Below are 53,686 nucleotides of genomic sequence, written 5' to 3'. Positions count from 1 at the left end.
AGAGTATCGGTGCCGACCAGTTCGCGCACCTGGGCGAAAAACAGAACCTTAATCATGGCGTTCGTCCACCTTAAAATCGCCGGACTTGCCGCCGCTTTTCGCCAGCAGGCGCAGCGGACCAATGACCATATCTTTTTGCACCGCCTTGCACATGTCGTAGATAGTCAGTGCGGCAACGGAGGCGGCGGTTAATGCTTCCATCTCGACGCCAGTTTTACCGGTCAGACGGCAGAGTGACTCGATGCGCACCCGGTTATGCTCCGGCTGCGCCTGCAAATTGACCTCCACTTTGCTCAGCATCAGCGGATGACACAGCGGTATAAGCTCCCAGGTACGTTTTGCCGCCTGGATCCCGGCGATACGCGCGGTGGCGAACACATCGCCTTTGTGGTGGCTGCCGTCGATAATCATCGCCAGCGTCGCCGCCTGCATTTCGACATAAGCCTCGGCGCGCGCTTCGCGCACCGTTTCCGCTTTGCCGGAGACATCCACCATATGGGCTTCGCCCGCGGCGTTAATATGGGTCAATTGTGACATAGATTATTTCTTCAGGTGAGGAATGAAGTTACACGGACGGGTGCGGGCATCCAGCTGCGGGGCAATGATGTTGTCCCACGCCGTGCGGCAGGCTTTGGTCGAGCCCGGCATGGCAAAAATCAGCGTGCGATTGGCGACGCCGGCCACGGCCCGGGACTGCAGCGTCGAGGTGCCGATCTCTTCGAACGACAGCATGCGGAACACTTCGCCAAAGCCTTCGACCTCACGGTCAAACAGCGGCAGCAGCGCTTCCGGCGCCTGGTCCCCCTCGGTGAACCCGGTCCCGCCGGTGATCAGCACCACCTGCACGTCATCGCTGGCGATCCACGCCGACACCTGGGCGCGGATGGCGTAGCGGTTTTCTTTCACAATCGCCTTATCGACGACATGGTGTCCCGCCTCCTGCGCCGCCTCACGCAGCCAGTGGCCGGAGGTATCATCCTCTTCGCCGCGGCGGCTGGAAACAGTAAGAATAGCAATACGGGTCGGGATAAACTCAGCGCTAGCCTGGCTCATCTGAATGCTCCTTTCGAAAACGATTAACCGCCAATATAGGACAGGTTCTGCGTAATACCGGTGTTGCCCTGATGCAGGAAATGGGTCTGCTTTTTATGGGTTAAGGCTTCGGCTATCCGCGCTTCCAGCTCGGCCTGCTGCTCGTCCTCAGCCATCAGGTCGCGCAGGTCGACGCCGCCTTCGCCAAACAGGCACAGGTGCAGTTTGCCAACGGATGAGACGCGCAGACGGTTGCAGGTGACGCAGAAGTCTTTTTCATACGGCATGATGAGGCCGATTTCACCGGCGTAATCCGGGTGACAAAAGACCTGCGCCGGGCCATCGCTGCGCTGGCGGATCTGATGGATCCAGCCGCGGCGCAGCAGCTCGTCCCGCAGCACCATGCCGGAAAGATGGTGACGGCGGAACAGGTCGCTGCCCTCACCGGTTTCCATCAGCTCAATAAAACGCAGCTGAATACGGCGGGGTTGGATCCACGCGAGAAAGGTGTCGAGCTGGTGATGGTTAACATCACGCATCAGCACGGTATTGACCTTCACCTTGTCAAAGCCCGCGGCGAAAGCGGCGTCAATGCCGTCCATCACCTGGTGGAACTTGTCCTGGCCAGTGATGGCCTGAAATTGACGGGCGTCGAGACTATCAACGCTGACGTTAATCGCCGTCAGCCCGGCATCACGCCAACGTTCGACATCGCGCGCCAGGCGGTAACCGTTGGTGGTAACCGCAATCTGACGGATCGCCGGGTTTTCACGCACCGCGGCAATGATTTCGGTGAAGTCGCGACGCAGAGAGGGTTCCCCACCGGTGAGGCGAACTTTTTCGGTGCCCAGGGCGGAGAAAGCGCGCGTGACGCGGCGCACTTCGTCTACGCTAAGAAAGCCGTTGTTATTGACGGCGCCGGGTTTGTAGCCGTCCGGCAGGCAGTAGGTGCAACGGAAGTTGCACACATCGGTAATCGACAGACGCAGGTAAAAAAACTTACGCGCGAATGCATCGGTAAGCTGTGAGGCCATATACACCTTTCCAAATACGGGAGGCGCGGTCATTTCTTCCCACGCCCTGGCGACACCCGGAGGGGTCGCGGCCAAATCGCCATATCTTTTGACACAGGCGAAGAGGCTAGAGTGTTAACAGGTTATGCCGATAGTAGCGCGTTACGGACGGTTTCGCCATTTGCGATTTCGCTATATAACCTTGTATATATCGCTACCTTCGTGCATTTTCGCTACAGAATAGCCATAAATCATTTTTTTGCCTTGATGTCGGTCAGTTTGTCGGGCTCCTCCCATCGTCTTTTAGGGGTAGATCGGGTAGTGTGTGGCCGTTTATGTGAAATAAGGAATTTCTATGCGCAATCGTACATTCGCTGACCTCGATCGGGTGGTCGCGCTCGGCGGCGGGCATGGTCTGGGCCGGGTGATGTCCTCTCTCTCCTCGCTCGGCTCGCGGCTGACCGGCATTGTCACCACCACCGATAACGGGGGTTCCACCGGGCGGATCCGCCGCTCGGAAGGCGGCATTGCCTGGGGCGATATGCGCAACTGCATCAATCAGTTAATTGCCGAGCCCAGCGTGGCGTCGGCGATGTTTGAGTATCGTTTTAGCGGTAATGGCGAACTTTCCGGGCATAACCTCGGAAATTTGATGTTAAAGGCGCTGGACCACCTGAGCGTGCGGCCTTTAGAAGCCATCAATTTGATCAGAAACCTGCTCAAAGTAGACGCGTTTCTTATCCCGATGTCGGAACAACCGGTGGATTTGATGGCGCTCGATCATGAAGGCCATGAAGTTTACGGCGAAGTGAATATCGATCAGCTCGACAACCTACCGCAGGAGCTGATGCTTACCCCACCGGTACCCGCCACCCGCGAGGCGGTGGAAGCGATCGCCGAAGCCGATCTGATCCTCATCGGCCCGGGTAGCTTTTACACCAGCCTGCTGCCGATCCTGCTGCTCGACGAGATGGCTCAGGCGCTGCGCCGCACCCCGGCGCCGATGGTGTTTATCGATAACCTCGGCAAAGAGCACAGCCCGGCGGCGAGGCTGTCGCTGGCGGAGCGCATTGCGATTATGGAGCGCTATGTGGGTAAGCGGGTGGTGGATGCAGTGATCGCCGGGCCAAAAGCCGATATCCACGGCATCAACGACCGGCTGGTGATCCAGACGCCGCTGGAGGCCAGCGACGTGCCCTATCGCCATGACCGGGCGCTGCTTCGCGGCGCGCTGGAAAAGGCGATTCAGCTTCCTGGCTGACGCTGCGCGCCGGAGGGCCAACCTTCGGCGCACCTTAAAATCTTAAGGTTGTCTTAAAATAGGACTGGCACTATACCCTTATCTCTTTCTGTGGGTAGGTATTATGTCGTTATTACCTTTACGTCGGCCAGTTCTCAGCCGCACGACTTATTTGATTCTCTTTGCTTGCTATATCGGTATCTTTCTCAACCTGGCTTTTTATCGCCAGGTTTTCCCGTTACTGCCGGTAAACAGCCTGCATAACTGGCTGGTATTCCTCAGTATGCCGATCGTGGCCATTAGCGTGATGAATATCATCACCACCCTCGCCTCGTTCCTGAAGCTCGATCGGGTGGTCATCAGCCTGTTTATTCTGCTCAGCGCGTCGGCGCAGTACTTTATCTGGTCCTTCGGCGTGGTGATTGACCGTTCGATGATCGCCAATATCTTCGATACCACCCCGGCGGAAAGCTTTGCTCTGCTGTCGACGAAAATGGTCATCGTGCTGGGGCTTTCCGGGCTGTTGATGGTTCTGGTCGCCTGGTGGATTAAAGTTCGTAAACCCGCCTCTTTCTGGCGCGGCGCGGCGATGCGCCTGCTCAATATCGCCGTTTCGGCGCTGCTGATTATTCTGGTGGCCGCGCTGTTCTATAAAGATTACGCCTCGGTGTTCCGTAACAACAAAGAGCTGGTGAAATCCCTGAGTCCCTCCAACAGCATTGTGGCGCTGAACTCGTGGTATGCGCACAACCGCATGGACAACCTGCCGCTGGTGAAGATTGGCGAAGATGCCACACAGAAACCGGTGATGCATAACGGCCCCCGTAAGAACCTGACGATTGTGGTGCTGGGCGAAACCTCGCGCGCCGAGAATTTCTCGCTGGGCGGCTACGATCGGCAGACTAACCCACGCCTGCAACAGGACGATGTGGTGTACTTCCCGAAAACCACCTCCTGCGGCACGGCAACTGCGGTTTCCGTCCCTTGTATGTTCTCCAATATGCCGCGCGCGCATTACGATGAAGAACTGGCACACCATCAGGAAGGCGTCCTGGATATTCTGCAGCGCGCCGGTATCCAGGTGCTGTGGAACGACAATGACGGCGGCTGTAAAGGCGCCTGTGACCGCGTACCACACCAGAACGTCACTGACCTGAATCTCAGCGGTCAGTGCATCAACGGCGAGTGCTACGATGAAGTCCTGTTCCATAATCTGGACAATTACATCGACAACCTGAAACAGGATGGCATTATCGTACTGCATACCATCGGCAGCCACGGTCCGACCTATTACAACCGCTATCCGGCTGAATTCAAAAAATTCACCCCGACCTGCGATACCAATGAAATCCAAAGTTGTACGCAGCAACAGTTGACCAATACCTACGACAACACCATTCTGTATGTCGACTATATCGTTGATAAGGCGATAAAATTACTGCAATCCAAACAGGATAAATTTACCACTAGCCTGGTTTATTTGTCCGACCACGGCGAATCGCTGGGTGAAGATGGCGTCTATTTGCATGGTCTGCCGTACTCCATCGCGCCGGATACGCAAAAACACGTCCCCATGCTGCTGTGGCTGTCGCCGGATTACCAGCAACGTTATGGTGTTTCCAGCCAGTGTTTGCAACAACAGGCTAAGACGAAGGATTATTCTCAAGATAATCTGTTCTCCACCCTGCTCGGCCTGCTCGGCGTCAGCACCCACGAGTACCAGGCAGCAGACGATATTTTAACGCCATGTAGAGAGGCTGGTTGATGAAAATCTTAGTCATTGAAGACGATGCGCTGCTGTTACAGGGGTTGATTCTGGCGATGCAAAGTGAAGGATACGTATGCGACGGCGTCTCCACAGCGCACGAAGCGGCGCTATCGTTGGCCAGCAATCACTACAGCCTGATCGTACTCGACCTCGGCCTGCCGGATGAAGACGGTCTGCATTTTCTCACCCGTATGCGGCGGGAAAAGATGACCCAACCGGTGCTGATCCTCACCGCCCGCGATACGCTTGAGGATCGCATTAGCGGTCTCGATACCGGCGCGGATGACTACCTGGTGAAGCCCTTTGCCCTGGAAGAGCTGAATGCACGCATTCGCGCCCTGCTCCGCCGGCATAATAATCAGGGCGATAACGAAATCAGCGTCGGCGATCTGCGCCTCAACGTCACCCGCCGCCTGGTGTGGCTGGGTGAGACGGCGCTGGAATTGACGCCGAAAGAGTATGCTCTGCTGTCGCGGCTGATGATGAAAGCCGGTAGCCCGGTGCATCGTGAGATCCTCTACAACGACATCTACAGCTGGGACAATGAGCCGGCGACCAATACTCTTGAGGTGCATATTCATAATCTGCGCGATAAAATTGGCAAATCGCGGATCCGCACCGTCAGAGGCTTTGGCTATATGCTGGCTAACCACATCGACACGGAATAGACCATGGCTCTGTTTGCAACCGAATCCTGGACCATGCGCCACCGGCTGCTGCTGACTATTGGCGCCATCTTGGTGGTCTGTCAGCTGATCAGCGTCTTCTGGCTATGGCATGAGAGTAAAGAGCAGATCCAGCTGCTGGTGGCAAGCGCCATCGAAGGGCACAACAATCAGAAGCATGTGGAGCATGAGGTACGGGAAGCGGTCGCCAGCCTGCTGGTGCCGAGCCTGCTAATTGTTGCTCTGGCGCTGTATATCAGCGTGCTGGCGGTGCGCAAGATCACCCGCCCGCTCTCACGACTACAAAGCGAGCTGGAGAGCCGCACGCCGGACAACCTCACCCCTATCGTGCTCAGCGAATCGGTTCCCGAGGTTACGGCGGTGACCACCGCCCTGAATCAGCTGGTTTCCCGCCTCAATCTGACCCTCGACCGTGAGCGGCTGTTTACCGCCGACGTGGCGCATGAGCTACGTACCCCGCTGGCCGGCCTGCGCCTGCACCTCGAACTGCTGGCGAAAGTGCACGGCGTGGGCGTCGACCCGCTGATCCAACGCCTCGACCAGATGACCACCAGCATTTCCCAGCTGCTGCAGCTGGCGCGCGTCGGACAGTCTTTTTCCGCCGGTAGCTATCAGCAGGTGCTGTTGTTGGATGACGTAGTGAAACCGTTGCAGGAAGAGCTGGAAACCATGCTGGCGCAGCGTCAGCAGCGACTCCTGCTGACGGATGTCGAAAGCGAAGCCATTGTCTCTGGCGACGCAACGTTAATCCGTGTGATCCTGCGCAATCTGGTGGAAAATGCTCACCGCTACAGTCCGGAAGGGTCAACTATCCGCATCTCGGTGAAAGCGGGCTTGATGCCGGTGATGGCGGTGGAAGATGAAGGTCCGGGAATTGATGAGGCGAAAAGCGGCGAACTCAGTAAAGCGTTTGTGCGCATGGACAGTCGCTACGGCGGAATAGGCCTTGGACTGAGCATCGTCACGCGCATTGCTCAGTTGCATGACGCCCAGTTCTTCCTACACAACCGCCAGCCAGGGCCCGGCGTCCGTGCGTGGGTGTTATTCCCGCGGCGGGCGCGTCAGAACGTCAGTACCCATTGATGGAAAAAGGCAACAATAATGACCAGGGCGGTGGCAACCGCCAGATATTCACGGAAGTTAATTTTTTGCATGGGCACTATCCTCATCATGTTGAGGATAGTGTCGCCTGGTGAGATTAAGCAAACATTAAGAAGGCCGCAATGCGGCCTTTTTCTTCTCTGGCATTTGACTGGCGGGCGGCAAGAAGTGGAAAACAGACCTTTCATCCGAACGTCCGGGAGTACGCTCCTGCCCATCAGGAGGCCGCGATAAACAGCTCACGCAGTTGATGCAACTGGTCGCGAATTTGCGCCGCCTCTTCGAACTCGAGGTTCTGCGCGTGCTGCATCATCTGCCCTTCCAGCTCGTGAATTTTCTGCTGCAGCGCTTTTGGCGTCATATCCACCCCGCTGAGTCCCGCAGGTTCGGCGGCCTTCGATTTGCCGCGCCCTTTGGCTTTGGTCTTCGCCAGGCTCTGGCCCAGCTGCAGGATGTCCACCACTTTCTTGTTGAGCCCCTGTGGCACGATGCCATGCTCTTCGTTATAGCGCTGCTGTTTCTCCCGTCGACGCTCGGTCTCGCCAATGGCTTTGGCCATAGAGGGGGTGATTCTGTCGCCGTACAGGATGGCCTTACCGTTGATGTTACGCGCCGCGCGGCCGATGGTCTGGATAAGCGAGCGTTCGGAGCGCAGGAAGCCCTCTTTGTCGGCATCCAGGATCGCCACCAGCGACACCTCCGGCATATCCAGCCCCTCACGCAGCAGGTTGATCCCGACCAGCACGTCAAACTCGCCAAGGCGTAAGTCGCGGATAATCTCCATGCGTTCGACGGTGTCAATATCCGAGTGCAGATAGCGCACCCGCTCGCCATGCTCCTCAAGGTACTCGGTTAAATCTTCCGCCATCCGCTTGGTGAGGGTGGTCACCAGCACGCGCTCGTTGATGGCCGTGCGCAGACGGATCTCCGACAGCAGGTCATCGACCTGAGTGGCCACCGGTCGCACTTCGATGATCGGGTCAAGCAGACCAGTCGGCCGCACCACCTGATCCACCACATCGCCGCCGGATTTATCCAGCTCATAGGCTCCCGGGGTCGCCGACACGTAGATAGTTTGCGGGGCCAGCGCTTCGAATTCTTCAAACTTCATCGGTCGGTTATCCAGCGCTGACGGCAGGCGGAAGCCATATTCCACCAGCGTCTCTTTGCGCGCCCGGTCGCCCCGGTACATGCCGCCGATCTGCGGCACCGTGACGTGGGATTCGTCAATGACCAGCAGACCGTCTGCCGGCAGATAGTCAAACAGGGTGGGCGGCGGCTCGCCGGGCCCGCGACCGGAGAGGAAGCGCGAGTAGTTTTCAATGCCCGAGCAGTAGCCCAGTTCGTTCATCATTTCGAGGTCGAACTGGGTGCGCTGGGTTAAACGCTGCTCTTCCAGTAGCTTGTTGTTAGCCAGCAGTACTTTGCGACGATCCGCCAGTTCCAGCTTAATCTCTTCCATCGCCTGGACGATGCGTTCCCGCGGCGTCACGTAGTGGGTCTTGGGATAAATGGTATAGCGTGGAATGGACGATTCGACGTGGCCGGTGAGCGGATCAAACAGCGACAGGCGCTCGACCTCTTCATCAAACAGCTCAATGCGCAGCGCGATATCGTCGGATTCCGCCGGGAAGACGTCGATCACCTCGCCGCGAACGCGGAAGGTCCCGCGCTGGAAAGCCTGATCGTTGCGGGTATATTGCAGCTCGGCCAGACGGCGCAGGATAGCGCGCTGGTCAATCAGCATCCCGACCGTCAGGTGCAGCATCATCTTCAGGTACAGGTCCGGGTCGCCGAGGCCGTAGATCGCCGAGACTGACGCCACCACCACCACGTCGCGCCGCTCGAGCAGCGCTTTGGTCGCCGACAGGCGCATCTGCTCGATATGTTCGTTCACCGAGGCGTCCTTCTCAATGAAGGTATCTGAGCTGGGGACGTAGGCTTCCGGCTGGTAGTAATCGTAGTAGGAGACGAAATACTCGACGGCATTCTCCGGGAAAAACTCTTTCATCTCGCCGTAGAGCTGGGCCGCCAGCGTTTTGTTTGGCGCCAGCACCATCGTCGGCCGCTGCAGATCGGCAATCACGTTGGCGATGGTAAAGGTTTTACCGGAGCCGGTAACCCCCAGCAGCGTTTGATGCGCAAGCCCATCCTCCAGCCCCTCTTCCAGGCGGCGGATGGCTTCCGGTTGGTCTCCGGAGGGGCGAAAGGCAGAATGCAGAACAAACGATTTACTCATTGATCAAAACCTGAAGATGGATTTAGCGGCCGGTGTTTAATTCTACCCTCCGGGCCATTTTTTGCCAACAAATTATACTGGATATTTAAACAGTGCATCACTATGATTGCGTCAGTAAACGGCTTATTTTGCCGCCATGGTGCGCACAAAGTGCGCGCCGGGTGGGATAATCCTCCGGCCGGTAGGGTTATCCCCAAAAAATTTCACCTTTTAACATTTGTCAAGCAGACGGGTGAAAGTTTTATGGCAGTAGATGACGCTTTTCTTACACCCATTGATTTTATCTAACAAGCTGATATTTAATGACTTTAAAGAAAAGACGCCTTTCGCGCCAATTCAGCCGCAGGCCGCGTACGCTCTAGCTTACCGCAGGTTTTCTAACTCTAATACACAAGGTTATCCACAGGAATAGTGGATAACTGTCTGCAGCCCATGACCACCGCCGCCCGGCGCAAATCGACTTTTGCCGTCAACCGTGCGGCGAAAAATTTTTATCGAACTATTTTTGATAACTATCCGTTTAAAGCCGCTCGATTTTTGCTGCTTTTTGCACCACCCTTTAGCGTCGGGCACCGGAAAAGTGCAGCGCCCGCGCTGACTGTGCCCGATGGTGTCGGCGTTTCGCGTTTTTTTCCGAGCGTTCTTTTTCCTGGCAAGAGTTTTGCAGCATCTTTCTGTCGCCCTGACGCCAGGATAAGGAGAAAACGTCCATGTTGAATTTACAGGCAGTAAATCATTTTTACGGTAACCAGCACTCGCTGTGGAATGTCGATCTTGAACTACGCCCGGGAGAGTGCATTGGCGTACTGGGACGCGAGGGAATGGGAAAAACCACCCTGGTCAACTGCATTGCCGGCCATCTGCCGGTGGCCAGCGGTCGGATGACCTGGCATGACATTGGCGCCCCACCGTGCGATCTCACCCCCCTGTCCGCCCAGTCGCGCAGCGCTATCGGCATCGGCTACGTGCCGCAGGATAAACGCATCTTTTCCCAACTCAGCGTGGAAGAGAATCTGCATATTGCCCTGGCGGCCGGGAAACCCGGGGTCAGCGCCAGCGGCGGTGAAATTTATGAGCACTTTCCCGAACTCTATGCGCTACGGCAGCGCAAAGGCGCCTCGCTAAGCGCCGACGATCAGTACCAGCTGGCGCTAGCCAGGGCGCTGATCGTCCAGCCACGACTGCTGATCCTCGACGAACCCTCGCGCGGCACAGGGCCGCGCTGCCTGCAAAAGCTGGCGGAGCTGCTGCTGCGGTTAAATCGCGATATCGGCCTGACGGTGCTGCTCGCCGAGCAGCACTTGCCCTTTATCCGCCGGGTGGCGGATCGGTTCTGTGTATTACACCGAGGGCGTAATGTCGCCGAGGGCGATATTATGGCGCTGGATGAACCGCTGCTGGCGCAGTGGATGACGCCAGATCCAGCGCGCTGAGATCCAGATACTGGCCGAGATCGTCGCGCTGCGCGATATCGGCAAGCCACGGTATTTCGCCGAGGAATGGCGCGGCCAGCCGGTTTTTCAGCGTCGCCAGATACTCATTATGGCGTTTGCCCGGCGGCTGCACGTCATTGGCGATCCATCCCGCCAGCGGCAGCCCTGCCTGGCGTACCGCCTGGGCGGTGAGCATGGCATGGTTGATGCAGCCGAGCTTGACGCCCACCACCAAAATCACCGGCAGTTGCTCCTGCTGCGCCCAGTCAGCGAAGGTCAGCGTATCCGAGAGCGGCGTAAACCACCCTCCGGCCCCTTCAACCAACACCCAGTCGGCGAGACTTTCTAACTCGCGCAGCCCACCGGAAAGCGTCGCCGCGGCGATCGGCCGGCCTTCATCGGCGCTGATGATGTGCGGTGAGGTCGGCTCGGCGAAGGTATAGGGGTTCACCTGGTCGTAGCGCAGCGCGACCCGGCTATGGCGCTGCAGGGCCAGCGCGTCTTCATTACGTAGCCCAGCGGCAGTCAGCTCGCTGCCGGACGCCACCGGTTTATAGCCAGCGGTGTTAAAACCCAGCTGATTCGCCGCCTGCAGCAGCGCGCTGCTGGCAACCGTTTTTCCGACTTCAGTATCGGTTCCGGTGACAAAAAAACGTTTAGTCACGTTCAATGACTCCTGTAAAAAGATAATACGTCAGTGGGCAGACGCCCTGCTGTTGCGGCCAGGCCAGCTGCAGTTCGCGCAGTTTGCCGCGGCCAAGGGGGGCGGATGCCCTCCCCTGGTGCAAATGGGTAGCGCCGATGCCCTTCAGCGAGCGCATAGCGCTCAGCGCATCGGCGAACGGCAGGCGAATCTGATGAACGACGCCTTCGGCGCGTAGCCCGCTCATCGCCGCCCGCACCGCCGGTTCGCTGAGAAAACGGTTGGCATGTGGACGGTCGTCGATCGCCCGCCACGCCTGGTTAAGCTCCGGCAGCGAGTCGGCCAGCAGCGTGGTAAACGCCACCCGCCCGCCGGGCCGCACCACCCGGCACAGCTCGCCGATCGCCGCGCGCAGATCGTCGCACCACTGCACCGCCAGGTTGCTCCATGCCAGATCGACGCAGCCATCCGGCAGCGGCAGCGCTTCGATATCGCCCTGCAGATAATGCTGTGCGGCGTTGTGGCGCTGCGCCTCCGCCAGCATCCCGGCGGAGAGATCCAGCGCGGTCACCACGCTGCCCGCCTCACGCCAGTAGCGGCTCATGCTGCCGGGGCCGCAGCCGGCATCCAGCACCTGAGCAAAATCGCGGCGCGCCAGCTGGCGCAGCAGCAGATCGGCGCTGCGCCGTTGCAGTTCATCATGTTGCGTATAGCCGCTGGCCGCCCGGCCAAACGCCGCGGCCACCGCCTGCTTATTCACCGTGGCCATGCAGCGCCTCCAGTAAACGGTTAATGTCCTCAGCCTGATGGGCGGCGGTCAGGGTCAGGCGCAAACGAGCGCTGCCGACCGGCACCGTCGGTGGACGGATCGCCGTTGCCCAGCAGCCGGCCTCGCGCAGACGGCAGGCCAGGCTCAGCGCCCGGGCGTTATCCCCGACGATCAGCGGCTGGATCGCGCTGACGGAATCGGTCAGCCCCAGCGATACATCGCCCATCCCTGCGCGGAACTGACGGATGCGGGCGGCCAGGCTTTCACGCCTCTGCTGCCCCTCATCGCTGCGAATGATCCGCAGGGCAGTGCTCAGCGCCACCGCCTGGGCGGGCGGCATTGCGGTGCTGTAGATCAGATGACGGGCAAACTGCAGCAGATAATCGGCCATCGATTCGCTGCACAGTACCGCCGCGCCGCTCACCCCAAACGCCTTGCCAAAGGTGACCACCAGCAGATCGGGGCGTACGTTCTGCGCCGCGCAGCTCCCGCGACCTTCATCGCCGACGACCCCAACCCCGTGGGCATCATCCACCAGCAATAACGCCCCGGCGGTCTGCGCTGCGGCGTGAATGGCCGCCAGCGGCGCGCTGTCGCCGTCCATACTGAAAATGCCTTCAGTCACCACTAACTGCAGGCCGTCCAGCGGTTTCGCCAGCAGTTGCGCGAGCTGTTGCGGATCGTTGTGGGCGAAACGGCGCAACTGCGCCGGACTCAGGCTCGCCGCCTCCAGCAGGGAGGCGTGGCTCAGGCGGTCGGCGACAATCCGATCCTCTTTTTCCGCCAGCGCGGCAACCAGCGCCTGATTGGCGGCAAAGCCGGAGATAAACAGTAGCGCGCGCGGATAGCCCAGCCAGTCGGCGAGCTCCTCTTCCAGCGCGCGATGGGCTTCGCTATAGCCGCTCACGTGGCCCGAGCCGCCGGAGCCGACGCCATAACGTTCCGCCCCCTGCTGCCAGGCGGCGATAATGCCGGCATGCTGGCTCAGGCCCAGGTAATCATTGCTGGAGAAGTTGAGCCAGCGCTCCCCTTCGCGCTCCAGCCAGCGTCCGGCGCCGTGGTTTACCGGCAGGCGACGGCGAAACGCATCCGCCTGCCGCCGCTCGTCCAGCGCCCGCTCGATTCGTTGCTGCCAGGTCATAGCGCCGCCGCGTTGTAGTATTCCTCAGTGTCCGGGGTGAGTAAGGCCTGTTCCAGGCGCTGCTGCTGCTCATTGTCGCCTTCCAGTACCGCCGTCTGCTGCGGGTTGATCCCCAGCTTGCGGAACAGCTGCAGGTCTTTGTCCTCTTCCGGGTTCGGCGTGGTGAGCAGCTTGCAGCCGTAGAAAATCGAGTTCGCCCCGGCCATAAAGCACATCGCCTGGGTCTGCTCGTTCATCTGCTCGCGGCCGGCGGAGAGACGCACGTAGGAGGTAGGCATCATGATGCGCGCAATAGCGATAGTGCGGATGAAATCGAAGGCGTCGACATCGTCGTTATCCGCCAGCGGCGTGCCCTTGACCTTCACCAGCATGTTGATCGGCACGCTTTCCGGCGGCGTTGGCAGATTGGCCAACTGCAGCAGCAGCCCGGCGCGATCGTTTACGGTCTCTCCCAGCCCGACGATGCCGCCGGAGCACACTTTAATCCCGGCATCGCGCACTTTATCCAGCGTATCCAGACGCTCCTGATAGGTACGGGTGGTGATGATGTTGCCGTAAAATTCCGGCGAGGTGTCGAGGTTGTGGTTGTAGTAATCAAGACCTGCGCCGGCCAGACGTTGCGCCTGGCTGTCGGTGAGCGTACCGAGCGTCATGCACGACTCCAGTCCCAGCGCCTTCACGCCTTTCACCATCTGCTCCAGATAGGGCATATCGCGGTCATTGGGGTTCTTCCACGCCGCGCCCATGCAGAAGCGGGTCGAGCCGGCGTTTTTCGCCTGGCGTGCCGACTCCAGCACCTGCTCCACTTCCATCAGGCGCTCAGTTTCGAGGCCGGTTTTATAGCGCGCGCTCTGCGGACAATATTTACAATCCTCCGGGCAGGCGCCGGTCTTGATCGACAGCAGGGTACTGACCTGCACCTGGCGCGGGTCAAAATGCTGGCGATGGATTTGCTGCGCTTCAAATAACAGATCGATGAGTGGTTTATTAAATAATTCCGTTACTTGCGACATTGTCCAGCGTGCACGGTGAGCCATTGGTCTCTCCAAAGGGTTTTGTTAATTTACGGTTCGGTTTATACTTGTAAACCTAAATGTTTTCAAAATGGTTTACAAGTCGATTATGACACTGGACGATCTCGCCTTCGATCGGCGCCACATCTGGCACCCCTACACCTCTATGACTTCCCCCCTGCCGGTCTATCCGGTGGTTTCCGCCCACGGTTGCGAGCTGTCCCTCGCCGGCGGCGAACAGCTGGTTGACGGTATGTCCTCCTGGTGGGCGGTGATCCACGGCTACAATCACCCGCGCCTCAATGCGGCGATGAAAGCGCAGGTCGACAAAATGTCGCACGTGATGTTTGGCGGGATCACCCATCCGTCGGCAGTGGCGCTGTGCCGCCAGCTGGTGGCGATGACCCCGGAGTCGCTGGAGTGCGTTTTCCTCGCCGATTCCGGTTCGGTGGCGGTAGAGGTGGCGATGAAAATGGCGCTGCAGTACTGGCAGGCCAAAGGCCAACCGCGCCGTCGTTTTCTGACCTTCCGCAATGGCTATCACGGCGATACCTTTGGCGCGATGTCGGTCTGCGATCCGCAAAATTCAATGCACAGCCTGTGGCAGGGCTACCTGCCGGATAACCTGTTCGCCCCTGCGCCGCAAAGCCGCTTTGACGGCGAGTGGGATGAGCTGGATATGGTGCCGTTTGCCCGCCTGATGGCCGCGCATCGTCACGACATCGCCGCGGTGATCCTCGAACCCATCGTCCAGGGCGCGGGCGGCATGCGGATGTACCATCCGGAGTGGCTGAAGCGGGTGCGTAAAATGTGCGACCGGGAAGGGATTTTGCTGATCGCCGATGAGATTGCCACCGGCTTTGGCCGCACCGGCAAACTGTTCGCCTGCGAACACGCCGGTATCGCCGCCGATATTCTGTGTCTGGGTAAAGCGCTGACCGGCGGCACCATGACCCTTTCCGCCGCGCTGACCACCCGCGAGGTCGCGGAAACCATCAGCAATGGCGAAGCTGGCTGCTTTATGCACGGCCCCACCTTTATGGGCAATCCGCTGGCCTGCGCGGTAGCGAGCGAAAGCCTGCGCCTGCTGGAGAGCGGTGAATGGCAACAGCAGGTGGCGACGATTGAAGCCCAGCTGAAGGCCGAGCTGGCTCCGGCACGAGAGTCAGAATGGGTCGCCGACGTGCGCGTACTGGGCGCAATTGGCGTGATTGAAACCCGTCATCCGGTCAACATGGCCGCCCTGCAGCGCTTTTTCGTTGAACAAGGGGTGTGGATCCGCCCGTTTGGCCGCCTGATTTACCTGATGCCGCCGTATATCATCACGCCCGAGCAACTGACCCGCCTGACCCGTGCGGTCAACCTGGCCGTGCAGGACGAAACATTTTTTAGCGAATAAACAGCGGATTTGCGCCGCCGGGAAGGCTACACTTCTTTGTTAATCTGCACATTATCAATGAGGATGAAGCATGAAATTGATCAGTCACGATCTCCAGGACGGCGGTAAGCTGCCTAATCGTCACGTCTTCAACGGCATGGGCTATGATGGCGACAATATTTCGCCGCACCTGATGTGGGATGATGTGCCCGCGGGAACCAAAAGCTTTGTCGTCACCTGCTACGACCCGGATGCGCCGACCGGTTCCGGCTGGTGGCACTGGGTGGTAGCCAACCTGCCTGCCGATACGCGGGTGCTACCGCAGGGTGCCGGCTCCGGTCAGACGGAGCTACCGGAAGAGGCCGTTCAGACCCGCACCGATTTTGGTAAGGCAGGCTACGGCGGCGCGGCGCCGCCGAAGGGCGAAACCCACCGCTACATTTTTACCGTGCACGCGCTGGATATCGATAAGATTGATGTCGATGCCGAGGCCAGCGGCGCGATGGTCGGCTTTAATGTCCATTTCCATTCGCTCGCCAGCGCCTCGATCACCGCCCTGTTCAGTTAATTATCCCCCCGGATAGCGGCTTGCGCCTTATCCGGGCAACCCGCGGTACCGGTATATTGTCGGGTGGCGCTTCGCTTACCCGACCTACAATATCCTTAGACCTACGCAAGCGCAGCGCCGCCGGGCGATTGCCGCGGGCACGGAGCCGCTTTTATGCCGGGCGGCGGCTGACGCCTTGCCCGGCCTACGGTCCTACAATACTACGTTCCGTGCCATTTGTAGCCCCGGTAAGCATAGCGCCACCGGGGAGATTAACCTTACTGTTCAGTGGCCACCTGCAGCGCGGTTTTACGCACCCGCGCATACCACACCACCGTCAGCAGCCCCAACCAGACCAGCCCGGCTAACAGCGCTACGCGCGTCTCTTCCACCATTCCCAGCACGGCGATCACCAGCCCCATAAACAGCAGCGTCAACAGCGGGCCCACCGGCCAGAAAGGAATAGGAAATTCGATCTTACTGCGCTCTTCGGCTGACAAACCGCGACGCATCGAAAAATGAGACAGCAGGATCATCAGCCACACCCAGACGGTGGCAAACGCCGCCAGCGAGGCAATCAGCACAAAGACTTGCTCCGGCATCAGATAGTTAAGCACCACCGCCACCAGCAGCGCCACGCCCATCACCACCACGGTCATCCAGGGCACGCCGTTGCTGGCAATCCGCTGGAAGCACTTCGGCGCCAGCCCCTCTTTCGACATGCCGTACATCATACGTCCGGCGCCAAAAATATCGCTGTTAATCGCCGAGATACTGGCGCTAATCACGATGATATTCAGTACGGTGGCCGCCGCCGGGATCCCGAGGCCATCAAAGATCAGCACAAACGGGCTGCCCTGCTCGCCAAAACTATTCCACGGGAAGATCGCCATCAGCACCGCCAGGGTGCAGACGTAAAACAGAATAATACGCAGCGGAATAGTGTTGATAGCCTGCGGGATGACCTTCTTCGGATTCTGCGCTTCCGCCGCGGTGACGCCGATAATTTCCACGCCGCCGAACGCAAACATCACGATGCCAAGCGAGGCGATGATCCCCTGCCAGCCATTAGGCGCAAAACCGCCGTGGCTCCACAGATTTTCCAGCCCGGTGGCCGGGAAACTATGGCCAAAGCCAAAGAAGATGATGCCTGCCCCCGCCGCCATCATGGCGATAATCGCCACCACTTTAATCAGTGACAGCCAGAACTCCATCTCGCCGAACACTCGCACGCTGCAGAGGTTCATCGCACCAATAAAGAAGATAATGCTAAGGATCCAGATCCAGCGCGGCACATCGGGATACCACAACCCCATATAGATACCGAACGCGGTGACGTCGGCCAGCGCCACGATCACCATTTCAAAGGTGTAGGTCCAGCCGGTAATAAATCCGGCCAGCGGCCCGAGATACTGGCGCGCATAGCTGCCAAAGGAGCCGGAAACCGGATTGCGCACCGCCATTTCACCCAGCGCGCGCATGACCATAAAGACCGCCGCGCCGCCAATCAGGTAGGCCAGCAGTACCGCCGGACCCGCCGCTTTAATCGCGGAGGCCGAGCCATAGAACAGCCCGGTGCCGATAGCGGAACCAAGCGCGATAAAACGAATGTGTCGGGCATTCAGCCCGCGCAGCAGATGCGGTTTGTGTTGTTGTTGCATATACAGGTGTCCTGATTTTTTTATATGACGACAAATATGCGATGTAGGTCGGCCGGGGGAATGACTTCCCCCGACGCGGGTACAGAGAACAACGGTGATTAATGCAGTACGGCAGGCAGCAGACGCGTCAGGTGACGTGCAGCCAAAAGTGCAATGGCATTTTCAATATCAGGGGCGAAGAAACGATCCTGCGTATAGTGAGATACGCGTTCGCGCAGCAGATGGCGCGCCTCTTCCAGCAGCGGACTGGTGGTCAGCCCTTCGCGCATATCCAGGCCCTGCGCCGCGGCCAGCCACTCGACGGCCAGTACGCCGCGGGTGTTTTCCGCCATCGCCCACAGCCGACGGCCGGCAGCCGGCGCCATCGAAACGTGGTCTTCCTGGTTTGCGGACGTCGGAAGGCTGTCAACGCTATGCGGATGCGAGAGCGCTTTGTTTTCACTGGCCAGGGCTGCCGCCGTGACCTGAGCAATCATAAAGCCGGAGTTTACGCCACCATTTTTTACGAGGAACGGCGGCAGCTGCGACATATGGCTGTCCATCATCAGCGCGATGCGACGCTCGGAAAGCGAGCCGATTTCGGCGATCGCCAGCGCGATATTATCCGCCGCCATCGCTACCGGTTCGGCGTGGAAGTTGCCACCGGAGATCACATCATTCTCAGCCGCGAAGACCAGCGGGTTATCGGAAACCGCGTTCGCTTCGGCTAACAATACCTCAGCCGCCTGGCGGATCTGCGTCAGGCAGGCGCCCATCACCTGCGGCTGACAGCGCAGTGAGTACGGATCCTGTACCTTGGTGCAATTATGATGCGACCGCGAGATCGCACTGTCATCGGTCAACAGGTGGCGATACAGTGCCGCCGCATCAATCTGACCACGCTGGCCGCGCACCTCATGAATACGCGAATCGAACGGACGACGGGAACCCAGCGCCGCTTCGGTGGTTAATGCCCCGCACACCACTGCGGAGGCGAACAAATCTTCGGCTTCGAACAGACCGCGCAGCGCAAAAGCCGTCGACGCCTGGGTGCCGTTCAGCAGCGCCAGGCCTTCTTTCGCCGCCAGGGTAATCGGCTCCAGCCCCGCCTGACGCAGCGCGTCGGTCGCTGGCAGCCATTCGCCACCGCGAACCCGCGCTTTGCCTTCGCCAAGCAGCGTCAGCGACATATGCGCCAGCGGCGCGAGGTCGCCGGAGGCGCCGACAGAACCTTTCGCCGGGATCCACGGCGTCACGCCGGCATTCACCAGGCCAATCAGCGCCTGGATCACGCTCAGGCGGATCCCGGAGAAGCCGCGAGACAGGCTGTTAATCTTCAGCACCATAATCAGGCGCGCCAGGTCGTCGTCCAGCGGCTCGCCAACGCCCGCCGCATGGGACAGCACCAGTGAACGCTGCAGGTTCTCCAGATCGTCCGTCGAGATACGGGTCTGGGCCAGCAGGCCAAAACCGGTGTTAATACCGTAGGCGGTCCGCCCTTCGGCGAGGATGGCGTTGACGCAGGCCACGCTCTCATCAATGGCGGCAAACGCGCTGCTGTCGAGGGTAATGTTCAGCGGGTGGCTGTAAACCTCGCGGAGCTGCGACAGGCTCAGTTTCCCCGGAATGAGCGTTAACGATTTCATTTAGCGTTCCCCTGCGTTGCTGCCACCATCGGAAGATTCAGACCCTGTTCTGCTGCGCATTCAATAGCAATATCGTAACCCGCATCGGCATGACGCATCACACCGGTCGCCGGGTCGTTGCGCAGAACGCGAGCAATACGCGCCGCCGCTTCATCGGTACCGTCACAGACGATAACCATCCCGGAGTGCTGCGAGAAGCCCATGCCTACGCCGCCGCCGTGATGCAGCGACACCCAGGTCGCGCCGCTGGCGGTGTTAAGCAGCGCGTTCAGCAGCGGCCAGTCGGATACCGCATCTGAGCCGTCGCGCATGGCTTCGGTTTCGCGGTTCGGGCTGGCGACGGAGCCGGAGTCAAGGTGATCGCGGCCAATCACGATCGGCGCGGAAACTTCGCCGCGGCGCACCATTTCGTTAAACGCCAGTCCGAGCTTCTGACGCCACTCCAGACCTACCCAGCAGATACGCGCCGGCAGTCCCTGGAAGCTGATGCGCTCGCGCGCCATATCCAGCCAGTGGTGCAGGTGCTGATCATCTTGAATGATCTCTTTCACTTTCGCGTCGGTTTTGTAGATATCCTGCGGATCGCCGGACAGCGCTACCCAACGGAACGGGCCGATACCGCGGCAGAACAGCGGGCGGATATACGCCGGCACGAAGCCCGGGAAATCAAAGGCATTGCTGACACCCACTTCCTGCGCCATCTGGCGAATGTTGTTGCCGTAGTCGAAGGTCGGCACGCCCATCTCGTGGAAGGCCAGCATCGCCTGCACGTGGTCGGCCATTGAGCGTTTCGCCGCCAGCATGGTGCCCTGCGGATCGGATTCAGCTTTCTGCTGATACTCCTCCCAGCTCCAGCCTTTTGGCAGATAGCCATGCAGCGGGTCGTGGGCACTGGTCTGGTCGGTGACCATATCCGGGCGCACGCCGCGTTTCACCAGCTCTGGCACGATATCCGCAGCGTTGCCGCACAGGGCGATAGAGATGGCGCGGCCTTCGGCGGTGTATTTCTTGATGCGCGCCAGGGCGTCATCCAGAGAAGTAGCTTGTTCATCCACGTAGCGGGTACGCAGACGGAAATCGATGCGGCTCTGCTGACATTCGATGTTCAGCGAGCAGGCGCCCGCCAGCGTCGCAGCCAGCGGCTGCGCGCCACCCATGCCGCCCAGACCGGCGGTTAATACCCAACGGCCTTTCAGGCTGCCCTGATAGTGCTGGCGACCGGCTTCGACGAAGGTTTCGTAGGTGCCCTGCACAATGCCCTGGCTACCGATGTAGATCCAGCTGCCGGCAGTCATCTGGCCGTACATCGCCAGCCCTTTGGCATCCAGTTCGTTGAAGTGTTCCCAAGTGGCCCAGTGCGGGACCAGGTTGGAGTTAGCGATCAGCACGCGCGGCGAGTTTTCATGCGTTTTAAATACGCCGACCGGTTTACCGGACTGCACCAGCAGGGTCTCGTCGCTTTCCAGGTTTTTCAGCGCCTTCACGATAGCGTCATAGCATTCCCAGTTGCGCGCAGCGCGACCAATACCGCCATAGACCACCAGCTCATGCGGGTTTTCAGCGACATCGGGATCGAGGTTATTCATTAACATACGCAGCGGCGCTTCGGTCAACCAGCTCTTGGCGGTCAGCGTCGTGCCTCTCGGTGCACGGACGTCCAGCTGGCGATATTTGCTTTGCGACATCGGGGTTTCTCCTGACAATTAACGTTGTGTACGTAGATACATATACTTGTCTATACAACTCTGCGCAAGCCAGGATTTAACAGAAATGATACAATTTTGTTATATTGCGTCAGCAATCACGTTTTGCTGACGCGAGGAAGGATCAGGAGCTGAAATGGCCCTGCAGACGGTAGCGCGCGCCGGGGAACAGCAGGCGAGCGTGAGAGACAATATGCGTCTTCGACCAGGTGCGACGGCGAATGAGCAGGCAGGGATCGTGCGGCAGAATGCGCAGCAGCGCGCACTCCTCTGACGTCGCCTGCACCGCCTCGACAATATGTTCGCCTTCGGTTAATGGCGCGATCAGTGACAGATAATCATGCGGCGTGGTGGTGGTGTAATCTTGTAACAGATAATCCGGCACCACCGCAGCATTGACGCAGCGATCTTCAATTTGTACCGGAACCTCGTTTTCGAAATGCACCATCCGTGAATGAAAGATGCGCGTGCCTTCGGCGACGGTGAGCGCCTCCGCCTGAATGAGATCGGCTTCGGTCTCCTCCAGTAGCAGCACTTCACAGCGGTGCTGATGGCGACGAGAGACGATCTCATCGGCAATGCTGCGCACTTCAAACAGCGCCGACTGCCCTTTCGGCTCGGCGACGAAGGTACCGACCCCCTGCAGCCTGACCAGCAGGCCTTCATCCGTCAGCTCGCGCAGTGCGCGGTTGATGGTCATCCGGCTGAAGCCGAACTGGGCAACCAGTTCAGCTTCCGAGGGAATTCGGTCGTGCGGACGCCACTCGCCGCGGTAGATTTTTTCGCTGATCGCCTGCTTCACCTTTTCATAGAAAGGCGCGGGCGCGGAACGAGGTTGTTGTGCAAACATGGCCTGGCTTTCCTTATGCGTAATAAGCGGAGCGGCGAAACGAAAATAATAGCGCGGATCGCTAGCGCCACCAATGGGCGATTTGCCATGCCAGACGGGCCGCCGCGCGGGCGCCCTGTCCGTCGATGTCAAATTGCGGATTAAACTCGACCAAATCTACCGCCTGCAGCTTACCGCTGCGGCACAACGGCTCAACGATGCGCAGCAGGATCGCCAGCGGCACGCCCAGCGCCGCCGGGGCCGACACCGCCGGCATTTCGCGCGCCGGCAGCACGTCGAGATCGATGGTCAGATACAGACGATCGTACTGCGCGATATTACGCTCCAGCTCCGGCAACACGTGAGTGTCGAAGGCCGACAGCACCGCCAGATCCTCAACGATAGCCACCTGGCGGCGCGCCGCTTCATCCCATAGCGCCTGAGTGTTGGCCGCCCGGCTGACGCCGATGCAGGTATAGTGAAAACCGCGCTGCTGCGCGTCACACTCCAGCGCCAGCTGGCGGAACGGCGTCCCGGAGCTGGCGCATTCGGCAAAGCGTAAATCCAGATGCGCATCGAGATTAATAATGCCCACTTTTTCGCCCGGGAAGGCATCCAGTACCCCAGCGCCGTGGCCGAAGGCCGTCTCGTGGCCGCCGCCCAGGACCAGCGTACGTTTACCGGCACGCTGGCAGGCGGCTACCGCCTCGCGCAGCGCCTGATGCGCGGCTTCTAACTGCTCGCCGTCGACGCCGATGGTGCCCATATCCACGCAGCGGTCGTGGCCCTGATGGCTGGCCATATTGGCCAGCGCCCGGCGCAGCGTGTCCGGGCCAAGCGCGGCACCGGTACGCCCTTTGTTACGCCGGACCCCTTCGTCACAGGCGAAGCCGAGCAGCGCGATATCGCCGGGCATCGCCTGCGGCGCGAAGCGTTCCGCGCGGGCGATAGTCTGGAACAGGCGCAGCGCATTAGGCGCCTCCGCGCTATCATCACGCCCCTGCCAGAGACTGGCGGGCGTGGCTTGCCATAGCATCATTGCAGTTCTCCTCGCACCACGCGCTGCCAGAGCGGCGCGCGCCCCGGCTCATACACCATCTCGACCGGATGCTCGGCATCCCAGATGGCAAAGTTAGCCACAAAGCCCGCCGCCAGCTGACCGTGGCTGTCCTGCCGCCCCAGCGCCCGCGCGGCATGGCGCGTTACCCCGGCCCACGCCTCTTCCGGGGTTAAACCAAACTTGACGCAGGCCATGTTCATCGCCAGATGCAGGCTGGCGAAGGGGCTGGTGCCGGGGTTGAAATCGGTCGCCACCGCCATCGGCACCTGGTACTTGCGCAGCAGTTCCACCGGCGGTTTGCGGGTTTCATTGAGGAAGTAGAACGCACCGGGCAGCAGAGCCGCCACGGTGCCGCTTTCACGCATCGCCGCCACGCCCTCTTCCGTCAGATATTCGATATGGTCGGCGGACAGTCCGTGATAGCGGCTCACCAGCTGCGCGCCGCCCAGCGACGAGAGCTGCTCAACGTGGCCTTTTACCGGAATGCCCAGCGCCTGCGCCGCCTGAAAGACGCGCTCGGTTTGCTGCGGGCTGAAGCCAACGTTTTCACAGAAGACGTCAACGCTTTCAAACAGCCCCTCCTGCCACAGCGTCGGCAATAGGGTCTCGCAGACCAGTGAGATATAGCCATCGGCGTCGCCTTGATATTCCGGCGGCGTGGCGTGGGCGGAGAGCAGCGTCGCCGACAGTTCCACGCCATTGTCGTCGGCCAGCTGGTGGGCGACCCGCAGCATTTTGCGTTCGTTTTGCAGATCGAGACCGTAGCCGGATTTGATCTCCAGGGTCGTCACCCCTTCACGCAGCAGACGCGCCAGACGCGGCTGCGCCAGTGCCAGTAGTTCAGCTTCGCTGCTGTCGCGCGTGGCGCGCACGGTGGAATTAATCCCACCGCCGTTGGCGCTGATGGTTTGATAGGAGACGCCGTTCAGCCGCTGCTCCCATTCCTGCGCCCGGCTGCCGCCAAAGATCAGGTGGGTATGGCAGTCGATTAAACCCGGCGTAACCAGCCGGCCTTCGAGATCGATACTGCGCCCGCCGGGGGCGTCAGCGTCGGCGACAATTGCCTCAATGCGGCCATTGCGCACCAGCAGCGCATGGCGCTCCAGCAAACCGTAGGGTTGAGAGTAATCAGGGTTCAGGGTGGCGAGACGCGCGTTTCGCCAGACAACGAGTTCGGGGGTGGCTTCAGTCATAGCGCTCAACTTGTCATGGGTTGTATAGACATTTATTTTCATAACGCCGGTAAAGTCAACAATAGCGCAGGGAAATGTTATTTTTTTGTGACTAAAGACCATCCGGCAGGGCTGCGCGTTGCGTAAAGACGGTAAGTTTTTCCGTCCACGTCTTCCCGTTTCGTTCAAGTTAGTATAAAACAGCAGGTTTTAAAGGACTTATACCCTGGCGTCTCAGCCGGGGTATTTCACTACGCTTAATTTTGCCCGGAGCAACATGAACACATATTCCGTTTCCCGTCTGGCGCTGGCGCTGGCCTTCGGCGTGACGCTGTCCGCCTGTAGCTCGACGCCTGCCGATCAACAGCCCTCTACGCAGACTGCACCGGGCACCACCGCGCGTCCCATTCTGAACGCCGATGAAGCGAAAAACTTCACCCCGGCGGCCTATTTCCAGTCGCTGACCCCCAATGCCGCGGCCTGGACGCCGTCCGCCATCAGCCTGCCGGCGCAGCCTGACTTTATCGTTGGCCCGGCGGGAACCCAGGGCGTGACCCATACCACCGTCCAGGCGGCGGTCGATGCGGCGATTGCCCGTCACTCAAATCGCCGTCTGTTTATTGCCATCATGCCTGGCGAGTACCCGGGAACGGTTTACGTACCGGCGGCGCCTGGCGCCCTGACCCTGTATGGTACCGGTGATAAACCGATTGACGTGAAAATCAGCGAAGCCATTGATTCTGAAATGGATCGCAACACCTGGCGCCGTCTGGTCAATCCGGGCGGTAAATATATGCCGGGCAAACCGGCATGGTATATGTTCGACAGCTGCCAGAATAAATCCGCGGCCACCGTCGGCGTGATGTGCTCCGCGGTCTTCTGGTCGCAGAATAACGGCCTGCAGCTGCAGAACCTGACCATCGCCAACAACCTTGGCGACAGCGTCGACGCCGGGACTCACCAGGCCGTCGCCCTGCGCACCGATGGCGATCAGGTGCAGATCAACAAGGTCAATATTCTTGGCCGTCAGAATACCTTCTTTGTGACCAACAGCGGCGTGCAGAACCGTCTGCAGGATAACCGCCAGACCCGCACCCTGGTGACCAACAGCTACATTGAAGGCGATGTGGATATCGTGTCCGGTCGCGGCGCGGTGGTATTTGATAACACCGATTTCCGCGTGGTGAACTCGCGTACTCAGAAAGAAGCCTATGTTTTCGCGCCGGCTACCCTGAAGAGCGTGACCTACGGCTTCCTGGCGACCAACAGCCGCTTCACCGCGTCCGGCGATAACGTCGCGCAGCTGGGCCGCGCGCTGGACGTTGACGGTAACAGCAACGGCCAGGTCGTGATCCGCGACAGCGTGATCAATGAAGGCTTTAACATCGCCCAGCCGTGGGCGGCAGCGGTCGGTTCAAACCGTGCCTTTAGCGGTAACGTTGGCGCAGTAGATGCCAAAGGTAATCTGCAGCGCAACCTCAACGACAATAGCGTTAATCGCATGTGGGAATATAACAACCGCGGCGTGGGAAGCACTGTGGTCGCCGAGCCGAAACAGTAACGCGCAATAACCGAAAACCATCATAAAAGAGGGGGCGATGCCCCCTCTTCTCTTTTGCATGTTCTCTTTTGCGTACTGCACGTCACGCCATCAGGCGGTTCGCCATTTGCGGGTCAGCGGTTTTTCCAGTTCAACGATCAGGAACATCGCGAAGCCGATGATGAAGGTGATCACCCAGTAGCGGAACGGCAGCCCGGTGGTACCGAACAGCATCTGCATAAACGGCGCATAGATAATCAGCAGCTGCAGCACCAGCAGCACGCCGCTGACAATCCAGATCCCTTTGTTGGCCAGCAGACTTTTCGTCAACGAGAAACCATCCGACACGCGGCAGTTCAGCATATAGAACCACTGGGCGGTGACCAGGGTCTGCAACAGCACGGTACGGATAAACTCCGGCGAATAGCCGCGCGGCTGCAGCCAGGCTTCGAGAATAAATGCGCTGACCGCAATCATCGATCCCACAAACGCCACGCGCCAGATGGCAAAGCCGTCCATGACGTGAATTTTCGGATCACGCGGCGGCCGCCGCATAATATTTTTCTCACCGGCTTCAAACGCCAGACCAAACGACAACGTGGCGGAGGTGGCCATGTTCATCCACAGGATCAGCACCGGCGTCAGCGGCAGTACGTTGCCCGCCAGCAGCGCGATCACGATCAGTAACCCCTGCGCAAGGTTGGTCGGCATGACGAAGAGAATGGTTTTCTTCAGGTTGTCATACACCCGACGCCCCTCGCGGACCGCGCTGGCGATAGTGGCGAAGTTATCATCGGTCAGCACCATATCGGCGGCTTCCTTGGTCACCTCGGTCCCCTTGATCCCCATCGCCACGCCGACGTCAGCCTGCTTCAGCGCCGGGGCATCGTTCACCCCGTCGCCGGTCATCCCGACAATCTCTTTCTTGCTCTGCAGGGCCTGCACCAGACGGAACTTATCTTCCGGGCTGGTTCGGGCGAAGATATCAAACTGCTGCGCGGCCACGCTCAACTGCGCGTCGTCCATCACCTCCAGCTCACGCCCGGTAATGGCATTCCCCGCATTGCCAATCCCCAGCATCTTGCCGATACTCATTGCCGTTTGCGGGTGGTCGCCGGTGATCATCTTCACGCGGATCCCGGCCTGCAGGCAGTCGGCAATCGCCGTGATGGCCTCCGGACGCGGCGGATCCATCATCCCGGCAACCCCTAACAAAATTACCCCCTGCTGCAGATCCTGATGGGTCAGCTCCGTCTGGCCTGCAGAAGCCGGCTTCCAGGCCGCGGCCACCATCCGTAGCCCTTCCCGCGCGTACTCTTCAATTTTGGCTTCCCAGTACGGCAGATCCAGCGGCTGTAATCCGCTGTCGCTCTGCTGATATTGACACAGGCGGAACAGAACATCCGGCGCGCCAGTGACCAGTACCACCTCCTCTTCACCCAGCCGGTAGAGGGTCGACATGTATTTATATTGCGAATCAAATGGAATTTTACTGCGCAGCTCGCTGGTCAGCGGCGGCAGAGTGACCTTGGCCGCCAGTACCTTCAGCGCCCCCTCGGTCGGGCCACCGGTGATTTTCCACAGCCCGCTCTCATCTTTAATAAGCTGGCTGTCGTTACACAGATCGATGGTACGCAGATAGCGCTCGAACAGCGTGCCAGGTGCAACCGCGACCGGCGTCGGGTCATCAATGGCGTGGATCTTACCGACCGGCTCGTAGCTATCCCCTTCCACCCGATAGACGCTGTCCGCGGTGATCACCGCCTTCACCGTCATTTCGTTCATGGTGAGGGTCCCGGTTTTATCCGAACAGATAACCGTCATCGCGCCGAGGGTTTCCACCGTCGGCAGCTTGCGGATAATCGCTTTCTGGCGCGCCATCGCCTGCACACCGAGCGACAGAATAATCGAGATAATCGCCGGCAAGCCTTCCGGGACTGACGCCACCGCGAGGCTAATCAGCGACAGCATCAGTTCGGAGACCGGCATATCGCGGAACAGCAGGCTAAAGACGAACAGCGCCGCCATCATCACCAGAATGAGGATAAAGATGGCTTTGCCCAGCTTGTCCATTTGCACCAGCAGCGGCGTGCGGTGTTTCTCAATGCCCGCCATCATCTGGTTGATGTGACCCAGCTCGGTATCGCCGCCGGTGGCCACAACAATCCCTTTGCCCGCCCCTGAACTGACGGTGGTCCCGGAAAACAACAGGTTGCTGCGATCGCCGAGCGGTAAATCACCGCTCAGCGGCTCAGTGGTTTTTTCCACCACCGTCGACTCCCCGGTGAGGATCGCCTCTTCCACCCGCAGGTTGTGCGCCTCAATCACGCGTAAATCGGCGGGGATACGGTCGCCCGCGCGGATCACCACAATATCGCCGGGTACCAGCGAGGTGGTGGGGATGGTTTCATGGTTACCCTGACGGATCACCACCGCTTCGCTGGACAGCATATTGCGGATACTCTGCAGCGATTTTTCCGCATTACTCTCCTGAATGAAGCCGATCAGCGCATTGACGACCGCCACAGCGAGGATCACCGCCATGTCGATCCAGTGGCCCATCACCGCCTTCAGCAGCGCTGCCGCCAGCAGCACGTAGATCAGCACATCGTTAAAATGCACGATGAAACGCAGCCAGGCTGGCTTACCCGGCTTCTGCGGCAGGGCGTTTTCGCCATACTGCTGCAGGCGTGTGGCCGCTTCTGTCCCGCTAATACCCTCCGGCGTACTTTGCACGCTGGCGAGCGTCTCCTCGACGGAGCGCTGATAGAAGGGCGCCCCCGGTTTATCTGTATTCATACTCTCTCCCTCGATTTCTGAAGCGGAAGTCAGGACGACATCCCGCCGTCATCAGCGCACAACGAAAACCGGTACATGGGCGTAGCGCACGATGTTTGCCGCTTCAGAGCCCAGAAGATGAGTCTGGATCCCCGGATTACGCGAACCGACAATCACCACGTCCGCTTTCAACTCATCAGCCAGGGCGATCACTTGATCGCGAATATTGCCACTGCGCACATACAGATGGCTGGCGTCTTCCGCAAGGCCATTTTTCTTTACCAGATCGCTGAGTTTTTCCTTAGCGGTAGAAATCAGATGTTCCTCCATCTTTCGTGCATCAGAGATAAATCCTCGCGTTAATACCGGTGAAAATGCCGGAATAACATGGACAAGATGTATTTGCCCGGCAGAGTGCTGGGCGAGGAATTTCGCATGAGAGAGGGCTTTGTCGGCCAGGCCTGCATCAAACACGTCAACGGGAACAACGATATTTTTATACATGAGATAATCCTTTTATTACCAATACAATGCGTAGTGATGAATAGCCCCATTCTTGGGGAGGAAGCAAATCTCAACAACAGAAGCGGAAAACGGAATAGATGTTATTAAACGTAGCACAGGAAAATTAACATTAGAAAATGAGCCATTAATAGACTGAAAAATATTATAAAAACCCGCGAATGCCTGCAGATCTCCTGCCCTTACCCCCTTGACGCCAACAGCAACGCGGTATTCTCTTTTTTAACACTTCATGTTTTCTCCGACTATGCTGATTACAAGCAGGAGTGCCGCACCGAATGTCCGACGGTCACACGTCGTGCCGGACGAAATGACATTCGCGGTTCGGGTGGGAGTTAAGGGAGAAAATCATGTTTGGTTATAGCCTGTTACGTCTGGGATTGTTTGTCGCGCTGGCCATTGTCGCCTGTACGCTGGTAGGACTATTCACTTATCTGGTTGTCGCCGCCCTCGCAGAATAAGCGTGCGCCGCGTAATAAAAACGTAAAATAAATCATGAGTCTGAGGGGAATACTGTGAACCGTTATTTTTCTCTCATCCCGGTTGTTATTTTATTAACAACCGCTTGCGATCAGAAAGCACCGTCCGTCGAAGCCGCCCCCCGGATGGTCAAGGTGGCGCAAGTTACCGCCGTGGGTAACACCCAGCAGCGGACGTTTCCAGCCCGCATCGAGTCTGGCGACTCCACCGAGCTGTCGTTTAAACGGGGTGGTCAGGTGGAGTCACTGGATATTCGCCAGGGCGCAACCCTAACCCAGGGACAAACGCTGGCGCGTCTGAATGCCCGCGAAGCCCAGCAGCGAGTCAATGAGCGACAAACGGCGGCGACCCTCGCCCAGCGTCAGTTTGATCGTTTCCAGACCCTGGCGGGACGTCAGGCGATTTCCCAGGCGGAGATGGACGTGCAGCGCGCCAATCGCGATGCCGCCAACGCAGCCTTAAAAATCGCTCGTGAAGAGCTGGCGCAAATGAGTCTCACCGCCCCCTTCGGCGGGATTGCCGCTGGCGTGCATATTCGTAATCATCAGGTGGTCGCCGCTGGCCAGCCGGTGATTACCCTGACGCGTACCGACCTGCTCGATGTGGTCTTCAGCATTCCGGAAAATCTGTTCACCTCGCTCGATATCCGCAATACCGCCTACCGCCCCGTCGTCAGGATCAATACCCTGCCGGGCCGCGAGTTTACCGCGGAATACAAAGAGCATACCGGCAGCAGCGACAACAGCACCCTCACCTGGCAGATCATTTTAACCATGCCGCGGCCGGATGATTTCCCTACCGTCGGCGGGGTCAGCGGCACCGTGACGGTCAATCTCGGTAATTTACCGGCCAGCGCCGGACGGGAAACCCTCGTGGTGCCAGTGGAAGCGGTGTTTAACCCCGATAACCGGCCGAAGAATGAACCGGTCGTCTGGGTGGTAAAAGGCGACAACGCGCATCTCTACCTTGAGGAGCGCAGAGTCACGGTCGGGGAAGTGACCTCGCAGGGAGTGATGATCACCGAAGGGCTCCGTGCGGGCGAACAGGTGGTTGCAGCGGGGGTAAGCGAACTCCACGACCGGCAGCCGGTGCGGATCTGGACGCGTGAACGAGGATTATAAATGGACATTTCCCGTCAGTTTATTAACAACCCGACCCGCGTCTGGTTAGCCATTTTGCTGTTGGGGGTGGGTGGCCTGTTCGCCCTGCTCAATATCGGCCGTCTGGAAGATCCTGCCTTCACCATTAAAACGGCGGTGATCGTCACCCACTACCCTGGCGCGTCTGCCCAGCAGGTGGAGGAGGAGGTGACCCTGCCGCTGGAAAACGCGATTCAGCAGCTTCCCTCGCTGGATAACGTCAGCTCCATCTCCTCGAATGGCTTATCGCAAATTACGGTGAATATTGCTTCGCAATACCATTCCAGCGAACTGCCGCAAATCTGGGATGAGCTGCGTCGCCGCGTCGGTGACGCCAGCCGGCTTTTTCCCCCGGGAGTAGTCCCCTCCTTCGTCAATGACGACTTTGGCGATGTGTTTGGCTTTTTCTTCGCCATTTCGGGCGACAGTTTTACCAATCCTGAGCTGGTGCGCTATGCCGAGCAGCTGCGCCGCGAGCTGGTGCTGGTGCCGGGCGTCGGCAAAGTCGCCATTGGCGGCGCGATTCCACAGCAGATCAATGTTGATATCTCGCTGGCGAAAATGGCGGCGCGCGGTATTACCCTTAACCAGCTTGCCGCTATCCTGACCCGGCTCAACGTGGTGTCCAGCGCCGGGGAGATCCGCGCTGGCAGCGAATCGATCCGCCTTCACCCCACCGGGGAGTTTCAGAATATCGATGAGCTGGGGGATCTGCTGGTCAGCCCTCATGGCGCCAGCGCCACCACCCGACTGCGGGATATTGCCACGTTGTCGCGCGGGCTGACCGACTCTCCCTCCAGTATCTATCATGCCAACGGCCGCCAGGCGGTGACCATGGGGGTCTCCTTTATCCCCGGCGTCAACGTCATTGACGTGGGGCATGCCCTCGAAGCCCGACTTCAGCAGATGGCCGCCGATAAACCAGCGGGTATCGATATCGCCATTTTTTACGATCAGGCGGCAGAGGTCGCCCACTCGGTCAATGGCTTTATTACCAACTTCCTGATGGCCCTGGCGATCGTCGTCGGCGTGCTGCTGGTGTTCATGGGGGTGCGCAGCGGGATCATTATTGCTTTGTCGCTGGCGCTCAACGTTCTCGGCACCCTGCTTATTATGTATATCTGGGGGATCGAGTTACAGCGAATCTCGCTCGGGGCGCTGATCATCGCCCTAAGTATGTTGGTGGACAATGCCATTGTCATTGTCGAAGGGGTGCTGATCGCCCGCCAGCAAGGATCTCCGCTGCTGGGCGCGATTAATTATGTGATCCGCCGCTCCGCCCTGCCGCTGCTCGGCGCCACCGTTATTGCCATCCTCGCCTTCGCGCCAATTGGCCTTTCACAGGACTCCACGGGGGAGTATTGCAAATCCCTGTTCCAGGTGCTGCTGATCTCCCTGATGCTGAGCTGGTTTTCCGCCCTGACCATCACCCCGGTGCTCATCAAGTGGTGGTTGTTTAAAAACGCCCCGCCGGCCGCCGCGCCGGAGGAAAAAGCCGATCCCTACCGCGGCCGCTTTTACCGCGGCTATCAGCAAACACTACAAATACTGCTGCAGCAAAAGACCCTGACCCTGGTGCTGATGGGCGCGCTGTTAGCCGGGGCGATCTGGGGCTTCACCTTCGTCCGGCAGAATTTCTTTCCGTCATCGAATACGCCCATTTTCTTTGTCGACCTGTGGCTGCCCTACGGTACCGATATTAACGCCACCGAGCAGATGACCCGCGATATTGAGCGGTCGATCGCCAGCCAGCCGGGAGTGGCTACCACCGTCTCCACCATCGGCCAGGGCAGTATGCGATTTATTCTTACCTACAGCGGCCAGCGGCAGTACAGCAACTACGCACAGATTATGGTGCGGATGGATGACCAGCGCAGTATCGCCCCCGTCACCCGCCACGTAGAGGCCTGGATTGCCAGAAACTACCCGCAGGTGAACGCCAGCACCAAACGCATTATGTTCGGCCCCTCCGGCGATAGCGCGATTGAAGTGCGCATTAAGGGTCCTGATCCGGATACCCTGCGCGCGCTGGCCAGTCAGGTGGGCGACATTCTCGCCGAGGATCCGGCGACCGACAGCGTACGTAACGACTGGCAGAACCGCAGCAAGGTGATCCGCCCGCAATACTCTCTGGCGTTGGGACGTGAGCTGGGGGTGGATAAACAGGATATTGATAGCGCGCTGGAGATGAATTTCTCCGGCAGTCGCGCCGGGTTATATCGCGAGGGCGCCGACCTGTTGCCGGTTATCGTCCGTCCGCCGGAAGCGGAGCGACAGGATGCCAACCACCTGAATAACGTGCTGGTCTGGAGCCAGAGCCGGCAGCAGTATATTCCGTTGAGTAACGTCATCAATGGCTTCTCGCTGGAGTGGGAAGATCCATTGATTCTCCGCCGCGATCGCACCCGGGTGCTTACCGTTCAGACCGACCCCAGCCCGCAAAGCGGCCAAACGTCGGGCGATATCCTTGCCAGGGTGAAACCGCGCATTGACGCGCTGACCCTGCCGCATGGCTACCGCATCGAATGGGGCGGCGATGCGGAGAACTCCAGTGAAGCACAGCAAGGGCTGTTTACGACCCTGCCGCTTGGCTATCTGGTGATGTTTATCATTACGGTGCTGATGTTCAGTTCGCTGAAAAACGCCGTTGCCATCTGGCTGACCGTGCCGCTGGCGCTGATCGGCGTCACGCCCGGTTTTTTGCTGACCGGCATCCCCTTCGGCTTTATGGCCTTAATCGGCCTGCTTAGCCTCAGCGGTATGCTGATCCGCAACGGCATTGTACTGGTGGAAGAGATAGAGCAACAAAAACAGGAGAAAGATCAACGACAAGCTATCATTGATGCGGCAACCTCTCGTCTGCGACCGATCCTGCTGACCGCCTTTACCACCGTGCTTGGCCTTGCCCCGCTGCTGCGCGATGTCTTCTTCCAGAGTATGGCGGTGGTGATTATGTTCGGACTGGCCTTTGCCACCGTACTGACGCTGCTGGTTCTGCCGGTCATTTACGCTTGCTTCCACCATAAGGATATGACGCCTCAACGATGAACAGTACCGGTCTGAGCATTATCAAGACATTAGGCTGTATGACAGCGGTGACCTTTTTCACTATCTATAACACCTGGGATCACTATGATTATGACTATCACTGGATCCTCGGGCTGCTGACCTTTATCTCGACCATCGCGACGCCGTTGTTTTTTGTGGTGGCCGGTTATCTTGATGCGCAGACGCGCCACGATGCCAACTGGCAGATTGGTAAAATTAAAAGCGTGGTCATCGTCTTTCTGTTCTGGGTAACGGTCTATTATGTCTGGGAGCCTTATCAGCGCGGCTACCTGATCCAGCCCTGGTTTATTTTCGCCCTGATCGTGATCTACACTTTCCATCCCTTGATCGCCTGGCTCAGCCAGCGGCGCGGCCTGTTTTTCAGCGTGGTCCTGACGCTGCTGTGCTGCTCCTATGGTTACGACCTGCTCTCGGTGATATACCCGGACAAACATCTCTTCAGCCTGCCGCCGCAGTATCGTCTGTGGACATGGCTACTCTTTTATTTAACCGGGCAGTTGTTTAACGATCCGCGGGTCACGGAGTGGATACGCGACCCGCGGGTAATTAAAGCCTCAATTATCGCCCTGCCCTTTGTCTATTTATTCACCTGGTTTTATGAACGCCATTTTTTCTTCGCGCTGTTTAAAGCCGACCGTAATGCGTTCATTCTGACGGGGTCGCAAATTTATATTCTGATCGTCCTGCTGGTGATTGCCGCTAACGCCGTGCAGTTTAAAAAGAACCGCGAACTGAAGGAGACGCTGCTGGCGACGGTCAGTAAAGCGATGACCGGGGTCTATATTCTGCATTACTCCGTTTTTCACCTGCTGGTGATGCTGATCCCTATTCACTCGTTAGCCACCAAGCTGGGCGTGATTGCGCTGACGTTTGTCCTGTCGGTGCTCATTTCCCTCGCCGTCCTCTCCAGTACGCTGCTCAAGAAAGTGATAACCCTGTGACAAACGACGCGGCGATTTAGCGGAAGCTCCACTGGATGCTGATCACAAACACGCTGGGAATAATAATGCCGCTCTCAAGGGCGAAATAGTCGGTAAAGTTGTACTGAATGGCATGGTAGATATAGGGGGAAAAGCCGATCCCGGTGGCGTCCTTAAAATCTTTGTAGGAGCCGTGGTCCCCACAATGCTCAAAGGCATCGAAGAAGAATTCACCGGTGTAACCGTAGACCCCTTTAAAGGTCCATCCACTGCCGTTGTGGTACCAGTCTCTTCTCACCCCCAGCGCCAGGCAGCGATCGTCGAAACTGTTGTTCATGGTGCCAATCAGCAGACTGTATTTCGAGTCTTCTGAGAATTTCCGCTCCACCGAGAAAAAGTGGTTTTCAAAATTCTCAGTATATTGTCCGTGGTTATTGGTCAGATGGTAAACATAGGAACCAGTATTCACCGAATAGAGATTAATTTCCTTCGCCTGCGCGAAGGTGGCTAACCCGGCCAGCAGCATCACGCTTTTACCGCGCATCATCCCTCCTCAATCCTCTATGCCTGTCCATGGACAGAATGCTTATGCCGTATTTACCGGTCGTTATGCTGGTGCGACACCCGACAGGAAAATGGGGGAAAGATAACCGTGCCGAAATGAAAAAGTGGTTATAGAAAAGCGTAGCACACGCCTAATCCGCCAACAAACCGGCCATGACAATAGTGGAGTGGTTGATATTTCTCTCTTTACCTTACTGTGCAAAAAACAGACAAAACCTCACCTGTTTTCCGCTATGCTCAGGGTCCGACGCGGAAGTTAGCCACCTGTCGACGACAGAGTTGCTGTGTACCCCTTCCTGCGTCGGCGCTGTTTCTGCTCAAGTGACGTAAACCGACAGCGCCCGTATTTCGATCGTGTCTGCGTCATTATCCCCGTTTTGATTGCCCGCCCCCTATTCTGCACAAAGTCACTTTTGTGTACAACTTATCAAAACAGAAAAATAATCTTTTAAATCAATAAATAAACACATGAAAAATCATCTGACCGTCTCGTTGTACATATTGTTATGAAAAAAGTTGTACATCCTGAAATCACCGACTATAGTTTTTGAGTGTTAACTGCTTGTTGCGCAACACCGCGGGGACGCTAAACGGTTGCGTGGCGAGTCTGGTGGTGGTTCCTGGTTTTGCATTTCCTGTTAGTGACTTTGCGCGTACCACCGGTACGCTGCGACTTTTATGGTCAGTTTGCTTTATACGTGGGAGAGTTCGAGCTATGCATATTAAAAATACCATTCCAGCAGAGTTTGTCTTTAATTCAGCCCTGATGAAGAATATTGAAAACACGCTCATGAAGCAGCACAGCACGATCAATAATGAGCGGATGATTACGGAAATCCAGCACCGCCTGCAAACGGAAAGTAATGAAATACTTTCCGACCTCTATCTGCAGGCGTTGGATATGCTGTACAGCAAACATCATCATTAAGTGATCCCACCGCGCCGACAGCAGGGACAGCCCTGCTGTGCCGGCACGCCTGGGTTTTCATCTGCTAACTGGGGCTCAAAAAATGTCACACCATAATACTTGCTATCATTCTGAGCATTACGATCTGTGGTTTGATAATCGTTTTCTTCTCTACGGGATGTCGCTGATCCTGAATACTTTACCGGCATCTTATTTTCGTAAAAAACATGTTTTCTTTACCAGCGATAATTATTTCGCGGTGCTTGAGCATAACTATAATCGTCGGGATACGTTATTTATTCTGTTAACTGAGGGCAACGATCTTAATTTCCTCAGTGAACTGCCTATGTTGCGGTTACCGGCAAATTCGACGCCTGAAGAATTAAAAATATTCCTGCATCAGCCTACCCGCTATTACAAAACCCACCCGGCGCCGGGCGCCTCGGTGCAGTTTACCGAGCGAGAAAAGAAAGTTATTCAGCTTATCAGCAATGGCGAAGCGGTTGCCAGCATTGGTCGTTCGCTGAATCTGCACATCAAAACCATTTATCAGATCCGGCTGAATCTGATTAAAAAGCTCGGCTGTAGCGGTAGGACCGATTTTTTTAATATCAGTCGTAGCGAAACCTTTAAATCCTGGAGTCAGATTCACCTCTAGCCAGGCGCACAGCCCCGGCCTGTCCCCGCAGACGGGGCTATTGCGTACTGTGAAAATGAATGCTGAAGCCCTGCTCCTGCCAGTGGCTGAGCAGCTCTTGCTGCAGAGGGGTGACGGCGCGTCCGGTCCAGACGAAGGTATGCTGCCCGGGGAACAGCTCGGGCCGTGGCGACTCCAGCGGCTCCGCGAGAACGTTGACATGCCAACCGCGCTGGGAAAGACGCCATGCCTCCAGCCACAGGCGAGTCCGGTCTTCATTACTCCAGCCCACCAGCAGCGTCTCTTTGCCATTTTTTTTACGCGCTTCGGCGAGAAACAGCGCCACGCAGTCGATTAACAAGCCGTCCAGCATGCTGCTAATCACCAGCGAGGTATTCTGATCGAGCTTCAGCCGCTGTCGTACCGGCACTAACAGGCTATCGATGAGGGTGTCGACGGGGTGCTGATGGCTCAACGCCATTAATTTGGCGCGGATTCTGGCGGGCTGCATATAACGCAGAATGGACATCATCTCTTCCTGAAGATGCGCGGATTCGTCGCGCGCCGCCGGCAGGTTGTCCTCCAGCAGCGCTTTGACTTTCCCGACGGATACACCGCGCTCTATCCAGCGCTTGATCTCTTCTATGCGCAGGATATCTTCTTCATCAAACTGTCGATGCCCGCCTTCGCTGCGCTGCGGTTTCAGTAGACCGTAACGCCGCTGCCATGCGCGCAATGTAACCGGATTGATTCCGCAACGTTCGGCGACTTCACCGATACTGTAAAACGCCATAGCAGCCTCACATCAACCTGATACTTTAATACCTAAACTAACGAATTCAGGCATCCTGTACAACTCTATTTTCTTGTACAGATAAAGATATCAGGTTGTGGCTCACAGCGCGCGGGGAAAAAGATGAAAAAAAGTTAGCTGATTTCGCGGTGAATCATTTTTTCTCCGGCCAGGCGATAGCGGGCAGGCCCCCCAGGCGGGCACCCGCGAATAAATTTCCCTGAAACTGTGAGATACCGGCTGATTCCAGCCACATCCACTCTTCAGCACGCTCGATACCGACAGCAGATACCGCAATTTCCAGCGAAAAACAGCATTTGATAATAGCCTGTACAATTGACTGTCGCGGGCCGTCCTGATGAATATTGCGGATCAGTTCATGGTCGATTTTAATCCGGTCAGGTTGGTATTGCGCCAGCAGCGATAGCCCGGCAAAGCCTGCGCCGAAGTGATCGATGGCGAGATTAATCCCCGCGCCCTTCAGCTTACGCACCGCATCGGTAAAATCGTCCATCCGTGAGATCACTTCCCGTTCGGTAAACTCCACAATAATCTGTTCCGGAATAAGATCATTGCGCTTAATTTCATCGAGCAGAAAAGCCACCGCGTCAGGCGCTTTCACCAGCGTCATCGGCAGCAAATTAATGCTTAACGCCTTATTACGTAAACCTAATTTCCCCGCCAGAGACAGCGCGACGCGTTTACTGTGCAGGTCGGCAAGATAAATATCGTCCCCTGCCAGCCCGGCAAAATAGGCGCCAGGAGATTGACCATCCGGTGTGCGCAGCAGTGCTTCCCACGAGATAATTTCACAGGCGAAAGGATCGACGATCGGCTGAAAGGCAAAAGACCAGCTTTCCGTATTATCGATAATAGGAGTGTCAGGGAAAAAGGTCTCGTTATCAGCAATAAATACCCAACTGTCCGCGGAAGGGATCTCAAAATAGTTCGCTTTTTCCGTGGATTCGACAAAAGTACGGAAAAATTGCAGCGCCCGGTCATCATAGGTGAGCTGATATTTTGTCGTGCCCCGGTCCATCACTGTCTGTAGTACTTCCTCGCGATCATGTTCCCGTAAATCAAACAGTTCCATACCGACCTTACCAAATCGACGGGACGGTGCATAATCGCAAAACAACTCCACCAGATTATAATGACGGGGATCGAGGAAAATTTTTTGATAAATATCCCGTACCTTTTCTTCTGGTCCTTCAATAAGTTGAAAAAAATGCGTCCCGTTAAACAGTAATATACCGGTGACATCCGCCTGCCCATTTCTCTCGTTTGCCCTGGCAACCATGGCCTCGATCGATTTGAATGAGACATTGTCGCAAATATGGCTGCGATAAATGATGGTGGTAAGCATAGTGATTCCAGATGGGAGGGATAAGCATTCACAGTAGCAGTTATCAGGCTAATCGTCTTGCAAAACTACGGTTTATCTTAACAAAAAATATACACTCAAACGCATTACGCCCCACCCCGGCGTCCCCCACCCTCTCACCTTGTACAATGTACAACATAAAACCCCACCCAAACAGGTTAAAAAACAATCACGCAATAAAATTAATTTATTAAAAATCAATAAAATAGAGACAATAGCAGCAATATTGCGCAACTTTATGTGTACAACTTAATAATTATTGTATAAGTTTATTTGCAGTTAACAGATGAATGAAATGAAAGGAGCACATATGCAGCAGAATGGTTACATTCCAGATACAGCGAACGCAATTGCCCAGTATTTCAACAAAGCATCGTTACCTTCCCAGCAGGAAACGCTGGGCCAGATCGTGATGGATATTCTCAACGAAGGGCGCCATCTCAACCGCAAGGCACTGTGCACCAAACTGTTGAGCCGCCTTGACAGCGCCCGTGCGCCTGAGGAAGAGAGCCACTATCAAACCTTAATTGGTTTGTTGTTTGCCGGTCAGGAATAACGTCATCGATCGTCGCCTGTTGCAACCGCAGTAGCAGATGAGGGGCGATCGCTTCCATAAACCTGCTGCTGACCTGAATGCCCGTTATCAGATTCAGGAAGAGTGTGGCATGCAGAGAGACGGTTATGAATAGCAGTGATACTGAGGAAATAACCGATGAGATCATCGGCGAGGCGGTGCTCGCGCTTCTGAAAACAAATCGCCCGATTACCACCCCGACCCTGCTGGTTCGGCTTCGGTTGATGCAGGCCACAGAGTCAGATCGCCAGCGAAGGAAAATCATCGCTGCCGTTATTGAAGAAATTTGCGCGAAGCTCGTCCTCCAGCGGAAGCACGCGCCTTTGCAGGTTAAGAAAATCAATGGCCGTTGGGAAAGCAGAGGAACGCTGGCGCAAAGCAGCATGGCGCCGGAAGCTAAAAAAATCCACTGATTGTCCCAACCATGGTGAATAAAACAGAGTGAGAATGTGATGAGACAGACTATGCATCAGCAACCCGATATTTACGCAGGACTGCAGGACACCGCGCTCTCAGATTATTTCCGTAACGCCGGTGATAAACTGGTTGATGAGTCCGCCGTCATGTCGCTCGCCATCAACAGTATTCTTCAGTCCGAAGGGCACCTGAACAATAAAGCCATTATATTATGGCTGATTCAGGCGCTGGAAAGCACCGATGACGTGGTCACTGCCGACGTGATCCGTAAAACGCTGGAAATTGTCGTCGGCTACACCATGGACGATATTTAACCGCTCTGCGTTTCAGGCCTGCCAGTGCTGGCGCCCCCTTCCCTAAAGAGCCTGTCCGCTCTGATCAAAAAACCTCGCTGACGCGAGGTTTTTCTTTTACCGCCTGACGCTTCAGTGGGCGTTGACCACCACCCACATCGGGCCCTGACCGACCGCATAACGGCCTTTCTCCTGCAGCAGCCCCTGCTCACCTTCAATTTCATACACTGCGATATGGTGCGACTTCTGCCCTGCGGCAATCAGATACTTACCGCTGTGATCGAGGTTAAAGCCGCGTGGCTGGGTTTCCGTTGGCTGATAGCCTTCCACTGCCAGCACGCTGCCATCTTCCGAGACGCTGAACACCGTAATGATGCTGGCGGTACGATCGCAGGCGTACAGATGACGACCGTCAGGGGTGATGTGAATATCCGCCGCCCAGCGCACGCCGGTGAAATCCTGCGGCATCATATCCAGGGTTTGTACACATTCGATGTTGCCATTCGGGTCTTTCAGCTCCCAGACGTCAACGGAGCTGTTCAGTTCATTGACGCAATAACCATACTGCTGGTTCGGATGGAACACCATGTGGCGCGGACCGGCGCCCTCGACGGTGGTCACTTCCGCCGGCTCCTGGGCGGAGAGGAAACCATCCTCGCTGAGGGTAAACAGGCAAATACGATCCTGCTTCAGCGCCGGCACCCACAGGGTGCGGTTGTCCGGGGAGATATTGGCCGAGTGGCAACCTTCCAGCCCTTCCACCACGGTGACGGTTTCGCCCGGCAGGCCGTCCTGCAGCGGGGTCACGCTAACGCAGCCCTGATTGTAGGAGGCGCTGAAGACAAAGCGGCCATGATGATCGGTAGAAATGTGGGTCGGGCTGCCCGGCAGCGCCGCTTCCCCGGCGAAGGTCAACGCTCCGTTATCCGGCGTGATGCGATACGCTAACACGCGAAACTCCGGACGAACGCCAACGTACAGATACTCCTTGTTGGGACTGACCACCATCGGCTGTACCTGCCCCGGGGCATCAACCACCTGCACCAGCGTCAGTTTGCCGTCCGCTTCAAGACTCCAGACGTGGATTTGTTGGCTTTCCGGGCTGGCGGTATAAACGGTTTGTTTCATGACTACTCCTTCCCTCACTGCACGTGGAATTTTCATTTTCAGGATAACAGCACCCTGAAAATTATAAGACATCCGCCCATGATACTCGCAAAGTCCGCTGAATTTCCGACGGACGGCGGCACAAAGGGCATACAGGCATTCACGGCAGATGTGGAAAAATTGGTCCTGACGCCACGGCGGTGTACCATCATGGCCAGGTCACTTTTCAACATCAACCGGAAATAACACATGACAACACGCGTGATTGCCCTGGATTTAGACGGCACCCTGCTCACCAGCAAAAAAACCATCCTGCCCGCTTCGCTGGAGGCGCTGGCCCGCGCCAGAGAGGCGGGCTACCAGGTTATCGTCGTTACCGGACGTCATCACGTCGCTATTCATCCTTTTTATCAGGCACTGGCTCTCGATACACCTGCAATTTGTTGTAATGGCACTTATTTGTATGATTATCACGCAAAAGAGGTTTTGGCAGCCGATCCTATGCCGGTAGCGCAAGCGGTCAGCCTGACGGCCATGCTCGCCGAACAGCAGATCCATGGCCTGGCGTATGTGGATGATGCGATGCTTTATGAACAGCCCACCGGGCATGTGATCCGCACCCGCAACTGGGCGCAGGCGCTACCGGAGGATCAGCGCCCGGTCTTCCGCCAGGTCGACTCGCTGGCGCAGGCGGTCCGCGAGGTCAACGCGGTATGGAAATTCGCCCTCACCGATGAAGACATTCCCCGTCTGCAGCGCTTTGCCCGCCAGGTTGGCGAGACGCTGGGCCTGGAGTGCGAATGGTCGTGGCACGATCAGGTGGATATTGCGCGCGCCGGCAACAGCAAAGGCAAACGCCTGGCGCAGTGGGTAGCCGACCAGGGGCTGTCGATGCAGGATGTGGTGGCCTTCGGCGATAATTACAACGACCTTAGCATGCTGGAAGCGGCGGGCACCGGGGTGGCGATGGGCAATGCGGTGGACGAGGTGAAAGCCCGTGCCAGGGTGGTCATCGGTGACAATGAGTCCAGCAGCATCGCCGAGTTTATCTACCGCCAGCTGCTGTAATCAGGCGGCGATCGACACGCTTTTGATTTGAGCAAACACCTGCTGACCTGGTGCTATCGCCAGGTCATCCCGCGCCCAGGGGCTGATTCGAGCCCACAGAGGATGGCCGCTCACCCTAAGCTGGACCTCAATCTGCCCGTTGACTTCGAGACACTGAACCACCTCGGCGCGTAAGATATTGCGGATGCTGGTCCCGGACGGCTGCGCCAGCACCAGCGAAACGTCCGACGCCTGAATGCGGATCCGCGCGGTGTCTCCTGCGGGACGTTCGAGCCGGTTGACCCACAGCAGCTGGTCGCCCAGCGTCAGGGCCGTCATCGCGTACTGCGGATGCTGCGCGGCGACCGTGGCGCTGAGGATCGTACTCTGCTGTTCCGCCGGCAGCCAGGGGTGCATCACGCTGCTGCTCCAGACCTCCTCCAGTGGACCAAAAGCCTTCACCTTACCGGCCTCCAGTACCAGCACGCGATCGGCCAGATGCTGGATCTCATCCAGCGAGTGGCTGACGTAAAGCATCGGAATATGGATCTCCTGCGCCAGCCGCTGCAGGTAGGGCAACAGTTCGCGTTTGCGCGGAATATCCAGCGAGGCCAGCGGCTCATCCAGCAGCAGTAGCTCCGGTGCGGTCAGCAGGGCGCGGCCGATAGCCACTCGCTGCTTTTCGCCGCCGGATAACCGGCCCGGCAGGCGATCCAGCAAGGGCGCGATCCCCAGCAATTCCACCAGCTTATCGAACTGGCTGACCATGGATTTCGCCATCCCGTAGCGCAGGTTACCGCGCACTTTATAGTGGGGAAACAGGCGCGCGTCCTGAAACACATAGCCGATACGGCGCTGCTCCGGCGCCAGGCAGATACGCTGCGCGGTGTCGTTCAGCACCCTGCCGTTGAGCACGATGCGCCCCGTCTGCGGACGGGTCAGGCCGCTGATGGCATTAATCAACGAGGTTTTGCCAGCGCCGGAGACGCCAAAGATGGCGGTGATCCCGCTGGCGGGCAGGGTTTCACGGATCTGCAGGCAGTGACTGCCGAGGGTCTGGGTAAAGTCCAGCTCCAGCATCATTATCCTCCCATGCGCTGGCGGCTCACACGGGCCAGCCATTCCGAAATCAGCAGCGAAACCAGCGCCAGTCCGATGGCGATGAGGCAGAGGCGGGCCGCCGCCCCCTCCCCGCCCGGGGTCTGGATCAAGGTGTACATCGCCGAAGGCAGGGTGCGCGTTTCGCCGGGAATATTGGAGACGAACGTGATGGTCGCGCCAAACTCCCCTAACGAGCGGGCGAAGGCCAGCACCGTGCCGACGATAATCCCCGGCAGGGTCAGCGGCAGCGTAATGGTCAAAAACACCCGCCAGCGGCTGGCCCCGAGGGTTCTCGCCGCTTGCTCCAGTTTGACGTCCACCCCTTCCAGCGCCAGGCGAATGGCGCGCACCATCAGCGGAAAAGACATCACCGCCGCCGCCAGCACCGCTCCGCGCCAGCTGAAGGCAAAGCTGATACCGAACCAGTCATACAGCCAGCTGCCAATAAACCCGCGCCGCCCCATGGCCACCAGCAGCAGATACCCCACCACCACCGGCGGCAGCACCAGCGGCAGATGGAGAATACTGTCGAGCAGCGCCTTACCGGGAAAGGTGCGCCGAACCAGCAGCCAGGAAAAAAAGATCCCAAAAGGCAGGCTCAAGGCCACCGCCAGGGAGGAGACTTTCAGGCTCAGCAGCACCGCCTGCCATTCGGGTTCGCTCAGAAACATCAGCGGGTGGTAAATCCGTAACGTTTAAAAATCGCGGACGCTTCCGGCCCTTTCAGGTAGTCATAGAAAGCGCTTACGGCCGCATTGCGGTGACCATCGACAATCGCCAGCGGGTACTCGACTTTCTGATGCGAGGCTTCCGGGAAGGTGCCGACCACTTTCACTCCCTTGCTGGCCACGGCATCGGAGCCATAGACAATCCCCAGCGGCGCTTCGTTGCGCTCCACCAGGGCCAGCGCGCCGCGAACGTCTTCAGCCGGGGCCAGTTTCGGCGACAGGGTCTCCCAGGCGCCGAGTTTCTGCAGCGCCTCTTTGGCGTAGATGCCTGCCGGAACGTGCTGCGGATCGCCCACCGCCAGACGGCCTCCTTTCAGCAGGCTGGTCCAGTCGGTTTTCTCATCAATGGTTATCGCCCCCTGCGCGCTGGCTTTCGGCGCGACCACCACCAGGCTGTTGCCAAGCAGGGTGGCGCGGGTTGCCGGGTCGATGGCCTTTTTGTCTGCCGCGTAATCCATCCATTTCTGATCGGCGGAGATAAACAGATCGGCTGGTGCGCCCGCTTCAATTTGCCGCGCCAGCGTCGACGACGAGGCAAACGACGACACGACATCGACGTTTTTCTCTTTCTTATACGCCTGGGCAATATCCTGCATCGCGTTGGTTAACGATGCGGCGGCGAAAACGGTCACTTTCCCCTCTGCCGCCAGCGCCTGACCCGCGACGCACAGCGTGAGTGATACCCCGATAACTCCGCGTAACCAAGAACCTGCCATCTGAATCTCCTGTCAATGCGTTATGTATTCGACAATATAACGATATGCAGAGCATTTTTATAGTGACACAGGACAATAAAACGAAGGGAAATGATACAGGAGGGAAATAGCACAGCGCCCGGTTAAACCGGGCGCCGGGAAATCAATGATTTTGCTGGCTGCGATCTTTGTGGCCTACGCCGGAGAAGAGGTTGAACACTTCGCCAAGACCGTAAATCAATCCCAGGATGACCGCCATCACCACCGGTACCATGATGACCGCAAAAACCAGACTTTTCAAAAGCTCTAACATGGTTCACTCCAGATAGTATGATTTGCTGATTGTAACGGTTTCAGCCGAAAAAACACGCCCCATTTGTGCGGTGGCTAATGACAAAACCGCGCACAGAGGTTTTGCAAGCGGGTGACTATCGGTCACAATACCCTTTTTTGTCAGGAAACGATTATGCAGGCCGAAATTCTTCTCACCCTTAAGCTACAGCAGCGCCTGTTTGCCGATCCCCGGCGGATCGCCCTGCTCAAACAAATTGACCAGACCGGTTCGATAAGCCAGGGGGCGAAGCACGCGGGTATCAGCTACAAAAGCGCGTGGGATGCCATTAACGAGATGAACCAGCTCAGCGAACAACCGCTGGTGGATCGTGCCACCGGCGGTAAAGGCGGCGGCGGCGCGGTGCTGACCCGCTATGGGCAGCGGCTGATCCAGCTGTACGATCTGCTGGCGCAGATCCAGCAGAAAGCGTTTGATGTACTCAGCGATGACGATGCCCTGCCGCTGGATAGCCTGCTGGCGGCTATCTCACGCTTTTCCCTGCAGACCAGCGCCCGCAACCAGTGGTTCGGCACCATTACCGGTCGCGATCGCCAGCAGGTGCAGCAGCACGTCGAGGTACTGCTGGCCGACGGGCAGACACGCCTGACCGTCGCCATCACCGCACAAAGCGCTGAGAAGCTGGGGCTCGATGAGGGCCAGGAGGTGCTGGTCCTGCTGAAGGCCCCCTGGGTCGGCATCACCCTCGACCCCGACGTGGCCCGCCAGGCCGATAACCAGCTGTCGGGACGTATCAGCCATATCGAATGCGGTTCCGGGCAGTGCGAAGTACTGATGACGCTGACCGACGGTCAGACCCTGTGCGCCACTCTGCCACAGGCGCAGACGTCTGGCCTGGCGGCAGGGACGGAGGCGATCGCTTACTTCAATGCCGATCGCATCATTCTCGCGACGTTATGCTGACCCCATTGACATTACGCGCCCGAAGTCGTATCCCTGATGCACATCGCTGCAAAAAATGGGATACATCATGTCATCATTGCAAATTTCGCAAGGCACGTTTCGCCTGAGCGATACAAAAACCTTAAAAATAGACCAGTTGAACCTGAGAGCGGGTCAAAGCTGGGCGTTCGTCGGTAGCAACGGCAGCGGCAAATCCGCCCTCGCGCGGGCCCTGGCTGGCGACCTGACCCTGCTCAGCGGCCAGCACGAAAGCCACTTCTCCCGCGTAACCCGCCTCTCCTTCGAGCAGTTACAGAAGCTGGTCAGCGACGAGTGGCAGCGCAATAACACCGACCTGCTGAGCCCCGGCGAAGAAGACACCGGCCGCACCACCGCGGAGATTATCCAGGATGAGGTGAAAGATCCTGCCCGCTGCGCGCGCCTGGCCGAACAGTTTGGCATCAACGCCCTGCTGGACCGCCGGTTTAAGTACCTGTCGACCGGGGAAACGCGTAAGACCCTGCTGTGTCAGGCCCTGATGACCGATCCGCAACTGCTGATCCTCGACGAACCTTTCGACGGCCTCGACGTCAACTCCCGCCAGCAGCTGGCTGCCCTGCTGGCCGACCTGCACCGCGCCGGCATCACCCTGGTGCTGGTCCTCAACCGCTTCGATGAGATCCCGGAGTTTGTGCAATTCGCCGGCGTGCTGGCTGACTGCACCCTCAGCGAGACCGGCGAGAAGTCTTCCCTGCTGCAGCAGGCGCTGGTCGCCCAGCTGGCGCACAGTGAAAAACTGGACGGCATCACCCTGCCGGAGCCGGATGTCCCACCAGCCCGTCATGCGCTGGCAGACTCGGCGCCGCGTATCGTGCTCAATGACGGTGTGGTCTCCTACAACGATCGCCCGGTCATCAATCACCTCTCGTGGACCGTGAACCCGGGCGAACACTGGCAGATCGTCGGCCCCAACGGCGCCGGTAAATCCACGCTGCTGAGCCTTATCACCGGCGATCATCCGCAGGGCTACAGCAACGATCTGACGCTCTTTGGCCGCCGTCGCGGCAGCGGTGAGACCATCTGGGATATTAAAAAGCATATCGGCTACGTCAGCAGCAGCCTGCATCTGGACTACCGGGTCAGCACCAACGTCCGCAACGTCATCCTGTCGGGCTATTTTGACTCTATCGGCATTTATCAGGCGGTCTCGGACAAGCAGCACAAGCTGGTGCAACAGTGGCTGGATATTCTCGGCATTGATAAACGCACCGCCGACGCGCCTTTTCATAGCCTGTCGTGGGGCCAGCAGCGGCTGGCACTTATCGTTCGCGCGCTGGTGAAGCATCCAACCCTGCTGATCCTCGATGAACCGCTGCAGGGACTGGACCCCCTGAATCGCCAGCTGGTGCGCCGCTTTGTCGACGTGTTAATTGGCGAAGGGGCCACACAGCTGCTGTTTGTCTCGCACCATGCGGAAGATGCCCCGGACTGTATTACCCATCGCCTGGCGTTCGCTCCCAGTGGAGACGGTTACACTTATCAGCTCGGTCCTGTGGCCTGATGCCCCCTGCCGGGGGTCGAAAGATCCCTGGTATTTTTCAGAAAAATAGCGGCAAAACCACCTAATCTACTGTATTAAAAATAAAAAATTTTAATTTATGTCGTTTCACCATCAAGTGTAAACGATTCCACTAACTTGCCCTGTGTCACACTTTTCACTTCTTTGATATGCTATCTTCCTCATACACGATAAGCCGAATGGAGCGAATCATGAAAGTTCTGGTTACAGGTGGTAGCGGTTACATTGGAAGTCATACCTGCGTTCAACTGCTGCTGCAGGGGCATGAGGTGGTGATCCTCGACAATCTCTGCAACAGCAAGCGCAGCGTACTGCCGGTGATTGAACGTCTCGGCGGCAAAGAAGCCACCTTTATTGAAGGCGATATTCGTAACGAAGCGCTGATGACGGAGATCCTCCACGATCACGCCATTGAGGCGGTGATCCACTTCGCCGGGCTGAAAGCCGTCGGGGAGTCCGTCGCCAAGCCGCTGGAATATTACGACAATAACGTCACCGGCACACTGAAATTAGTTTCTGCCATGCGCGCCGCGGGCGTGAAGAACTTCATCTTTAGCTCCTCCGCCACTGTCTACGGCGATCAGCCGAAAATCCCGTATGTCGAAAGCTTCCCGACCGGCACCCCGCAAAGCCCTTATGGCAAAAGCAAACTGATGGTGGAGCAGATCCTGACCGACCTGCAGAAAGCCCAGCCGGAGTGGAGCATTGCCCTGCTGCGCTACTTCAACCCGGTCGGCGCCCACCCGTCGGGCGACATGGGGGAAGACCCGCAGGGGATCCCTAACAACCTGATGCCCTACATCGCCCAGGTCGCCGTCGGCCGTCGCGACTCGCTGGCCGTGTTTGGTAACGACTACCCGACCGAAGATGGCACCGGCGTACGCGATTATATCCACGTGATGGACCTCGCCGATGGCCACGTCGCGGCCATGGAAAAACTGGCTGACAAAGCCGGGGTGCATATCTACAACCTTGGCGCCGGCGTCGGCAGCAGCGTGCTCGACGTGGTCAATGCTTTCAGCAAGGCCTGCGGCAAACCCATTAACTACCATTTCGCGCCGCGCCGCGATGGCGACCTCCCGGCCTACTGGGCGGATGCTGCCAAGGCCGACCGCGAGCTGAACTGGCGCGTGACGCGCAACCTGGACGAAATGGCGCAGGACACCTGGCACTGGCAGTCCCGTCATCCGCAGGGTTATCCAGACTAAGGAACCTTCATGAGCGTATTTAACCCCGTTGACCATCCACATCGTCGTTATAACCCGTTAACCGGGCAGTGGATTCTGGTTTCTCCGCATCGCGCCAAGCGCCCCTGGCAGGGGGCGCAGGAAACGCCGGCAAAACAGACCTTGCCAGCCCACGATCCGGACTGTTTCCTGTGCCCGGGTAATACCCGGGTCACCGGCGACACCAACCCGAATTACACCGGTACCTATGTGTTTACCAACGACTTTGCGGCCCTGATGACCGACACCCCGGACGCACCGGAGAGTGACGATCCGCTGATGCGCTGTCAGAGCGCGCGCGGCACCAGTCGGGTGATCTGCTTCTCGCCAGACCACAGCAAAACGCTGCCGGAACTGAGCCCTGAAGCGCTGGAAGGCGTGGTTAAAACGTGGCAGGAACAGACCGCGGACCTCGGGAAACGCTACCCGTGGGTCCAGGTCTTTGAAAACAAAGGGGCAGCGATGGGCTGCTCCAACCCTCACCCGCATGGTCAGGTATGGGCCAACAGCTTCCTGCCGAATGAAGCGGAACGGGAAGACCGTCTGCAGAAAGAGTATTACGCCGGACAGGGTCAGCCGATGCTGCTGGACTATGTTCAGCGCGAACTGGCCGACGGCAGCCGCACGGTGGTGGACACCGAGCACTGGCTGGCGGTCGTGCCCTACTGGGCCGCCTGGCCGTTCGAAACGCTGCTGTTGCCGAAAGCGCACGTGCAGCGTATTACCGATCTCACCGACGCCCAGCGCAGCGATCTGGCGCTGGCGTTGAAAAAGCTGACCAGCCGTTACGACAACCTGTTCCAGTGCTCATTCCCCTACTCCATGGGCTGGCACGGCGCGCCGTTTAACGACGAAGACCATAACCACTGGCAGCTTCACGCCCACTTTTATCCGCCGCTGCTGCGCTCCGCGACGGTCCGCAAGTTTATGGTTGGTTATGAAATGCTGGCCGAAACGCAGCGCGATCTGACCGCCGAGCAAGCTGCCGAACGACTGCGCGCCGTCAGCGACGTCCATTTTCGTGAATCCGGAGTGTAATGATGAGTCTGAAAGAGAAAACCCAAACCCTGTTTGCTGACGCCTTCGGCTACCCGGCCAGCCATGTCATTCAGGCGCCAGGTCGCGTCAACCTGATCGGCGAGCATACCGATTACAACGACGGTTTTGTGCTGCCCTGCGCCATCGACTACCAGACGGTGATCAGCTGCGCACCGCGCGACGATCGTACCGTGCGGGTGATTGCCGCCGATTACGACAATCAGACCGATGAATTCTCTCTCGACGCGCCGATTATCAGCCACGATACCCAGCAGTGGTCGAACTATGTCCGCGGCGTGGTGAAGCATCTGCAGCAGCGGAACAGCCACTTTGGCGGCGCGGATCTGGTGATCAGCGGCAATGTGCCTCAGGGTGCGGGGTTAAGCTCCTCAGCCTCGCTGGAAGTCGCCGTCGGCACCGTGTTCCAGCAGCTCTATCATCTGCCGCTAGACGGCGCGCAAATCGCGCTGAACGGCCAGGAGGCGGAAAACCAGTTCGTCGGCTGCAACTGCGGGATCATGGATCAGCTGATTTCGGCGCTGGGCAAAAAAGACCATGCGCTGCTGATCGACTGCCGTTCGCTGGGCACCAAAGCCGTCTCGATGCCGAAAGGCGTGGCGGTGGTGATCATCAACAGCAACTTTAAGCGCACCCTTGTCGGCAGCGAGTACAACACCCGTCGCGAACAGTGCGAGACCGGGGCGCGCTTCTTCCAGCAGCCCGCCCTGCGTGATGTCACTCTTGAGCAATTTAACGCCGTCGCCCATGAGCTGGATCCGGTCGTCGCGAAGCGCGTACGCCATGTGCTGACGGAGAATGCCCGCACCGTGGAAGCCGCCAGCGCCCTTGAAAAAGGCGACCTGAAGCGGATGGGTGAGCTGATGGCCGAATCCCACGCCTCGATGCGCGATGATTTCGAGATCACCGTCCCGCAGATCGACACTCTGGTGGAGATCGTTAAGGCCGCGATCGGTGATAAAGGCGGCGTACGCATGACCGGCGGCGGCTTTGGCGGCTGCGTGGTAGCGCTGGTCCCGGAAGATCTGGTCGATACCGTTCAGCAGGCCGTTGCTAAAACGTATGAAGCGAAAACCGGTATTAAAGAGACATTCTATGTCTGCAAACCGTCACAGGGGGCAGGCCAATGGTAACGCAAACCACCGCGCTGGCGCCGGACGGCCAGCCCTGGCAGCAGGTGACCCTGCGCAATAAGGCGGGGATGACCGTTACCGTGGCGGATTGGGGCGCGACGCTGCTCAGCGCCGAGGTGCCGCTGGCTGATGGCAGCCTGCGTCATCCGCTGCTGGGCTGTGCGAAGCTGGAGGACTATGCCCGCCAGGCCGCGTTTCTTGGCGCCTCGGTAGGCCGCTACGCCAACCGTATCGGCAATAGCCGCTTCCCGCTTGACGGCCAGCTCGTCAACGTCACGCCGTCAAACGACGCGGGCCACCAGCTCCACGGCGGCCCGGAAGGGTTTGATAAGCGCCGCTGGCGCATTGTCCGCGCCGACGAGCAGGAAGTGCTGTTCGCCCTGACCTCGCCCGATGGCGATCAAGGCTTCCCCGGCACTCTGCAGGCCACCGCGCACTATCGTCTGACCGACGATAACCGCATCGCGATTACCTATCGCGCCACCGTGGACCAACCCTGCCCGGTGAACATGACCAATCACGTCTATTTCAACCTCGACGGTGACCAGCGCGACGTGCGCCAGCACCAGCTGCAGATCCTCGCCCAGAGGTATCTGCCGGTGGAAAGCGACGGTATCCCGGGCGGTGAACTCAACGATGTTGCTAACACCAGCTTTGATTTCCGCCAGCCGAAAACCATCGCCGCCGACTTCCTCGCCGACGCCGATCAGCAAAAGGTGAAGGGATACGATCATGCCTTCCTGCTGGATGCCAAAGGCGACGCCAGCCAGCCTGCGGCGCAGGTCTGGTCGCAGGACGGCAAGCTGCAGATGACGGTCTATACCTCCGCTCCGGCGCTGCAGTTTTACTCCGGCAACTATCTCGGCGGCACCCCGTCGCAGACGACGGAGCCCTACGCCGACTGGCAGGGGCTGGCGCTGGAGAGCGAATTCCTGCCGGATTCACCGAATCATCCGGAATGGCCGCAGCCGGACTGTGTGTTACGTCCGGGCCAGGAGTACGTCAGCCTGACGGAATATCAGTTTATCGCCCGATAACCGCTTGCGCCCCCCGCCGGGGGCGCTGCTTTTCGTCCCCGCCCTCCTCTCTGCCGCCTCTTTTTTCAGCAACCTGCTCTATTTTCCGTCACCAAAGGACAAAAAAATAACCTGTGTTTTACAAGCACCTTACACTGAGCCACTATTTTCGCTATGGTTAGGGATAAGCATTGCCGTGAGCCAAATCACGGCAATATAATGAGAATAGTTATCAATCAATAACACATACACCAACATATTCAGCGCACCGTTCGCGGCGCGAGGGATGGCGTGTAGAGAGGAGTAAGAGAATGGCTGTAACTAAGCTGGTACTGGTTCGTCATGGCGAAAGCCAGTGGAACAACGAAAACCGCTTCACCGGTTGGTACGACGTTGATCTGTCCGAGAAAGGCGTTAGCGAAGCGAAAGCGGCAGGTAAACTGCTGAAGGCTGAAGGCTTCAGCTTTGATTTTGCTTATACCTCCGTGCTGAAACGTGCCATCCACACCCTGTGGAACGTGCTGGACGAACTGGATCAGGCCTGGCTGCCGGTTGAGAAATCCTGGAAGCTGAACGAGCGTCATTACGGCGCGCTGCAGGGCCTGAACAAAGCGGAAACCGCTGAGAAATACGGTGACGAGCAGGTTAAACAGTGGCGTCGCGGCTTCGCTGTCACTCCGCCGGAGCTGACCAAAGACGACGAGCGCTACCCGGGCCACGATCCGCGCTATGCAAAACTGACCGACGCAGAACTGCCGACCACTGAAAGCCTGGCGCTGACCATCGACCGCGTCGTGCCTTACTGGAACGAAACCATTCTGCCGCGCCTGAAAAGCGGTGAGCGCGTGATCATCGCCGCTCACGGTAACTCCCTGCGCGCGCTGGTGAAATACCTCGACAACATGGGCGAAGACGAGATCCTCGAACTGAACATCCCGACCGGCGTACCGCTGGTGTATGAGTTCGATGAAAACTTCAAGCCGATCAAACATTACTATCTGGGCAATGCGGAAGAGATTGCGGCGAAAGCGGCTGCCGTCGCCAACCAGGGTAAAGCGAAGTAATTCCTCCCGGTGAGAACAAAAAAGCGTGGAAATCTCCACGCTTTTTTTATTGCCTGTGCCAGCGCAGATTCGCTTAGCCGCGGCGGGTTTTCACCGCTTCCGCCAGCTGACGCAAGATCGTTTCGGTATCCTCCCAGCCGATGCAGGCGTCGGTGACGCTCTTGCCGTAGGTCAGCGGTTCACCGCTCTCGAGGCTCTGGTTGCCTTCCACCAGATGGCTTTCAATCATCACGCCCATGATCGCCCGCTCACCGCCGGCAACCTGCTGGCATACGTCGGCGCCCACTTCCATCTGCTTTTTGAACTGCTTGCTGGAGTTGGCATGGCTGAAGTCGATCATCACCTGGGCCGGCAGGCCCGCTTTCGCCAGGCCGATCTTCACATCCGCCACGTGCTTCGCGCTGTAGTTCGGCTCTTTGCCGCCGCGCAGAATAATATGGCAGTCGCCGTTACCGCTGGTATTGACGATAGCGGAGTGGCCCCACTTAGTGACCGACAGGAAACAGTGCGGTGCGCCAGCGGCGTTAATCGCGTCGATAGCCACCTTGATGGTGCCATCGGTACCATTCTTAAAGCCCACCGGGCAGGAGAGTCCGGAGGCGAGCTCACGGTGAACCTGGGATTCGGTGG

48 protein-coding genes, 3 pseudogenes and 1 riboswitch are annotated in these 53,686 nt (G+C 58.1%); of the genes and pseudogenes, 25 read left to right on the top strand and 26 right to left on the bottom strand.

Annotated features, from left to right (window positions below; translation table 11 throughout):
• Nucleotides 1-48: 48 nt before the first annotated feature.
• The 3 genes from moaC to moaA all read right to left on the bottom strand — a co-directional run bounded on the left by moaC (nt 49) and on the right by moaA (nt 2,066).
• Nucleotides 49-537, bottom strand: coding sequence for a cyclic pyranopterin monophosphate synthase MoaC (gene moaC, locus CWM53_RS15860; RefSeq protein WP_008805748.1), 489 nt, complete (start codon nt 535-537; stop codon nt 49-51).
• 3 nt (nt 538-540) lie between these two features.
• Complete coding sequence (moaB, locus tag CWM53_RS15855) at nt 541-1,053, bottom strand: molybdenum cofactor biosynthesis protein B (protein ID WP_008805747.1); 513 nt, start codon at nt 1,051-1,053, stop codon at nt 541-543.
• A 23-nt stretch (nt 1,054-1,076) separates the two neighbouring features.
• Nucleotides 1,077-2,066 carry a GTP 3',8-cyclase MoaA gene (gene moaA / locus CWM53_RS15850; RefSeq protein WP_100729813.1) on the bottom strand — a complete coding sequence of 330 codons (990 nt, stop codon included), beginning with the start codon at nt 2,064-2,066 and terminating at the stop codon, nt 1,077-1,079.
• A riboswitch (molybdenum cofactor riboswitch) is annotated at nt 2,054-2,192 on the bottom strand. (Overlaps the previous gene by 13 nt.)
• A gap of 208 nt (nt 2,193-2,400) precedes the next feature.
• Here moaA and yvcK point away from each other — a divergent pair.
• The 4 genes from yvcK to pmrB all read left to right on the top strand — a co-directional run bounded on the left by yvcK (nt 2,401) and on the right by pmrB (nt 6,822).
• Entirely contained in the window at nt 2,401-3,306 is a 906-nt protein-coding gene (gene yvcK / locus CWM53_RS15840; RefSeq protein WP_061155269.1) for a uridine diphosphate-N-acetylglucosamine-binding protein YvcK, read from the top strand.
• Between the two features lie 103 nt (nt 3,307-3,409).
• Entirely contained in the window at nt 3,410-5,050 is a 1,641-nt protein-coding gene (gene eptA / locus CWM53_RS15835; protein ID WP_074386487.1) for a phosphoethanolamine transferase EptA, read from the top strand.
• Nucleotides 5,050-5,721 (top strand): two-component system response regulator PmrA, encoded by a 672-nt coding sequence (gene pmrA / locus CWM53_RS15830; RefSeq protein WP_061155271.1) that lies wholly within the window; start codon nt 5,050-5,052, stop codon nt 5,719-5,721. Before eptA ends, pmrA begins: the two co-directional genes overlap by 1 nt.
• A 3-nt stretch (nt 5,722-5,724) precedes the next feature.
• Nucleotides 5,725-6,822, top strand: coding sequence for a two-component system sensor histidine kinase PmrB (gene pmrB / locus CWM53_RS15825; protein ID WP_100729814.1), 1,098 nt, complete (start codon nt 5,725-5,727; stop codon nt 6,820-6,822).
• 235 nt (nt 6,823-7,057) lie between these two features.
• On the opposite strand, the gene uvrB is transcribed toward pmrB, so the two are convergent.
• A complete protein-coding gene (gene uvrB, locus CWM53_RS15815) occupies nt 7,058-9,079 on the bottom strand; it encodes an excinuclease ABC subunit UvrB (protein WP_100631689.1) in 2,022 nt (673 codons plus the stop codon).
• Between the two features lie 411 nt (nt 9,080-9,490).
• Between uvrB and CWM53_RS15810 the strand changes: the two are divergent.
• Both CWM53_RS15810 and CWM53_RS15805 read left to right on the top strand, forming a co-directional pair.
• A pseudogene (locus tag CWM53_RS15810) lies at nt 9,491-9,700 on the top strand (hypothetical protein); the annotation flags it as partial.
• An 89-nt stretch (nt 9,701-9,789) separates the two neighbouring features.
• Nucleotides 9,790-10,512: an ABC transporter ATP-binding protein gene (locus tag CWM53_RS15805; RefSeq protein ID WP_074386490.1), complete on the top strand. Its 723-nt coding sequence runs from the start codon at nt 9,790-9,792 to the stop codon at nt 10,510-10,512.
• On the opposite strand, the gene bioD is transcribed toward CWM53_RS15805, so the two are convergent.
• From bioD to bioB, 4 genes are read right to left on the bottom strand one after another with little or no spacing between them, the layout of a single operon-like run.
• Entirely contained in the window at nt 10,454-11,176 is a 723-nt protein-coding gene (bioD, locus tag CWM53_RS15800; protein ID WP_100729815.1) for a dethiobiotin synthase, read from the bottom strand. The two genes, CWM53_RS15805 and bioD, sit on opposite strands and share 59 nt — an antisense overlap.
• Nucleotides 11,169-11,924, bottom strand: coding sequence for a malonyl-ACP O-methyltransferase BioC (gene bioC / locus CWM53_RS15795; RefSeq protein WP_100729816.1), 756 nt, complete (start codon nt 11,922-11,924; stop codon nt 11,169-11,171). The genes bioD and bioC overlap by 8 nt, the downstream gene beginning before the upstream one ends.
• A complete protein-coding gene (bioF, locus tag CWM53_RS15790) occupies nt 11,908-13,065 on the bottom strand; it encodes an 8-amino-7-oxononanoate synthase (RefSeq protein WP_074386493.1) in 1,158 nt (385 codons plus the stop codon). Before bioF ends, bioC begins: the two co-directional genes overlap by 17 nt.
• On the bottom strand, nt 13,062-14,102 hold the full coding sequence (gene bioB / locus CWM53_RS15785) for a biotin synthase BioB (protein ID WP_061155277.1): 1,041 nt from the start codon (nt 14,100-14,102) through the stop codon (nt 13,062-13,064). The genes bioF and bioB overlap by 4 nt, the downstream gene beginning before the upstream one ends.
• Nucleotides 14,103-14,187: 85 nt before the next feature.
• On the opposite strand from bioB, the gene bioA reads away from it, so the two are divergent.
• A complete protein-coding gene (gene bioA, locus CWM53_RS15780) occupies nt 14,188-15,477 on the top strand; it encodes an adenosylmethionine--8-amino-7-oxononanoate transaminase (protein ID WP_074386617.1) in 1,290 nt (429 codons plus the stop codon).
• 70 nt (nt 15,478-15,547) lie between these two features.
• Nucleotides 15,548-16,024 carry a kinase inhibitor gene (locus tag CWM53_RS15775; protein WP_074386494.1) on the top strand — a complete coding sequence of 159 codons (477 nt, stop codon included), beginning with the start codon at nt 15,548-15,550 and terminating at the stop codon, nt 16,022-16,024.
• 257 nt (nt 16,025-16,281) lie between these two features.
• On the opposite strand, the gene CWM53_RS15770 is transcribed toward CWM53_RS15775, so the two are convergent.
• The 6 genes from CWM53_RS15770 to hutI all read right to left on the bottom strand — a co-directional run bounded on the left by CWM53_RS15770 (nt 16,282) and on the right by hutI (nt 24,176).
• Nucleotides 16,282-17,664, bottom strand: coding sequence for an amino acid permease (locus CWM53_RS15770; protein WP_074386495.1), 1,383 nt, complete (start codon nt 17,662-17,664; stop codon nt 16,282-16,284).
• A 98-nt stretch (nt 17,665-17,762) separates the two neighbouring features.
• A complete protein-coding gene (gene hutH, locus CWM53_RS15765; RefSeq protein ID WP_074386496.1) occupies nt 17,763-19,289 on the bottom strand; it encodes a histidine ammonia-lyase in 1,527 nt (508 codons plus the stop codon).
• Nucleotides 19,286-20,974 (bottom strand): urocanate hydratase, encoded by a 1,689-nt coding sequence (hutU, locus tag CWM53_RS32000; RefSeq protein WP_061155279.1) that lies wholly within the window; start codon nt 20,972-20,974, stop codon nt 19,286-19,288. Before hutU ends, hutH begins: the two co-directional genes overlap by 4 nt.
• A 142-nt stretch (nt 20,975-21,116) precedes the next feature.
• Complete coding sequence (locus CWM53_RS15755) at nt 21,117-21,842, bottom strand: histidine utilization repressor (protein WP_008805728.1); 726 nt, start codon at nt 21,840-21,842, stop codon at nt 21,117-21,119.
• A 61-nt stretch (nt 21,843-21,903) separates the two neighbouring features.
• A complete protein-coding gene (gene hutG / locus CWM53_RS15750) occupies nt 21,904-22,860 on the bottom strand; it encodes a formimidoylglutamase (protein ID WP_074386497.1) in 957 nt (318 codons plus the stop codon).
• Nucleotides 22,857-24,176, bottom strand: a complete 1,320-nt coding sequence (gene hutI / locus CWM53_RS15745; RefSeq protein WP_165784229.1) for an imidazolonepropionase — start codon at nt 24,174-24,176, stop codon at nt 22,857-22,859. The genes hutG and hutI overlap by 4 nt, the downstream gene beginning before the upstream one ends.
• Nucleotides 24,177-24,330: 154 nt before the next feature.
• Between hutI and CWM53_RS15740 the strand changes: the two genes are divergently transcribed.
• Nucleotides 24,331-25,614: a putative acyl-CoA thioester hydrolase gene (locus tag CWM53_RS15740; protein WP_008805725.1), complete on the top strand. Its 1,284-nt coding sequence runs from the start codon at nt 24,331-24,333 to the stop codon at nt 25,612-25,614.
• Between the two features lie 90 nt (nt 25,615-25,704).
• Here CWM53_RS15740 and CWM53_RS15735 read toward each other — a convergent pair whose 3' ends face one another.
• Together CWM53_RS15735 and CWM53_RS15730 are read right to left on the bottom strand one after the other, a co-directional pair.
• Complete coding sequence (locus CWM53_RS15735) at nt 25,705-28,392, bottom strand: cation-transporting P-type ATPase (protein WP_061155283.1); 2,688 nt, start codon at nt 28,390-28,392, stop codon at nt 25,705-25,707.
• A 51-nt stretch (nt 28,393-28,443) separates the two neighbouring features.
• The gene (locus tag CWM53_RS15730; RefSeq protein WP_061155284.1) at nt 28,444-28,875 is read right to left on the bottom strand and encodes a universal stress protein; all 432 of its coding nucleotides are present in this window, start codon (nt 28,873-28,875) and stop codon (nt 28,444-28,446) included.
• A 533-nt stretch (nt 28,876-29,408) separates the two neighbouring features.
• Between CWM53_RS15730 and CWM53_RS15725 the strand changes: the two genes are divergently transcribed.
• From CWM53_RS15725 to CWM53_RS15715, 3 genes are read left to right on the top strand one after another with little or no spacing between them, the layout of a single operon-like run.
• Entirely contained in the window at nt 29,409-30,494 is a 1,086-nt protein-coding gene (locus tag CWM53_RS15725) for an efflux RND transporter periplasmic adaptor subunit (RefSeq protein WP_074386499.1), read from the top strand.
• Nucleotides 30,495-33,560 carry an efflux RND transporter permease subunit gene (locus CWM53_RS15720; RefSeq protein WP_061155286.1) on the top strand — a complete coding sequence of 1,022 codons (3,066 nt, stop codon included), beginning with the start codon at nt 30,495-30,497 and terminating at the stop codon, nt 33,558-33,560. It abuts the gene before it with no gap.
• 38 nt (nt 33,561-33,598) lie between these two features.
• Nucleotides 33,599-34,522, top strand: coding sequence for an acyltransferase (locus CWM53_RS15715; RefSeq protein ID WP_165785089.1), 924 nt, complete (start codon nt 33,599-33,601; stop codon nt 34,520-34,522).
• Nucleotides 34,523-34,538: 16 nt separating this feature from the next.
• Here CWM53_RS15715 and CWM53_RS15710 read toward each other — a convergent pair whose 3' ends face one another.
• Together CWM53_RS15710 and CWM53_RS31120 are read right to left on the bottom strand one after the other, a co-directional pair.
• Nucleotides 34,539-35,045, bottom strand: coding sequence for a hypothetical protein (locus CWM53_RS15710; protein ID WP_061155288.1), 507 nt, complete (start codon nt 35,043-35,045; stop codon nt 34,539-34,541).
• Nucleotides 35,046-35,251: 206 nt separating this feature from the next.
• Nucleotides 35,252-35,379 (bottom strand): annotated as a pseudogene (locus CWM53_RS31120) (hypothetical protein); the annotation flags it as partial.
• A 401-nt stretch (nt 35,380-35,780) separates the two neighbouring features.
• On the opposite strand from CWM53_RS31120, the gene CWM53_RS15705 reads away from it, so the two are divergent.
• Together CWM53_RS15705 and CWM53_RS15700 are read left to right on the top strand one after the other, a co-directional pair.
• Nucleotides 35,781-35,993 (top strand): biofilm development regulator YmgB/AriR family protein, encoded by a 213-nt coding sequence (locus CWM53_RS15705; protein ID WP_061155289.1) that lies wholly within the window; start codon nt 35,781-35,783, stop codon nt 35,991-35,993.
• Nucleotides 35,994-36,075: 82 nt separating this feature from the next.
• Nucleotides 36,076-36,630: a helix-turn-helix transcriptional regulator gene (locus tag CWM53_RS15700; protein WP_074386501.1), complete on the top strand. Its 555-nt coding sequence runs from the start codon at nt 36,076-36,078 to the stop codon at nt 36,628-36,630.
• Nucleotides 36,631-36,667: 37 nt separating this feature from the next.
• Here CWM53_RS15700 and CWM53_RS15695 read toward each other — a convergent pair whose 3' ends face one another.
• Both CWM53_RS15695 and CWM53_RS15690 read right to left on the bottom strand, forming a co-directional pair.
• A complete protein-coding gene (locus CWM53_RS15695; RefSeq protein ID WP_061155291.1) occupies nt 36,668-37,402 on the bottom strand; it encodes a MerR family transcriptional regulator in 735 nt (244 codons plus the stop codon).
• A gap of 154 nt (nt 37,403-37,556) precedes the next feature.
• On the bottom strand, nt 37,557-38,768 hold the full coding sequence (locus CWM53_RS15690; RefSeq protein WP_061155292.1) for a diguanylate phosphodiesterase: 1,212 nt from the start codon (nt 38,766-38,768) through the stop codon (nt 37,557-37,559).
• 328 nt (nt 38,769-39,096) lie between these two features.
• Between CWM53_RS15690 and ycgZ the strand changes: the two genes are divergently transcribed.
• The 3 genes from ycgZ to CWM53_RS15675 all read left to right on the top strand — a co-directional run bounded on the left by ycgZ (nt 39,097) and on the right by CWM53_RS15675 (nt 40,091).
• Nucleotides 39,097-39,342, top strand: a complete 246-nt coding sequence (gene ycgZ / locus CWM53_RS15685) for a regulatory protein YcgZ (protein ID WP_012542413.1) — start codon at nt 39,097-39,099, stop codon at nt 39,340-39,342.
• 125 nt (nt 39,343-39,467) lie between these two features.
• Complete coding sequence (locus CWM53_RS31695; RefSeq protein ID WP_100729817.1) at nt 39,468-39,773, top strand: hypothetical protein; 306 nt, start codon at nt 39,468-39,470, stop codon at nt 39,771-39,773.
• 51 nt (nt 39,774-39,824) lie between these two features.
• Nucleotides 39,825-40,091, top strand: coding sequence for a biofilm development regulator YmgB/AriR family protein (locus CWM53_RS15675; RefSeq protein WP_004886050.1), 267 nt, complete (start codon nt 39,825-39,827; stop codon nt 40,089-40,091).
• Between the two features lie 111 nt (nt 40,092-40,202).
• Here the strand turns inward: CWM53_RS15675 and pgl are convergent, their stop codons facing one another.
• On the bottom strand, nt 40,203-41,198 hold the full coding sequence (gene pgl, locus CWM53_RS15670; RefSeq protein WP_074386502.1) for a 6-phosphogluconolactonase: 996 nt from the start codon (nt 41,196-41,198) through the stop codon (nt 40,203-40,205).
• 228 nt (nt 41,199-41,426) lie between these two features.
• Between pgl and CWM53_RS15665 the strand changes: the two genes are divergently transcribed.
• Entirely contained in the window at nt 41,427-42,245 is an 819-nt protein-coding gene (locus tag CWM53_RS15665; RefSeq protein WP_100750811.1) for a pyridoxal phosphatase, read from the top strand.
• Here the strand turns inward: CWM53_RS15665 and modC are convergent, their stop codons facing one another.
• The 4 genes from modC to CWM53_RS15645 all read right to left on the bottom strand — a co-directional run bounded on the left by modC (nt 42,246) and on the right by CWM53_RS15645 (nt 45,061).
• A complete protein-coding gene (modC, locus tag CWM53_RS15660; protein WP_061156397.1) occupies nt 42,246-43,304 on the bottom strand; it encodes a molybdenum ABC transporter ATP-binding protein ModC in 1,059 nt (352 codons plus the stop codon).
• Nucleotides 43,305-43,306: 2 nt separating this feature from the next.
• Complete coding sequence (gene modB, locus CWM53_RS15655; protein ID WP_002895159.1) at nt 43,307-43,996, bottom strand: molybdate ABC transporter permease subunit; 690 nt, start codon at nt 43,994-43,996, stop codon at nt 43,307-43,309.
• Nucleotides 43,996-44,769 carry a molybdate ABC transporter substrate-binding protein gene (gene modA, locus CWM53_RS15650; protein ID WP_012542417.1) on the bottom strand — a complete coding sequence of 258 codons (774 nt, stop codon included), beginning with the start codon at nt 44,767-44,769 and terminating at the stop codon, nt 43,996-43,998. The genes modB and modA overlap by 1 nt, the downstream gene beginning before the upstream one ends.
• A 142-nt stretch (nt 44,770-44,911) precedes the next feature.
• Nucleotides 44,912-45,061 carry an AcrZ family multidrug efflux pump-associated protein gene (locus CWM53_RS15645; RefSeq protein WP_002895156.1) on the bottom strand — a complete coding sequence of 50 codons (150 nt, stop codon included), beginning with the start codon at nt 45,059-45,061 and terminating at the stop codon, nt 44,912-44,914.
• A 153-nt stretch (nt 45,062-45,214) separates the two neighbouring features.
• On the opposite strand from CWM53_RS15645, the gene modE reads away from it, so the two are divergent.
• The 7 genes from modE to gpmA all read left to right on the top strand — a co-directional run bounded on the left by modE (nt 45,215) and on the right by gpmA (nt 53,056).
• On the top strand, nt 45,215-46,003 hold the full coding sequence (modE, locus tag CWM53_RS15640; RefSeq protein ID WP_100631696.1) for a molybdenum-dependent transcriptional regulator: 789 nt from the start codon (nt 45,215-45,217) through the stop codon (nt 46,001-46,003).
• Between the two features lie 67 nt (nt 46,004-46,070).
• Nucleotides 46,071-47,543, top strand: a complete 1,473-nt coding sequence (gene modF / locus CWM53_RS31690; RefSeq protein ID WP_100631697.1) for a molybdate ABC transporter ATP-binding protein ModF — start codon at nt 46,071-46,073, stop codon at nt 47,541-47,543.
• 209 nt (nt 47,544-47,752) lie between these two features.
• A complete protein-coding gene (gene galE / locus CWM53_RS15630) occupies nt 47,753-48,769 on the top strand; it encodes a UDP-glucose 4-epimerase GalE (RefSeq protein WP_022065235.1) in 1,017 nt (338 codons plus the stop codon).
• Between the two features lie 9 nt (nt 48,770-48,778).
• Complete coding sequence (gene galT / locus CWM53_RS15625) at nt 48,779-49,825, top strand: galactose-1-phosphate uridylyltransferase (RefSeq protein ID WP_074386506.1); 1,047 nt, start codon at nt 48,779-48,781, stop codon at nt 49,823-49,825.
• Nucleotides 49,826-49,827: 2 nt separating this feature from the next.
• Complete coding sequence (galK, locus tag CWM53_RS15620; RefSeq protein WP_061155300.1) at nt 49,828-50,976, top strand: galactokinase; 1,149 nt, start codon at nt 49,828-49,830, stop codon at nt 50,974-50,976.
• Nucleotides 50,970-52,013 carry a galactose-1-epimerase gene (gene galM, locus CWM53_RS15615; protein ID WP_100631700.1) on the top strand — a complete coding sequence of 348 codons (1,044 nt, stop codon included), beginning with the start codon at nt 50,970-50,972 and terminating at the stop codon, nt 52,011-52,013. The genes galK and galM overlap by 7 nt, the downstream gene beginning before the upstream one ends.
• A 290-nt stretch (nt 52,014-52,303) precedes the next feature.
• Nucleotides 52,304-53,056 carry a 2,3-diphosphoglycerate-dependent phosphoglycerate mutase gene (gene gpmA / locus CWM53_RS15610; RefSeq protein WP_002895089.1) on the top strand — a complete coding sequence of 251 codons (753 nt, stop codon included), beginning with the start codon at nt 52,304-52,306 and terminating at the stop codon, nt 53,054-53,056.
• A 73-nt stretch (nt 53,057-53,129) separates the two neighbouring features.
• Here the strand turns inward: gpmA and aroG are convergent.
• Nucleotides 53,130-53,686 (bottom strand): annotated as a pseudogene (gene aroG, locus CWM53_RS15605) (3-deoxy-7-phosphoheptulonate synthase AroG); the annotation flags it as partial.

It is taken from the genome of Klebsiella sp. A-Nf5 (assembly GCF_002810545.1).
GTDB lineage: Bacteria > Pseudomonadota > Gammaproteobacteria > Enterobacterales > Enterobacteriaceae > Klebsiella > Klebsiella variicola.
The sequence above is the reverse complement of the archived record's forward strand: the minus strand, read 5'-3'. Positions and strand labels throughout refer to the sequence as shown.

Bases quoted from the DNA above. Each gene is read 5' to 3' on its own strand.
- moaC (WP_008805748.1), bottom strand. From the start codon at position 537: ATGTCACAATTGACCCATATTAACGCCGCGGGCGAAGCCCATATGGTG.
- moaB (WP_008805747.1), bottom strand. From the start codon at position 1,053: ATGAGCCAGGCTAGCGCTGAGTTTATCCCGACCCGTATTGCTATTCTT.
- moaA (WP_100729813.1), bottom strand. From the start codon at position 2,066: ATGGCCTCACAGCTTACCGATGCATTCGCGCGTAAGTTTTTTTACCTG.
- yvcK (WP_061155269.1), top strand. From the start codon at position 2,401: ATGCGCAATCGTACATTCGCTGACCTCGATCGGGTGGTCGCGCTCGGC.
- eptA (WP_074386487.1), top strand. From the start codon at position 3,410: ATGTCGTTATTACCTTTACGTCGGCCAGTTCTCAGCCGCACGACTTAT.
- pmrA (WP_061155271.1), top strand. From the start codon at position 5,050: ATGAAAATCTTAGTCATTGAAGACGATGCGCTGCTGTTACAGGGGTTG.
- pmrB (WP_100729814.1), top strand. From the start codon at position 5,725: ATGGCTCTGTTTGCAACCGAATCCTGGACCATGCGCCACCGGCTGCTG.
- uvrB (WP_100631689.1), bottom strand. From the start codon at position 9,079: ATGAGTAAATCGTTTGTTCTGCATTCTGCCTTTCGCCCCTCCGGAGAC.
- CWM53_RS15805 (WP_074386490.1), top strand. From the start codon at position 9,790: ATGTTGAATTTACAGGCAGTAAATCATTTTTACGGTAACCAGCACTCG.
- bioC (WP_100729816.1), bottom strand. From the start codon at position 11,924: ATGGCCACGGTGAATAAGCAGGCGGTGGCCGCGGCGTTTGGCCGGGCG.
- bioF (WP_074386493.1), bottom strand. From the start codon at position 13,065: ATGACCTGGCAGCAACGAATCGAGCGGGCGCTGGACGAGCGGCGGCAG.
- bioB (WP_061155277.1), bottom strand. From the start codon at position 14,102: ATGGCTCACCGTGCACGCTGGACAATGTCGCAAGTAACGGAATTATTT.
- bioA (WP_074386617.1), top strand. From the start codon at position 14,188: ATGACACTGGACGATCTCGCCTTCGATCGGCGCCACATCTGGCACCCC.
- CWM53_RS15775 (WP_074386494.1), top strand. From the start codon at position 15,548: ATGAAATTGATCAGTCACGATCTCCAGGACGGCGGTAAGCTGCCTAAT.
- CWM53_RS15770 (WP_074386495.1), bottom strand. From the start codon at position 17,664: ATGCAACAACAACACAAACCGCATCTGCTGCGCGGGCTGAATGCCCGA.
- hutH (WP_074386496.1), bottom strand. From the start codon at position 19,289: ATGAAATCGTTAACGCTCATTCCGGGGAAACTGAGCCTGTCGCAGCTC.
- hutU (WP_061155279.1), bottom strand. From the start codon at position 20,974: ATGTCGCAAAGCAAATATCGCCAGCTGGACGTCCGTGCACCGAGAGGC.
- CWM53_RS15755 (WP_008805728.1), bottom strand. From the start codon at position 21,842: ATGTTTGCACAACAACCTCGTTCCGCGCCCGCGCCTTTCTATGAAAAG.
- hutG (WP_074386497.1), bottom strand. From the start codon at position 22,860: ATGATGCTATGGCAAGCCACGCCCGCCAGTCTCTGGCAGGGGCGTGAT.
- hutI (WP_165784229.1), bottom strand. From the start codon at position 24,176: ATGGTCTTTAGTCACAAAAAAATAACATTTCCCTGCGCTATTGTTGAC.
- CWM53_RS15740 (WP_008805725.1), top strand. From the start codon at position 24,331: ATGAACACATATTCCGTTTCCCGTCTGGCGCTGGCGCTGGCCTTCGGC.
- CWM53_RS15735 (WP_061155283.1), bottom strand. From the start codon at position 28,392: ATGAATACAGATAAACCGGGGGCGCCCTTCTATCAGCGCTCCGTCGAG.
- CWM53_RS15730 (WP_061155284.1), bottom strand. From the start codon at position 28,875: ATGTATAAAAATATCGTTGTTCCCGTTGACGTGTTTGATGCAGGCCTG.
- CWM53_RS15720 (WP_061155286.1), top strand. From the start codon at position 30,495: ATGGACATTTCCCGTCAGTTTATTAACAACCCGACCCGCGTCTGGTTA.
- CWM53_RS15715 (WP_165785089.1), top strand. From the start codon at position 33,599: ATGACAGCGGTGACCTTTTTCACTATCTATAACACCTGGGATCACTAT.
- CWM53_RS15710 (WP_061155288.1), bottom strand. From the start codon at position 35,045: ATGCGCGGTAAAAGCGTGATGCTGCTGGCCGGGTTAGCCACCTTCGCG.
- CWM53_RS15705 (WP_061155289.1), top strand. From the start codon at position 35,781: ATGCATATTAAAAATACCATTCCAGCAGAGTTTGTCTTTAATTCAGCC.
- CWM53_RS15700 (WP_074386501.1), top strand. From the start codon at position 36,076: ATGTCACACCATAATACTTGCTATCATTCTGAGCATTACGATCTGTGG.
- CWM53_RS15695 (WP_061155291.1), bottom strand. From the start codon at position 37,402: ATGGCGTTTTACAGTATCGGTGAAGTCGCCGAACGTTGCGGAATCAAT.
- CWM53_RS15690 (WP_061155292.1), bottom strand. From the start codon at position 38,768: ATGCTTACCACCATCATTTATCGCAGCCATATTTGCGACAATGTCTCA.
- ycgZ (WP_012542413.1), top strand. From the start codon at position 39,097: ATGCAGCAGAATGGTTACATTCCAGATACAGCGAACGCAATTGCCCAG.
- CWM53_RS31695 (WP_100729817.1), top strand. From the start codon at position 39,468: ATGAATAGCAGTGATACTGAGGAAATAACCGATGAGATCATCGGCGAG.
- CWM53_RS15675 (WP_004886050.1), top strand. From the start codon at position 39,825: ATGCATCAGCAACCCGATATTTACGCAGGACTGCAGGACACCGCGCTC.
- pgl (WP_074386502.1), bottom strand. From the start codon at position 41,198: ATGAAACAAACCGTTTATACCGCCAGCCCGGAAAGCCAACAAATCCAC.
- CWM53_RS15665 (WP_100750811.1), top strand. From the start codon at position 41,427: ATGACAACACGCGTGATTGCCCTGGATTTAGACGGCACCCTGCTCACC.
- modC (WP_061156397.1), bottom strand. From the start codon at position 43,304: ATGCTGGAGCTGGACTTTACCCAGACCCTCGGCAGTCACTGCCTGCAG.
- modB (WP_002895159.1), bottom strand. From the start codon at position 43,996: ATGTTTCTGAGCGAACCCGAATGGCAGGCGGTGCTGCTGAGCCTGAAA.
- modA (WP_012542417.1), bottom strand. From the start codon at position 44,769: ATGGCAGGTTCTTGGTTACGCGGAGTTATCGGGGTATCACTCACGCTG.
- CWM53_RS15645 (WP_002895156.1), bottom strand. From the start codon at position 45,061: ATGTTAGAGCTTTTGAAAAGTCTGGTTTTTGCGGTCATCATGGTACCG.
- modE (WP_100631696.1), top strand. From the start codon at position 45,215: ATGCAGGCCGAAATTCTTCTCACCCTTAAGCTACAGCAGCGCCTGTTT.
- modF (WP_100631697.1), top strand. From the start codon at position 46,071: ATGTCATCATTGCAAATTTCGCAAGGCACGTTTCGCCTGAGCGATACA.
- galE (WP_022065235.1), top strand. From the start codon at position 47,753: ATGAAAGTTCTGGTTACAGGTGGTAGCGGTTACATTGGAAGTCATACC.
- galT (WP_074386506.1), top strand. From the start codon at position 48,779: ATGAGCGTATTTAACCCCGTTGACCATCCACATCGTCGTTATAACCCG.
- galK (WP_061155300.1), top strand. From the start codon at position 49,828: ATGAGTCTGAAAGAGAAAACCCAAACCCTGTTTGCTGACGCCTTCGGC.
- galM (WP_100631700.1), top strand. From the start codon at position 50,970: ATGGTAACGCAAACCACCGCGCTGGCGCCGGACGGCCAGCCCTGGCAG.
- gpmA (WP_002895089.1), top strand. From the start codon at position 52,304: ATGGCTGTAACTAAGCTGGTACTGGTTCGTCATGGCGAAAGCCAGTGG.